Source organism: Bifidobacterium oedipodis, assembly GCF_012932425.1.
In the GTDB taxonomy this organism is placed as follows: Bacteria; Actinomycetota; Actinomycetes; order Actinomycetales; family Bifidobacteriaceae; genus Bifidobacterium; species Bifidobacterium oedipodis.
Genome location: NZ_JAAIII010000001.1, coordinates 576,714 through 634,384, shown reverse-complemented (window position 1 = coordinate 634,384; position 57,671 = coordinate 576,714). Strand labels below are relative to the sequence as shown.

The following is a 57,671-nucleotide window of genomic DNA, read 5'->3' as shown; positions in this document are numbered from 1 at the left end:
TGCCGGTGCTGCCTTCGGAACATGATGTGCTTGACCAGCCGCCCGCATACGAACCCGCACCGATCACCGACGAGATTCCGCTGACCGGAGACCCGACCACCGGGGAGGTGCGCGGATGACTTTTCTGTTGATCTGCATATGCGGCGGCGTGGGCGCAGTCGCACGCTTCGTGCTTAACACGTCGATTCAGCGTTGGTGGAAGAATGCTTTCCCCCTGTCCACGTTTATTATCAACGTCATCGCAACGTTCTGCGCTGGTCTCGCCGCGTCCGCTTTGGCTCATCAGGCTGTGGGTGAGCCGACGTACCTGCTGTTCGTCACTGGTTTTCTCGGCGGATTTTCGACCTTTTCCACTGCGATTAACGAAATGGTGTCGCTAGTGCGAGGGCATAAATATGCCGTTGCCAGCTTGTATCTGCTGGCAACGGTTGTGGTGCCGTTGATATGCGTGGCATTGGGCTGGGCCGTGGGCGCAATGGCTCACTAGTAGCCCACTGACAATGTCCCGCTAGAAATCCCAATCGTCGTCTTCGGTTTCCTGCGCTTTGCCCATCACATAGCTGGAGCCGGAACCGGAGAAGAAATCATGGTTCTCATCGGCGTTCGGGCTCAATGCTGCGAGAATGGCAGGGTTCACATTGCAGATTTCTGCAGGGAACAGCGCTGGATAACCGAGGTTCATTAGGGCCTTATTGCCGTTGTAGCGCAGGAAGTGCTCCACATCCTCGGTGAGCCCCACGCTCGAATACAGGCTATCGGTGTAATCCACTTCGTTGTCGTACAACTCGTTGAGCAGATCATAGGTGTAGTCCTGCATTTCGGCGCGCGTCGCCTCGCTGGCCTGCTCGAGCCCGCGCTGATACTTGTAGCCGATGTAGTAGCCGTGCACAGCTTCGTCGCGAATGATCAGGCGGATCACGTCGGCGGTGTTGGTGAGTTTGGCGTGCGCGGAGAAATACATGGGCAGGTAGAAGCCGGAATAGAACAGGAAGGATTCCAGCAGCGTCGAAGCCACCTTACGTTTGAGTGGATTGTCGCCCTCGTAATAGTCGAGCACGATCTGCGCCTTCTTCTGCAGGTATTCGTTCTCTTCGCTCCATGCGAAGGCCTGGTCGATTTCAGCGCTGGAGCACAGCGTGGAGAAGATTGAGGAATAGCTTTTCGCGTGCACGGATTCCATGAACGCGATATTCGTGTACACCGCTTCCTCATGCGGGGTGAGCGCGTCGGGAATCAGCGACACCGCACCCACCGTGCCCTGAATAGTGTCGAGCAGGGTCAGGCCTGTGAACACGCGCATGGTTAATGTGTGCTCGGCCTCGCTCATGGTCTGCCAGACAGGAATGTCGTTGGACACGGGAACTTTTTCGGGCAGCCAGAAGTTGCCGGTCAGGCGATCCCAGACTTCAAGATCCTTGTCGTCCTCCAAACGGTTCCAGTTGATGGCAGACACGCGGTCGATGAGCTTAAGCGGTTTGCGGGGGATGGAGATAGGTGCCATGACTATTCGTTGCCTTCCTGTTCGCTATGGTCGATGAGTGCGGTTGCGACGGCTGTTGTGGCTGCCGCGGTTGAGTACGCGGTCGAATATGCGGCGGTGCGTGCGGTGTCGGTGAAGTCTTCAGGTGCCGTCAGTCGCAGCAGTGCTCGGTAAATGCGTCGGTTCATAGGGTGTCCTGTGTTTGTTGGAGTGAGTTTGCGAACGATGAGAAGCGGTCGCTGTTACAGTGCGCAGCTCACGCACCCCTGCACCTCGGTGCCTTCCAGCGCCTGCTGGCGGATGCGAATGTAATACAGCGTTTTGATGCCTTTGCGCCAAGCATAGATCTGCGCTTTGTTGAGATCGCGTGTGGTGGCGGTGTCGGGGAAGAACAAGGTCAGCGACAACCCCTGATCGACGTGCTGCGTGGCTTCGGCATAGGTGTCGATGATTTTCTTCCAGCCGATGGTATAGGCGTCCTCGTAGTAGTCGAGGTTGTCGTTGGTCATGTAGGCGGCCGGATAGTAGACGCGTCCGATTTTGCCTTCCTTGCGGATTTCGATTTTCGAGGCGATCGGATGAATCGACGAGGTGGCGTGGTTGATGTATGAAATCGAACCGGTGGGCGGCACGGCCTGCAGGTTCTGGTTGTAGATGCCATCCTGCATGATGGCGTCGCGCAACGCCTGCCAATCGGCCACCGTGGGGATGTGAATGCCGCGTTCGGCGAACAGTTGCCGCACCTTGTCCGTGCGGGGTTCCAAGGAGCGCCTGCCATCGGTGTATTTGTCAAAGTAATTGCCCTGCCCGGCCGGTTTGGCGTAATCGGATGCGCGGAAGCCGGCGAATGCCCGCCCTCGCTCCACAGCCAGCGCATGCGAGGTGCGGTAGGCATGGAAGGCAACCGTCATGAAATACATATCGGTGAAGTCGAGCGCTTCTTCAGAGCCGTAGTGAATGGCTTCGCGGGCAAGGAATCCATGCAGATTCATCTGCCCCAATCCGATGGCGTGGCCTTCCTCGTTGCCGCGCCTGATCGACGGCACGCAGTCCATCGACGTATGGTCGGCCACTGAGGTCAGTGCACGCACCGCGGTTTCCACAGTGGCGCCGAGTCCCTTGATGGCGTCCATCGCCTTGGCGATATTCAGCGAGCCAAGATTGCAGGAGACGTCGCGACCGATGTGCGCGTACGACAGATCTTCGTTATAGGTGCTCGGCTCCTGCACCTGCAGGATTTCCGAGCACAAGTTCGACATGGTCACGCGGCCCGCAATCGGGTTCGCGCGGTTAACCGTGTCTTCGAACATGATGTACGGGTAGCCGGATTCAAACTGCAGTTCGGCAAGCGTCATAAAGAACTGCCGGGCGTCAATATACGTTTTGTGAATGCGATTATCGGCCACCATCTCGTCATATCGTTCGCTTACGGAGATGTCCGCAAACGGCTTGCCGTACACGCGCTCCACATCGTAGGGGCTGAACAGCGCCATCGGCTTCTTTGCTTTGGCCAGTTCGAAGGTGATATCCGGCACCACCACGCCCAGAGCCAGCGTTTTGATACGAATCTTTTCGTCCGCATTCTCGCGTTTGGTGTCCAGGAATCGCATGATATCAGGGTGATGGGCGTTGAGATACACCGCACCCGCACCCTGCCTGGCACCCAGCTGGTTCGCGTAGCTGAATGAATCCTCCAGCAGTTTCATAATCGGCACCACGCCGGAGCTTTGGTGTTCGATATGTTTGATCGGCGCGCCAAGCTCGCGCAGGTTGCTCAGCAGCAGCGCCACACCGCCGCCGCGCTTGCTCAGCTGCAGGGCCGCGTTGATGGCGCGGCTGATTGATTCCATATTGTCTTCGATGCGCACAAGGAAGCAGCTCACCGCTTCGCCGCGTTGCGCTTTGCCGAGGTTCAGGAAGGTCGGTGTGGCAGGCTGGAAGCGGCCGGCGATGATCTCATCCGCAATCGCAAGCGCCATATTCTCGTCGCCGGCGGCGAGTTCGAGCGCCACGGCGGCCGCACGCTGCGGGAAATCCTCCAGATAGCGTTTGCCGTCGAAGGTTTTCAGTGCGTATGAGGAGTAGAACTTGAACGCTCCGAGGAAGGTGGAGAATTCGAATCCGCTGGATTCGACGTGGGCGTACAGGGAGTCGAGGAATGCGGGGGAGTATTGCGCGAACACCTTGCCGTCGTAATAGTGGTTGCGAATCAGGTAGTCCAGTCGCTGGGCGGTGGTGGGGAAGACAATGCTGTGCTCGGCCACATGGCCCGTGACGTATGCGCGTTCGGCGGCTTTGTCTTTATCGAATTGGATGCGGCCCTGCTCGTCGTACAGGTTGAGCATGGCGTTGAGCGCATGCCAGTCGGTTGAAGGATTGTATGTCGCGGTTGCGGTGGATGTCGCGGTTGCGGTGCTGTCGGTGATGGCCATGATGAGGCCTTCCTCCTTGTGATGGTGGCGGTTTTTGCTATGCCTGTTGCCGATTGCGGCGGAAGAATTCGGCCACGCCTTGGCGAACTTTGGCGGTGTCGTCCGGGGTGCCCATAAGTTCGAAGCGATACAGGTACGGCACCTTGCATTTGGCGGCGATTACGTCGCCGGCCGCGCAGAACGCCTCGCCAAAGTTGGTGTTGCCGGCGGCAATGACACCGCGTATCCATGCGCGGTTATCGGGGTCGTTAAGGAAGCGTTTGACCTGTGGCGGCACGGCTTTGACGATGTCGCCGCCGCCATAGGTGGGCACCATCAGGATGTAGGGTTCGCGTACGGCCAGCGGCGGATCGTTGGGTTTAAGCGGAATGCGATAGGTGGCGATGCCTAGTTCGTCGAACCGACAGCTGCTCACAAAGCGGGCCGTATTCTCAGATGCCGAGGAAAAGAACACCACCGCACCTTGGTGGTTTTGGTGACCTTGGTGGTCTTGGCGGGCCGGCTGATTCGAGTACGACTGCGACGTATCGCAAGCGTGCGTCATGCCAGCACCGTGACATTGGCGTTGGCTGCTGCGGCGACGCGCGCGGCGAGATCGTGCTGAGAGTTCAGCGTAGCGGCCAGCTGTTTGATGAGATCCGGGCGGTAGCCGCACCACGATTGGTCGTCGGTAACCACCACCGGCGCCTGATGGAATCCTTCAGCCCGCAACTGTTCCAGAACCTGCGGCTGCTCTTCGAGGTTAATGTCGCGATAGTCAATGCCCAGCTTGCTGAACTGGCGTTTGGTGGCGGCGCACTGCGGGCAGTGTGATGTGCTGTAGATGGTAACGGACATATTCCCCTCCTGATGTTCCAGATGTCATGCGTGCGGGTTATGACCTTACTCGCAAGAAGCATGTTGCCAAAACACAAGATGTTGTGGCGTGTTATGCAACTAAGCACTATATGTAGTGATGCTAAATCGCAATCGGCGCAACGGTTCCCCACTGCCGCGTGCGCGATCCAAGGGCTTCGCCGGGCATTGCCAATGTCAGATACCTCACACTTGAAACCGCTGTGGGATGCATCACATTCCGTGCGAAGGTGGCAATGTCTGAACATTATGGCGCGCAATGTCATTGCCTCCGCAGGCAGGGGAAAACGATTGGGAGGCGATTGCCTAGGGCGGCAAAACTACAATGGAGGCCATGGGTTATATTCCGACAATTGAGCAGATTGATCAGCTGCATCGCGCCATCGCGCCGTCCGAAGCGGCCTATGAGCTGATTCACACACATTGCGTAATCGTGGCGACCATCGGCTGCCAGATTGCACGCCGGCAGAACGCGCTGTTTACGCGCCGATGCACGCTGCCAAAGGGAGAAACGGTACCGGCAACGGGAGGCGTCGAAGGCGGCGAAATACCGCCGCGTCTGATCGATGAGCATTTGGTGATGATTGGCGGCCTAGTACATGATATCGGCACCTATCGTGTGCTCAAGCATGATGGCAGCGACGGTGAGGAACTGAAGTTCAGTAAAAAACGCTACATTCTGCACGGACTGAAGGGCTATGAGTACCTGCTTGACGAAGGTGTGGACGAGTCAATCGCGCAATTCTGCCGCAACCACACCGGTGTGGGGCTGACGCGTGAGGACGTGGAGCGCCAGGGCCTGCCGCTGCCTCCGGGCGACTACGCGCCGATGAATCTGGAACAGGAAATCGTGATGTACGCCGATAAGTTCCACAGCAAGTCCGTGCCGCCCAAATTCCTGACGGTGGACGCCTACACGGCTCGCGCCGAACGCTTCGGCGAAGAGAACCGGCAACGTTGGTTGGATCTGGTCGCCAAATATGGTGTGCCCGATATCGCGGCGTTGGCTGCGAAATACCAGATGCGCATGATCTGATCGCTGATAATCGCTGGTAATCGCTGATATTGCGATATTGCAGATAAGCCAAGCTGATGAATGCAGTATGCAGCAGCCTGCATACGACAGTAAAGGGCCGAGCGCCAGTCCCACGGATTTACCATGACTAGCGCTCGGCCCTTGTGTAGTGTTGCCGTACGGCAACACTGTTACAGTTCGAAGACCTGATCGGCGGCTTCGGCAATATCGCGCGACGCGGTCAGCACGATTACGCAGTGCTTCGGATCCCCGCTGTGCGCCAGCCTGGCCAGCGCGGCGAATACGGTGACGGTGTCGTCATCATCGAGACCATGGGTCGGCTCGTCGAGAATCAGTACCTCGGCTTCGGTGGAGATTGCGCGCGCGATGGCCACCAGACGCTGTTGCACCTGAGGCAGCGTGCTCACCTTGCTGCCGGACGTGGCTTCATTGAAGCCCACCTTGGCCAGCAGTTCACGAGCGATCACCGGCTTGGGCTTCAGGAAGTTACGATTCGAAGCATTCATCGCATACATCACGTTCTGTTCGGCGTCGAGATCGGCGCGCACCGCATGCCGCTGAGGCATAATGCCCAAGCGATGTCCGCGCAGCTCCACCGGTTCCAGATCGGCGATATTCGCGCTTTTGTTCATCACAGTACCGCTGGTCGGGCGGGCCAGGCCGGTCATAATGCCCAACAGCGCGCGACGCTTATCGTCGGCGGTTACGTCGGTGTCCGGATCGTTGTCGAGCAGTATTGCGTAGGCATGGCCTGCATAGCAGGCGATATTCACGTCGCTCAGCACATCGACCTTACCCTTGGCACCGGCAACGGTGACCTTATTCAGCGCGAACGTCGGATAGGTTTTCAGCAGCACATCATCTGCGCTGCCGCCCACCAATACACGGTCGATACGCGAAGCCAGCGTGGTGGCCGGTTCCGGCTGAGGCTTGGACTCCTCGTGCTTGGCCAGTTCGTTGTCGGAATCGGAACTGGTGGCCAGCTTCAGGGTGTCGTTGACGTGCTGGGCGTTCGACGCGGTGATATCGGACGAAGCACTGGAAGCAATGCCGGTGGCGCCGGCCGCGTCGGGCGACGATTCGGTGTTGCTGCCGTCGCTATCGGCCTCATCACCAGCCGCATCGGTGGCTGCGGTTACTTCCGCGGCGGCCAACGCATCGTAGATGTTGCCGGATGCAATAGTTTCGCCAGCCAAGGCATCATCCTGCACATCATCGTCATCATCCTCATCGAATACGACGGAGAACTGGATGGAATCAGCCGGTGCCGGGGCAATATCCTCAGTATTTTCGGCCGTCTCGGCTTTGCTGCTGGATTCGGTTTGCGATTCCTCGACTGTCTGATCATCAACCGGCTGAGACTCAGCGGTCTGATCCACGGCGGAATCCTGGCCGTTCTCGTTCAGCTCGTCGTCGGTGCGCTCGGAATCCTTGATGTTCTCGCTCATGCCTTCGCCTCCGCATTGGTGTCGTCGGTGTTCTCGGTAATGGTTGCGCTGCCGTGCTCGGCGGCATCGATGGTGGTAGCTGATGTCGCGCCCCAATCGCCGTCAGCGGCGAACATCTTGGGCACCCCAAACCAGATGGTGCGCAGTGCGGCGAGAATCGCCAGCACAATAATGGCGCCCAGGCCCCACCACACCATCTTCCAAACCAAATCAGAGGTTACCGGGGTGGCATGGCCGCCGGAGAGCGCTTGTCCCAGCGGTTTGGCCGCGAACGCACCGCCGACCACGCCGATGGCGTAGCACGGCACAACCACGAAGAACGTCTCCAGCATGAACTGCCAGCCAAGACGGCCGCGCGTCACGCCACAGGCCAATGCCATGCCGATTTCGTCATCGCGCTTCGACGTCCACACGCCGACCATCACGAGGGCGATCAGCAATGCGCCACCGGCCACCAGCAGCACGATTACGCCTGTCTTGGCGCGGGAAGCGAGCGTATCAAGCGGCTCCAGCGATTCGTTATAGGCATCCAGCGAGGGGGAGGAAATAGTGTAGCCCTTTGCCGGCAGCTTGGATTTCTTCAGCGTGGAAACCACCTGATCGTAGACGGACGGGCTGGTCAGATTGAACACCACATCCAGATCGGGCAGATCCCAACCCTCCGCCTTGGCGGACGTGTCGGAGGACTGCGGGTCGAGCCCAGCATTCGAGAAGGCTGGGTAGTTGGTGTAAATCGTGTTTTCGCGGTTGCGGGCGGCGGCCACCGGGTTCAGCGCGTTTGCCTCGCTGGTGTACTCGTAGATGCCACGCACCTCAAGTTCCACGGTCTTGGAGGCGTCGGATGCCGTCGCCACCTTGAACTTGTCGCCAACCTTCAGTCCATTGGCATCGGCGAAGGCCTTGGAGACCAGCGCGCCTGTGGTGTCCACATCGGAGGACGTGTCGTAGTTCAGCGCTTTGCCGTCCACGATCTTATAGGTACCCAAATCGTTGGTTTTGGCCGAATCCTTGGTCCAGAACGCACGCCACAGCAGTTCGCCGCCGGTTTCGTCGTCAGACGCGGAACCGAGCGAACCGCCCTCGAGTGCCTTCAAATCGCCGGAAACGCGAGCCGGAACGGTTTCAGTCACCATGAAATCCAGCGAAATGCCAGCCGTCTGCATCACCGTGGCATACTCGGTGTACGTGGCCCACGTCATGTAATTCTTGGTGGTGGAAGAATCAGTGGGCGAAACCTTCTTCCACGTTGCCGCGCTTGGGCGAATGGCCATAGTGGCCTGCTGGCTTTCGTAGGTGTCACCATGCGCGGTGTTGTCTTCCTGAACAATGGACAGCCCGGCAACCGTGCCGAAAGCTATCGCCAGCGTAATCACTGCGGTAAGCGCCGTGCGCCCCTTGAATCGTGTCAGGGCCCTCCAGGCGTTGCTGAGGACGAACATAGTTATGTACCTCTCTCGTTCTCCTAAGCCGAACAAAACAATACGGCTCTACTATCGTCACATTTAGTGACCGTTTTCTTGCGCATTACTGTTATACCTCTCAACGAACCCTGAGAACATGCTGAAAATGATGTGCGGTTGCGGGGGAGATTTGCAAAGGAGGCAACGAACATGCCGATGATTGCACCCCCGAAGTTACACTGGCACAAGAGACATGCGCAAGGCAGATGCGTCGGCATGCCCCGGCGGCCTTGCGCTCGCCGGCCGCCGGCCGAAGCGTCAGCGGGCATATGCGTCCGGCAGGCCGTGCGCGGCGACAATGATAACGAACGATCAGGCAGGTAGTCATATGCGATCTTCAGGACGCCACGGGACCCACTCCGCTGGTGAAGGCCCGCGCAAGCGGCAGCCGGAGGAGTCCCATAATCCGAAGATACGTTTGATCAATCCTCAGCATGTCGGGCGTCGCGGCCGTTCGCTGGTCGGGCGTACCCCCGTATGGGCCAGGGTGCTGGTGGTGGCATTCCTGATGCTGCTGGCCTGCGTCACCTGCGTGACCACGCTGTATGCAGCTTCGGTGTCACGCATGTATACGAATGCGCAACGTGTGCTGTCTTCCGCCGAAGCGATGGCGAACACGGCGCTCGGCTGCGGCAGCGACCAGAGTCTGAGCGATGCCGCGCAGGAGCTGGTCGACTCCACCAACGCGCTGAACAAGGAGCTTAACGGCCCGCAGTGGGATGTGGTGCGTGACAACAGCAAGTATGGCAGCGACATCACCGCCGCCCGCGAAATGCTTGCCTCAGTGGACACGCTGGTCAACGGACCGTTCACCGACCTGATGAATCTGGCCAATCGACTGCAAGGCTTCTCCCTGAAAGATGATTCGGTGGATGTCAGCGCACTGATGGAAATGCCTGACATCATCAGCAAAACACATACCGATCTGCAGGAGCAGATCGCCAAACTCGAAGCTATCGAAGAGCCGAGCATCGCCAAAGTGGCCGCCGTGCTGAACGCTGAAAAAATGGCGCTGACCACCATCGATTCGATGCTTTCGGAATATGACGCAATGATCAATCTCTTGCCGCAGCTGTTGGGCAAGGAGGGTAAGCGCACCTATCTGGTACTGGTGCAGAACCCGGCTGAGCTGCGTTCGTCGGGTGGCATGATCGGTACTGTGGCGGCAATCACCGCAGATAATGGCACTGTGACCATCGGCGATTTCGAATCCACCGGTTTCTGGGATCGGCCCGAAGAACCCATGGACGATCTGGTGCTTGACGAGCGCGACGTGTTCGGCGCGACCTTTGACGTGTACCCGGCTACCACCACCATCGACCCGGAGTTCTCCCGTGTGGCCCAGCTCAATATCTACGACTGGAAGGTGGCGCATCCGGATCGGCAGGATGAGGACTTCGCCGGCGTGATTTCGCTGGATCCGGTGTTCTTGCAATCGCTGCTGAGCGCCACCGGTTCGGTGACATTGTCGGACGGCAAGGTGTTGGACGGCACCACCACGACGGCGTACCTGCTGCACGATTTGTATATCGATCATCCGGATCTTGAGGATCAGAACAAGTTCGTGTCTGAAGCGGCCAAGGAGATCATGAACCATGTGCTGGGCAATGCGAACGCCTCCACCATATCGGCGCTGCTCAAGTCGGTGCGCGACATGTCGGCCAGCGGGCATCTCAAGCTATGGATGGAACAGAGCGCGGAACAGGAAGCGCTGATCAACACTGGCTTGATCGATGATCAGGCCGCCGGCGAATTGTCTGCAGACGAAACCGCTCCAGAAGCCGGCATCTATCTATCCGAACTGCAGATGGGCAAGCAGGATTATTACCTGACCACCGAAACCACGGTAAAGAAAACCTGTGGTGAAACCACTGCACTGGATCAGGCAGTTGCCACAGGCATTCTGGATGATCGCATCGATTCCGCAGCTCTTGACACCAGACTGTCGCAGTTCGCCGAGGAACAGCTCGGTGACGAATACACCGTCACCTTCACCATGAAGAACACGATGACCGAACATGAGGCAAAGACTCTGCCTGATTTCATCACGAGTTCCGAAACCTCCGAGAATCCGGGCGGCATGCTGTATCGTGTGGTGCTTGCCGCGCCGTTCAACGGTGAGATTACGTCGGTTCAGGCGGATATTGACCAATGGGGTACGAATACTGCAAGCCTGTACGACCGGCAGTATGTGGTGTTTGACGCCGACTGGATTCTGCCTGGCGAAGAGGCCACCATCGCCTACACCGTGCGCGTGAGTGCCAAAGCCTCACAGGCGTTGAATGTGCTGACCACGCCGGTGGTGAACAAGGATGGCATCGAAACCGGGTCGAATGGCAAGGTGATCGATGAATGTTCGGCCGATACCACTGCCGATGATTCGTCTGATGCCGCCGCCGATGCTGGCCAGAGTGGTGATCAGGGCAATCAGAGTGATCAGAGCGATGCGGCTGCCGGCAGCGAGGACGTGAGCGCGATTGACAAGCTCAGGGGACAGCTCAGCTGCCCGGTGGATATCAAGTCGATTGCCGCGGCGGTCTGAGTTGGGCTGACCTGATTTGGCTGATTGGTTTGTTGGCTGATTTATTGGCTACTGGTGGGCTACTTTCAGTGACCTACTTGGCCAAGTGAATCAGCATGAACAGCGGTCTGCGAATCAAACGATCGCATAGGCAAGCCAATACCACCAAAGCCAGTGAAAAGAGGATGCCGGAGCCGTACCAAAGTGCTGCGGTGCCGACGGTTGCCGGCGGCGCGGCGACGGCGTGAGCGATCGGCTCCCACAGTTCGGTGGTTACCGATTGGATGATATAGAAACCGATGATGCCGGAGGCCATTGCTGTAACCATGTGATGGATTGCGCCGACTGTCGGAGTGTATACCGGAGCTGGGGGAGCGGGCTGAACTGGCCCGATTGCCAGCAGCAGTGCGGATAATGCCAAGAGGAACGACAACAGCGACGTTGACTTGAAGGAAATAGCCGTCAGCAGTGTGGGGTTTGGCAGTGCCAGCGCAACAGCGTAGGCGATACCGATCATCGCGGCGCATAGCAGGAGCATGGTAAGCCGGCAGCGGCGTGTGAGGAAGGCACTGGTGTTGATGTCATCGCGCAACGCAGCAGGTGTCGTTGTAGTCGAGGATATTGCGTTGCTCGCATGTTGCCGAGTCACGCCGATGCAGCCGGCGAGCAGGAAGGACTGCATATAGGTGATTGCGCTCATCCATTTGCGCCAGTCCGATAACGCGAAACTGATGCCGGGGGCGGAAGCGGTGGCGGCCACAACAATGTTGAGTGCGTAAGTCAGCGCCATAATGGCCAGTGCGGTGACAAGCGCGGCGCGGCGGACTGTCTGCCTACAGCCGTCGAGGCGATGCAATAGCCATCCCATCGGCGGGGCCAGCGTGGTGAACAGGCAATACAACCATACGAATTCCAGTCCGGTGATCCAGCGCGACGGCTGGTGTACGGCCGGCACTGGCACAATCCACTGATCCACGATTCTGCATAGCAGCGCGTAAAACGCTATGGTGAGCATCACCGTGCACACGCGGCGTGCAACCGAACGATACTGCGACCGCCAGAATCGCGGCTCGCCGGCTTTGCCGTATGCCGAAGCGACGAGAAAGAATCCGGAAATCATAAAGAACACATGATTGCCCCACGATCCCAGCGTCATCATCACGGACAGAGGCCACAATGACGCCGGTTGTGCGGCCAGCGCGGCCATGGTGCCGCAGGCGGCAGCGGCTTGGTGAACGCTGGGCAGGCATGCGGCGATGTGATGGAACGACGCGGAAAACGTGTGGAATACGGCAATGCCGATAATCGCGCATAAGCGCAGCACTTCCACGGATAGGCGACGCGGAGGGCGTGGCGCGTGGGGCTGCGCTTGAGCGGAGGAAATCGGGCCGTGCAGCATGGCTAGTACCCTAACACAACCTCGCGGCGTGCGGCGAAGCGCCGGGCAATGAGTTCGTCCTGCACGATTGGTGAGATGGAGATAGTCGAACCGCTGCATATGGAGGTGGATGATGCTGTTGAAGGCCGTGTTCTGGGATTTGGACGGCACGTTGATTGATTCGGAGCCGGTATGGCACGACGGCGAAATCGCCATCGCGCGTGCCAATGGCGGCGATTGGAACGAAGATCTGGGCTGGGCCTGTTCCGGCACCCCCGTGCCGAATGTGGCACGTCACATGATCGAACGTGGTTGCACGTTAAGCGTTGAGGAAATCGACCGGCAGCTGAAGGATTACGTGTTTGAATCCGAAGTGAAGAATCTGCCGTGGATTGACGGCGTGCAGGATGTGCTGCGCTCGCTCAAGCAGGCCGGTGTGCCTTCCATGCTGGTCACCACGTCGCCTAGGCGTATGGCGGAAAATATTATGAACCAGGCGCAGGGCCTGTTCGCCGGCTATGTGTGTGGCGATGATCCCTGTGCGCATAAACCCGATCCGGCGCCATACTTGGCCGCAGCACAGAAGCTTGGCATTGCGCGTGAGGATATGGCCTCATGCGTGGTGTTGGAGGATTCCGCCGTGGGGCTTCAGGCCGGTGTGGCCTCCGGTGCCACGGTGATTGCACAAACCGGATGGATTCGCACGGATACCTCGGGGCTCGGGCAGTTCGTCTCCATTGCGTCATACGAGGGCGTGAATGCCGAGACTCTGGACGGTTTCGTGCGTGAGCGGCTGGAGTCGCTGAAAGCGTAGCCGATGACGGTGGTGCGCCGCTGGTTATAGAAGGGGTGCTGCTACGGTGGTTGACGTTTTTAGTATGCGTGTCTGATTGACCGAATGTGATTCGATTGGGATTGTCATGGGATTTGTGAATTTCATCGTCGAGCTGTTAAAGGACCCCCGCGCGGCCATCGCCGGGTGGATTGCCATGGGCGTGGCCCCCACGCTCGGCTTTATCTTCCTGATTATTTTCATCGAAACAGGTGTGGTGTTCTTCCCGTTCCTGCCAGGCGACTCCCTGCTGTTCGCGGCTGGCGTGTTCGCCGCTCCCGATGCGGCCACCGGCAAGGCGGCGCTGCCGCTGATGTATCTGCTGCCGGTGGTGTGGATTGCACCTATTATCGGCGATCAGTCCAACTACTTTATTGGCCATTTCTTCGGACGCCGCATCATCCAGTCGGGCAAGGTCAAGGCAATGACCCCCGAACGCATTGCCAAAACCGAAAGCATGATCGAAAAATGGGGGCCTCTGGCCGTCTTCCTCGGTCGCTTCTTCCCATTCATCCGCACGTTCATGCCGTTCATCTCCGGTATTTCGGGTATGCGCTGGAGCCGTTTCACGCCGTTCTCGGTGCTGGGCGGCTTGGTGTGGTCCACGATGTTCACGCTGCTGGGCTATTTCTTTGGCAATATTCCGGCGGTGCAGGATCATTTCGAACTGGTGATCGTGCTGATTCTGCTGGTTTCCTTGGCCCCGACCATCGTGGGATTGCTCAAGGCCAAGTTCGGCAAGAAGAAGTCGGCTGAAGCTTAATTACGTCAATAATTACCATTACGCCAAGTTATCCACATTTGTTGTGGATGACACACCGGGGTGTGGATAACTTGGCAAGCTCGATGCACATGGTCTGATCCGGCTTGAGCCGACCGCATGGAACGCGGTTCAATCGGCTCATGATTACTGCGACTTCTCCTCGTGCGGTGCGAGGCGCAACCTCGCCCGCAGCCAGTTCAGGCATTCCATTGCCTGCGGACGCGCTCCCCGTGAGGGAGCGTCGCTATTACACACCGCCACCTCGTCCGTTGGCCTCATGCGAACGCAAACGATCCGGCGAGGCACCGTATGGATTATCCACGCAAACCGCATGCCGGAATCTGATTGTGCTTACGGCCGGCCATAGCGGCCTGGGATTAAGCGTTATGACTGCCATGCTCGCTTGGGAGCTGAGCGTGCGAGGGCGTCGCTGCGCTTTGGTGGATGCGGATTTTGTAGGTGGCTGCCTTGACGTGCTGCTCGGCATGGAAAACGAGCCCGGACTGCGATTCAGCCAGGTGGATGCACCTCTGGGGCATCTTGATGGGGCTGCGCTGAACCATGAACTCATTGCGTGGGAAGGCGTGCGCGTGCTGCCCTACGACCCTTGGAACGCCAAACAGCCTGAATGGTGGGAAGTGCAGGCGGCGCTGCGGGCCTTAGCGCAGGTCAACGATGTGGTGCTTGTCGATGCCGGCCAGGGTGGTCTGATCGAAACGGTGACGGATTTGCGCGAGGGCCTGCACATTGTCGCCACGGAATTGTCCGTACTGGGTTTGGCGCGCACCAAAGCGCATCGGGCCAGGCTGGTGTCATGGGAATGTTCCACACCACATATTGTTGGCATTGAGCCGAGAGGTGCGCCGCGTGGCCGTGGCACGGTTACCATCGCCGAAGCACAGGATTATCTGACCACCTCGCTGTTTGGGCCCATCAAACCTAGTGTTGGTTTATGCGGCGATGTGTTGGAAGGGCTTGGCATTCGCTCTATAGCCAAAGGCAGTCGCAAAACCATCGCCATGCTCGCCGATCTGGTTGATACAACACTGTCAGGCAGTGAGAAAGACACGTCTGTGAGCGGGTGACGCACTATGCATGGCGAGGCAGAGCACACTATGACCTTCGGATTGTTGGACGAAGTTGTCCATGATCCGAAGGTCACGGATGTGGCAGTGACCTGTGATGGCCGAGTATGGGCAGACACAGGCGAAGGCATGCATGAGCATACGCTTAGTGTGCCGTTTCGCTCCGCCCGCGTAGTGCGCGAATACGCGGTGCAACTATGCGCCAGAATGGGACGGCGTTTGGATGATGCTTGCCCGATTGCAGACGCCTCCAGCGTGGATGGCGTGCGCGTGCACGCCGTTATCGCGCCATTGGTGCCCGAAGGAGCGGCTATCTCCATACGCTTGCCCGATCGCAGCAAGGCAACCCTGCCAGCGTTGCAGTCCGCGGGGATGTTCCCCGCATCGTGGCTGTCACTGCTGATTGGCTTGGTGCGGCGCAGGGCTTCGATATTGGTTACCGGCGGTACCGGTACAGGCAAAACCACCTTGGTCAAGGCGCTGCTTGCCCAGTGCGCACGTGATGAACGCATCGTTACCGTTGAGGAGATACGCGAATTGGGGGATATCGGGCATGCCAATCATGTATCGCTGGTGGCCAGAGAGGCGAATGTGGAAGGTGTTGGTGCCATCGGTCTGCCGGAATTAACGAAAGCCACCCTGCGCATGCGGCCTGATCGTGTGGTGCTTGGCGAATGCCGGGGCGAGGAAATCGCGGATCTGCTGCGGGCGTTCAATTCCGGCCACCATGGCGGCATGACCACATTGCACGCGGACAGTGTGGCTCGCGTGCCGGCCCGACTGGCGGCATTGGGGTTGCTGGCCGGTGTTGCCCCTCCTGCATTGGCTATGTTGGCGGCCGGGGCCTTTGATGTGGTGGTGCATCTCGAACGGGAGGCCGGGCATCGACGCATCGCGCAGATCGGCTGTTTGCGCGTCAACGATGATGCATTACACGGCGTGGCATTGGCGGATTGGGATGGCGGCGAAACCATCCGATACGCCGATGCATGGCAACAGTTCGCCACACAGTGGAGGTGAGAGACGAATGGCTGTGATCAGTGCGTTGATGATGGCGCTCGCCGTTACGCTTTGGCCGCAACGGCTGCGGAGCCTTGGGTGGTGCCGACGAACAAGGGATTTTTGGCAGCCGACATCCGGCGTAAGTGCACGACGCGGCGGGAATGGCGCGGTATTGAAGCGTGAGCAGGCCATCCCGAGGGGCATCGAGCAGGTACTTGCCTCGGCAATTGCCCGCATACGGGCCGGAAGCATGGTGGTGGAGGCGTTTGAAGAGCAGACGGGGCAGCCATTTGCTGGCAGAACACTCACTGTCGCTCGTTTGGCGGCATTGCTGGAACAACATCGCCTGCCAACCGAACGGCAGGCGCATGCGGTGCAGGTGGCCGCTGGACTGGCTTGTGCAGCGACAGTAAGCGAAGAACTTGGCTGCCGCGCCGTTCCATGCATGGAAGCCGTGTTGGAATCGTATCGGCAGCTGCGTCTGATGCGCGATTTGCAAGCGCAGGCGCTTGCCGTGCCTAAGGCTACGGTGGGGTTGCTCAGTGCATTGCCCGCCATCACCGTGGCATTGGGTGAATTGATGGGCGGCCGGCCTGTGTCGTTTCTGTTTGGCTCATCACGTGGCCTGGTCTGCTTGCTGCTGGGAATATGCTGCTATGTGGCGGGCTTGGCATGGATGCGCGCACTGATGGCACGACAACGGTGATTGTGACGGTGATGGTGATGTGGTGCTGCATGACTGCGATACTGACGGCCACATCGGCATGGCTGTCGATGCCTCGCCCTTGCAGGCGGTTGCCGGTTGCCGGGGATCGGATGATGCGTTCCCTGCCGAAGGAAGTCTGGCCCATGCTGGTGTTGCGCATGGTGGAGGTGGCGCTGCAGCAAGGCGTGCCGATTCCCAGGGTCTTGATAGTGGTGGGTGATGCCATGGGCGGGGCAACGGGCTGCCGTATCGCCTCGGTGGGTGTTGCGCTGCATCGTGGCGTTCCTTGGCGTGAGGCATGGCGGTCGGCTAGGGGAGAGGCATTGGCGCACGGCGACGGACAGGCGGATGACGTAGACGAAGCACTCCTGGACATATTGGACGACGCATTGGCATCGTCATGGTTGCATGGCGATGCTCCGACAATTCGATTGCAGACCGCGATCGAGCAGTGGCATAAGGATCAACGTGCGGCAATTGAACAGCGTGCGGCGCGTTTAAGCGTCACGCTGTTGCTGCCCACGGGGCTGTGCTTTTTGCCGGCATTCGTACTTATCGGCGTGATACCGATCATTGCATCGTTCATGGCGTAGGCGATGGCTTGCTGCCATGTTCGGCTTATCTGCGCGACGATGTCACAACGATTTGCGGTTATCCACATGTGTTGTGGACGACACTCCGGGGTGTGGATAACCTACCAAGCTCGATGCACATACCGTGAACTGCCGTGACTGCGCGGCAATGAAGTCTCACAGTGGAACGTATCTCCCAGCCCACACGGCAGGGGGAAGGCGACATGACGTAGCCACTGCCTGCTTGCAAGGGACGCAGCGGCGCTGTCTGCCGCACTCCACAAACCAACAGAAAGGAACACCGATGAACACCCCAATACCCGTCAATGTCGATGGGACGGCCGGCATTGTTGCGCACAGCAGAGCACGGATGCTTGAACTGACTGATGCAGCCAGAAGACGATTATGCATGATGGATGCCCGCGTGCGCACTCTGATGGCCGAGCCCGAAGAGGGCGCGGCCACCGCCGAATATGCGGTGGTGCTGGTTGCGGCCACAGGATTCGCCGCCGTGCTGGCCACTATCGTCAAATCGGATGCGATTAAAACACTGCTGACCAACCTCATCAAAAAAGCATTGAACGTCGGGTGATTGCTATGCGTCTGCGTCTTTGCCTTGCGCGATGTGCCGGAATCGCACAGCTGGAAACCGGCGCGGCTACGGCGGAGTTCGCGTTGGTACTGCCCAGTGTTGTGGCTGTTGCCGGCATAGTACTGGTGCTTGGGCGTGCGGTGGTGACTTCCATGGACTGCCAGAGTGCGGCGACTGCCGCTGCTCGTGCTCTGGTGGTGGAAGACGAAGAGGCTGCTCGGTTGGCGGCGGCGCAGATTGTTGGCAGCAACGTCGATATGAACATCGGCCAGGGCGAACAGACCGTGCATGTCACGGTCACTTGCCCTGTAGGAGTGTCTGGACTGATGAACCTGACACCACTGCATGTTACCGGCGAAGCTGTGGCCATACGGCAATAGGCAGCCGGCAGACGAAAGGAGTACGGCGATGAGCGCGCAGCAATGGGAGGAAGGCTCCGGCACCATGGCCGGCGCCATATTGGTTATGGTCGTTGGAATAATGCTGGCAATCGTCGCCTGCGCTGGCAATCTGCTGATATGCCAGAATCGGGCGCGCTCCCTTGCTGATCTCATCGCCCTCCAATCCGCCACCGCTTTCTGGCAAGGCGATACCGCTGATCCCTGCGCGTTTGCAGCCGGTCTGGCACGCGCCAACGATATTCGATTGTCTGGCTGCGAGGTCAATGGTGATGATGTGCGCCTGGCCGTGGAAGTTCCGACTGCGGTACCCATCGCTCCCTATGTGGAACGAACCGCGCTCGCCGGGCCGGTGGAATGTGTGAAGGAGACGATTATGAGCAGTAATGTGCTGGCCGCTGGCGGGCCTTCGCCATAATTGGCTATGGTGAAACCATGAGTGGCATAAGAGAGAACCGTCATGTCGTGGCCATGGTGGGTAACCCCACCTCGGATAAAGGCCGCGGTGCCAAAGTCGATGCGCAGGTGCTTGATCTACTTGAGCACAGCGGTGAACAGTATGGATTCGATGTCGTGGATCTCACCGGTTCCAGTTTCGATGATTCGCTGGCCCGCGCTCGCGAACATGCAGGGGAATACGATTATCTGGTGGTGGTCGGCGGTGACGGCATGGTGGGGCTTGGCGCGAATGCCGTCGGATTCAGCGGCAAACCCTTAGGGATTGTGGCGATTGGTTCAGGCAACGACTTCGCACGTGGTCTCAAGCTGCCGATTAATCGTGTGGAAACCTCGGTTGAAGGCATCGTCGGAGCTATGGTGTGTGGCTCCCATATCGATGTGGACATGGGTCGAGTCACCTCACTGGAAGGCGGGTACGCGGTTGATCCAAGCACCGGCCGCGAGTACGAACAGGTGGCGGACGCAGGCGAAACGCATCCCATTGATCGGTACTATGCCGGCATGTTGTCGTGCGGATTGGATGCCAGCATCAACGATTACGCCAATCATTCGCATCTGCCCAATGGAACGGTGCGCTATATGGTTGGTGTGCTGGTGAAGCTGACGCATATGGCCAGTTACGGATATCACGTCAAAGCCACACTGGCTGATGGATCGACGGATGAACGGGATATCATCTCGCCGATGCTGACGGTTGCGAATTCGCGGTATGTCGGCGGTGGCATCGCGGTCTGCCCATATTCATGCCTCGACGATGGTCTGCTGGACTTGGTGTGGTTGGAACATATGCCCAATGTCAAGGAATGCGCCGTGGCTCTGTCGAACGCTTATAACGGACGTTTGCTCGCCTCGCAGGTGTTCGGCTGGGAGCGTGTGAGCGAAATCGAGATCACCCGTGCCGAAAGCGGCACCGAACCGCCGATCCTGATGGCGGATGGCGAATATGTCGGATGCCTGCCGGTCAGGGTTTCGATGCAGAGACGCGCCCTGCGCGTGCTGGTGCCTCCTGCGGTGGCCGCACAAAGCGACGAAAGCGAACAACTGACCCTAGAGGCGATACGCCGTGACGGGCGTGATCCGTTGACAGGGCGTTTTGTGTAACGTTGACCAACGCTGCCGAACGATTGTCGCACAGTTGTTGATCGCTTGCCGATCGGTATTGCCAAGTCAGCCGATGTAGTCGTCGATGTGCAATGTCTGGGCGATAACCTGCTTCAACGTGTCGTCGCTGATGTTCTGATGCGAACGGATCAGGGAGATCAGTCCGACGATCAACGTGAAGAATGTTTCATGCACATTGGTGATCGGTAGTCCATGCAGCTGCTCGAAATCCCGCACGGTGGTGTTGCCGATGTAGTCGGCGATGCGGTCCGCGGCCCGGTCGATGAACTTGATATACAGTTCGGCGTTGCCATCCTGCACCATGCGGTTGGAGAATGGGCTTTCGTCCGCGATCAGTGCACGCAGCAGACGCACCATATCGTCAAGGGCCTTGTTGATATTGCCGGTTTCGCGGTTTTGATTCCAATGCTCCAGCTTGGTGAGAATCTCGTCGATCACATCATCCAGCACGGCATCGGCCACGGCATCTTTGTCGGCGAAATAGTGGTAGAACAGCGAGCGTGTCATCCCCACCTTATCTGCTATGTCCGAAACGGTGATTTTGGAGAAGCCCTTGTCCAGGCAAATGCTGCGTGCAGCACGCACGATGGCTTCCCGTCGGGCATCGGCGCGATTGGTGCGGCGCGCTTCGTTGTCGTTCATGGCATCTCCTCGGCATTGATACGGCATGAGTGCAGTTGACAATATGTTAATACGTGTTTGTTAGCGAGGGCAAGGTAGGTTAGTAGCTATGGCTTTGGCACTATATCGACGTTACCGTCCCGACACCTTTGAAGGGGTGATTGGGCAGGATCAGGCGGAGCCGTTAAGCAGACAGCCCGGTGGGCTGTCTGTAGGCGACGCCGAATCGCGACAGCGATGAGGCAATGTAACAGTATGGTGACGGTCACAGGACGGAAAGTGAGATAGCGATGGCATTGGCGTTGTACCGCAGGTACAGACCTGACACCTTTGAGGGAGTGATTGGGCAGGATCAAGTCACCATTCCTTTAATGCGTGCCTTGGATGAGGGCAAGCTGACGCATGCCTATCTGTTTTCGGGGCCGCGCGGCTGTGGCAAAACCAGTTCTGCGCGCATTCTGGCGCGCTGCGTGAACTGCGCGAAAGGCCCCACGTCGCATCCTTGCGGCGAATGCGCAAGCTGCAAGGATCTGGCTACGGGAGGCCCGGGATCCATCGACGTGGTGGAGATCGACGCCGCCAGCCATAACGGTGTGGATGACGCCCGCGAACTGCGCGAACGCGCCGGATTCGCCCCAGCCCGTGACCGCTACAAAATTTTCATTCTCGACGAGGCGCATATGGTCACCCAGCAGGGGTTCAACGCGCTGCTCAAAATCGTCGAGGAACCGCCCGAACATGTGATGTTTATCTTCGCCACCACCGAACCGGATAAGGTGATCGGCACGATTCGCTCTCGCACGCACCACTATCCGTTCCGCTTGGTGCCGCAGGAGGTTATGGGGCCGTATCTGGAGACCATTTGTGCCAAGGAGGGCATCAGCCCGGAACCTGGCGTGCTCAAACTGGCCATGCGTGCCGGCGGCGGTTCCATGCGCGATACGCTTTCCGTGCTTGACCAGCTGATGGTTGGCTCGGTCAAGGGCGTCATCACCCATGATGCCGCTGTGGCATTGCTGGGATTCACACCAGAGGCGTTGATTGGCGAGGCTTTGGATGCGGTAATCGACCGTAATGGCGAAGCTCTGTATGGCGTAATCCAGAAGGTCGTGGTCGGCGGATTCGACCCGCGTCGTTTTGTGGAAGACTTGCTGGCCCGCGTCCGTGATTTGCTGGTGCTCACCTTGGCCGGCGATAAGGCCGAGTCAGTGCTGTCGGACACCGCAGAAGCCGAGGATTTGGACGATTTGCATCGCCAGGCGGCAGCTTTTGGGCTGGGCGCTCTTACCGCCATGGCGGATATTATCAACACCACATTGGGTGCGATGACCGGGGCGATATCCCCACGTATGCGTCTTGAACTGTTGGCCGCACGTCTGCTGGCCGGTGCTGAGTCGGGCTTTGCGTCCGCTGGTGTCGCCCCGGCCGGTGTGTCTGGTTCTTCAACTGGCGCAGGTGCAGGCCAGGCTAGTGGTGATGCTCAAGCTGGCTCTTCGGCATCTGGGGCCGCTGCCGGTGGCTTCGCTGGTGCGTCCCGCGGCGGTTTCGTCGGCGCCTCTCATGGCGGGTTCTCGGGCGCGCAGCGCAACCAGCGGCCTCAGCCGTCACCGTCACCAACAGCGGCTGCGCCGGCTGTGCCAGTAGCCGCTTCGCAGGTTTCGGGCTCCGCTGTGCACACTGGTGCCGTTGCGCCTACTGGTACTGCTCCCGCTGCTTCCCCCACTTCTGCCGGTGCTGCTGCGCCCGCTATGCCTGCTGCGCCCAGTATGGCTACTGTTCCCAATGCGGGGCAGCAGGGTGGCAAACCTGCCGTTGCAGATTCTCGCACGGTGGACGAGCAATGGGATGCCGCCGTGGCGGCCATGCCATCGGCGATTCGTGAATACGTATCGCGTGACAAAGTGCCCGTCATCTCGTTCGGCCCCAACCGCAAGGGTGTGCCATGCGTGTCGCTGACATTCGATCAGCCGTTGAGTCAGCACGCCTTCGCGCTCGCTGTGGATACCGACAGCGGCAGAAAAGCCTCGGCTGTGGTTATCGATGCGGTCAGACAGCAGTTTGGTGCCAATGTCAGCATCGCTCCCACCCCGACGGCAGCGAATGGCGAACGTGTGGAACCGGTTAGCCGCATGAGCCCCGAGCAGAAAGCCAAGGTCAAGCAGCAGATCGCCATGGCCAAGGCTGGTTTGGCGGTCTCCAATTTGGGGGCCAGCTTGGGCGTGCGCACGGGCGGAGAGCCGGCATCACCAAAATCACCGGCCGCAGGAGCGAGCGAGGATGCTGACGACAATCACCGAGCCGGTGTAGCCGCCGCGCCCACAAGTGCTGGCACATCTGGCGGCTCATGGCCTGATGTTGACGACCCATGGGCCAAACCGTTGCCCACAGCGGCCAAGCAAGCTGCTGAACCACACCCGCACAAGCATGTGGCGGTTCCCGATGTCAGCGATGGCATTGACCCGTGGGCGACACCATCTACGGAATCGCCAGCAGTCCCGGCCACTGGTGTTTCGACTGGTAATTCCACTGGGATGGCGTCCGGCGGAGCGAAGACAGCCGATAGTTCCCCTGATCCATGGAGCCAACCGCAACCCGGCAATTCCCCTGCAACGGATCCTTGGAGTCAGCCGCAACCATCAGCACCGGTAGCATCCCAGCCGTCGTCCCAGGCTCAGCCATCCATCGCTCAGCCGTTGGACGACCCGTGGAACCAACCCATGAGCAGCGCGCCCGCGTCGGCAGACCCGTGGAATCAGCCTGCCGGTGGAATGTCTGCATCCGCGGATCCATGGAGCCAACCGCAGCAGCCAATCGCGCCGCCGGAACCTAATGATCCATGGAACCAGCCTCAGCCACCGGCAGCAGCGCCGCAGCAATCCAATGATCCGTGGAGTCAGCCGCAGCCATCCCAGCCGCAGCCATCTCGTCCGCAGCAATCGGCCCCTGCGTCTGCTGAACCTGACCCATGGAGCGCAGGCCAGTCGCCGCAGCAGCCGAATAATCGGCCGCAGGTTGCCGCTGAGGATGACGAGTACTCGATGAACGACCAGTCGCTGGGCGAAGCCACGGCTATGGATCTGGACAGTCTCAAGAAAATGTTTGAGGTCAAGAAGGTCGAGGAATTTGCAGCGGACGACCCCAAGAACCCGAAGAACATTCAGCCGGCTAAGAAACACACGGATGAATAGGCAAACACGAGACGAATAGACAAGTAAAGGAGATTCCACATGGCACTGGCCTATGACGGCGCCATTCAACGACTGATCGACGCGTTCGGACGACTACCTGGTGTCGGCCCGAAAGGAGCGCAGCGCATCGCATTCTACCTGTTGTCCGCATCCGAAGACGAGACGCGGGACTTGGCCGAAGCCATTGAAGAAGTCAAGGCGAAGGTGCGCTTCTGTGACATCTGCGGCAACGTCTGCGAAACCAGCCCGTGCCCGATTTGCGCCGACCCGAGGCGCGATCACAGCGTAATCTGTGTGATCGAAGAGCCCAAGGATGTGATGAGCATCGAACGCACGCGCGAATACCGCGGGCTCTACCATGTGCTGGGCGGTGCCATCAACCCCATGGCCAACGTAGGGCCGAGCGATCTGAACATTCCCGGACTGCTCAAAAGGCTTGAAAACGGCGAAGTCAGCGAAGTCATCCTGGCTCTCGACCCGAACATCGAAGGGGAGGCCACCACCAGCTACCTCACCCAACTGCTCAGGCCCGTGGGCGTCAAGATAACACGATTGGCCAGCGGCTTGCCTGTCGGCTCCGATCTGGAATACGCCGACGAAATCACCCTGTCTCGTGCCTTGGCTGGCCGACGAGAGGCCTGAACATCCAAAACGCCCGCGCACGGCCGGCCATAGGCCTTATTCCGTATGCTGGGCGAAGCGGAACCTATGGCAACGGCTCATCCCTATAATTGGGCCGTTCGCGTACAATATAACGCAATTCCCCCAAAGAGAAACAGAAGGACAGCAGTGGCTCTTATCGTGCAGAAGTACGGCGGCTCTTCGGTGGCCGATCCGGAATCCATCAAACGTGTGGCCAGGCGTGTCGTTGAGACCAAGAAAAAGGGCAATTCGGTGGCCGTGGTGGTCTCCGCCATGGGCGACACCACCGACGATCTGATCGATCAGGCCCTCAGCATCGACTCCAACCCGCCCGAGCGCGAAATGGACATGCTGATGACGGCAGGCGAACGCATTTCCATGAGCCTGCTGGCCATGGCCATCCATGCCGCAGGCGATCGCGCTCATTCCTTCACCGGACAGCAGGCGGGCTTCTTCACCGATGCACGCTACGGCGCAGCACATATCAAGTCCGTCAAGCCCGACCGCGTGAAGAACGCACTGTCTCTGGGAGACGTGGCCATTGTCGCCGGCTTCCAAGGCATCAACGCCAAGGGGGACGCCACCACGCTGGGCCGTGGCGGCTCCGACACCTCCGCTGTGGCGCTTGCTGTGGCGCTCGGCGCCGACATCTGCGAGATTTACACGGACGTGGATGGCGTGTTCACCGCCGATCCGCGCATTGTACCCACCGCGCGCCGCATCCCTTACATCGGCTACGACTCCATCTTGGAGATGGCCAGCTGCGGCTCCAAGGTACTGGCCCTCCGCTGTGTGGAATACGCGCAGCGTTTCAATATGCCACTGCATGTGCGCTCTTCGTTCTCCCATCGTCCGGGCACGCTGATTGTGCCCGACGGCGTCGATCCGCGCACGCTGCCGAACCTCGACTGAGACAAACCAGACAACCAATCCGTAACGCAAGATAAGGCTTAGAAATGACTGAAGAAGAAGCAAAGTCCATGGGTGATCTGTTCCCCGACCTCGGCCCCGAGGCACCCGTCATCTCCGGTGTGGCCCATGATCGCTCCGAAGCGCTTGCCACTGTGCGTGGCGTGCCGAACGAGCCGGGCATGGCCGCCAAGGTGTTCGGCGAACTGGCCACCGCCGGCGTCAACGTGGATATGATCGTGCAGGCCGGTGCCTCCGTGGGCACCGCGGACATCTCCTTCACCGTGCCGGAAGCTTCCGTCAAGCAGGTGCAGGATGTGCTGCTCGACAAGCAGGATGTGCTTGGTTATCACTCCTTCGACGTGGACACCAACGTCGGCAAGGTGGCCGTGGTAGGCGTCGGCATGAAGACGCACTCCGGTCTTGCCGCCAAGTTCTTCACCGCGCTGAGCGACAAGGGCATCAACGTGCTGATGATTTCCACCTCTGAGATTCGTATTGCCGCTCTGGTGCCGCTGGATCAGCTCAACGACGCCGTCAAGGCGCTGCACACCGCATACGGCCTTGACGCCGACCAGGTGGAAGCCGTGGTCTACGGCGGCACCGGTCGCTGACGCTACTCTGTCCTTCCGAGCGGAGTACCATCTCCGTCATTCCGAGCGAAGCGTAGCGGAGTCGAGGAATCTTGAACTGTTGCTATCCGAAGGCATCGGAGGAGAGATTCTCAGAATGACGGATGATATGAGTGAGGGGCGGGAACATGGTTCCCGCCCCTCACTCATATACGCTGCTGTGCTTTTACTTCTTGGTGATGTAGCCCAGAGCCTTGAGCATTTCGGCGCTTTCCAGTGCGCCACCGGCGGCACCACGCAGCGTGTTGTGCGCGAGTCCGACGAACTTGTAATCAAAGATTGAATCCTTGCGCAGACGTCCGATGGAGACACCCATGCCACCCTCGTAGTCCACATCGAGCTTGACCTGCGGACGATCGTCTTCGGTCAAATACTGGATGAACTGCTTAGGAGCGTGCGGCAGGCCAAGGCGAGCAGCCTCGGAGGTGTAGTTCACCAAGCGGTCGATCAGCTCTTCCTTGGTGACTTCCTTGCCGAAGTTGATGAACACGGTGGCGGTGTGGCCGTTGAGCACGGGCACACGAATGCACTGCGAAGTGATCTTCAGCGGGCCGTCGAACGGCACGATCTCGCCCTTGGCCTCGTCCACATGGCCGAACACCTTCAGCGGTTCCTTCTCGCTCTTCTCCTCTTCACCGGAGATGAACGGAATGATGTTGCCCTCCATCTCGGGCCAGTCGGCGAAGGTCTTGCCCGCACCGGAAATCGCCTGATAGGTGCTCACCACCACTTCGCGCGGTTCAAACTCCTTCCACGCGGCCAGCGCCGGCGTGTAGGCCTGAATCGAGCAGTTCGGCTTGACGGCGATGAAGCCGCGCGTGGTGCCCAGGCGTTCGCGCTGGTGCTTGATGACCTCATAGTGCTCTGGGTTGATCTCCGGCACCACCATCGGCACATCCGGAGTCCAACGATGTGCGGAGTTGTTGGAGACAACCGGGGTTTCCGTCTTGGCGTATTCCTCTTCGATGGCGCGAATCTCGGCCTTCGGCATGTTCACGGCGGAGAACACGAAGTCGACGTCCTTGACGACATCCTCCACGTCGGCCACGTTCTTGACCACCATGTTCTTGACGAACTGCGGCATCGGCGTTTCCATCTTCCAACGGCCGCCGATGGCCTCCTCATAGGTTTTGCCCGCGGAATGCGCGGAAGCGGCCAAAGTGACCACTTCGAACCACGGATGATTCTCCAGCAGCGTGACGAAACGCTGGCCGACCATACCGGTGGCACCAAGAATGCCGACCTTGAGTTTTTCGGACATGATTACCTCTGAAATCCTTTGGCTGATGTGTTATGGGTGAATGGTCTTACGTGGTCGTACCTCAAGACACGCACGTTGTTCCATGGTACGTAATCAGCCCAACATCGCGCGAGCCAACTTTCATATGCTGGCCGATGCGGCCGGGCCGACGACTACACTGGTAGCCATGTCGATCGCATCGCAGGAAGCGCAGCAGCAGCTTGACCGTATCGTGGCCTTGGGGTATCCGGACGTGGCGGATATGTCCGCCGCGGCTTTCCGCGCACTTGCCAGGCCACTGATTGAGGCGCTTGAGCACTGCGATCTGGGGGCGAATATTCTGTTGGTGCCCACGCGTGAGCTGGTCAGCCCCGAATCGCTGATTGCCAGAACCTCCATCAATCGCATGGCCGGTTTCACTACCATGCCCCCGCGCGATATCGCCAGCTTCCTGCCGCAGGATGGCTTCGAACCTCCCGAAGGGCCGTTCTATTTGGTGGTCGATCCGCATACCGGCACCTGCTATGTCAATCGCGAGCCCGATGTGGCCCGCAAGCTCATCGATTCCGACGAACGCCTGCCGCTTACCCTGGAGGAGGGCCTGGCCATCGCCACCCAGCATCCTGATTGGCTGATGATCAAGAACGGATTCAATCTGCTTGGCTCGCGTTCGGCGGATGGCCGTGTGCCCAGCATTTGGATGAGCCAAAACGCTCCACGCCTGGGCGCTGTGTGGCCCAATTCGCGCCATACATGGCTCGGTGCCGCCTACTGCCAGTCGCGCCGAGGCATCAGCCTGTTCCGCTAACGCGCAGGCACCATCCGATTTCACCGACAATTCACCACTCGCTTTCGCCCACTTGCGGCCAAGGCTTTAGAGTGGAGCCATGACAAGCTTGCGCTTCCGCGACGATGGCACCTTCCGCGTGCTGCAGATGGCCGATATTCAAGACAAGCCTGAGGTCGATGCCGACACCATCCGATTGATTCGGGAGGCGATCGCACAGGCCGACCCCGATTTAGTGGTGTTCACCGGTGATCAGATTCGCGGCTACGACCCCGCCTATATCGACACATTCCTGCGCCGCCGAGGCGAGGAGCCCGGGGCGCGTGTGCGGTTGATCACCGAAATCGAAGCCAGACTGCATGGCATCAAGCGCCGCGAACGGGCACGGGAACTGATGGATGAGACCCGCGTGAAAGTCCGCCGCACCTTCGCCGGATTTTTGGGGCCGATTATCGAAGCGGGCGTACCGTTTGCCGCCACCTACGGCAACCATGACTTCCAGTGCGGCATCCTCACCGACGAACAGGATGATATCTATCGCGAATTTCCCGGCTGCCTGAACCCGCCGTCATTCACCGGCCCCCTAGCGTTGGAAAGCGGCACGTTCGCGCTACCCATCGCCTCGTCAACCAATCCGAACCGCATCGCCATGAGCGTGATGATGGTCAATTCCGGCGACTACGCCGACACCAATACTCCCGACGAGCGCGACGGCCAATACCCTGCCTACGTAGTCAATTCGCGCGGGCTCGACTTGGCGGATTCCGACGGATACGGCACGCCAAGCGCCGAGGCCATCCAATGGCTCAAGGACGTGCAGAAGGAACTTGGCTGGCGCAATGGCGACGGCAAACCCGTGCCGGCCATCGCTTTCCAGCACATTCCACCGCAGGAATTCTACGACCTCTTACAAGAGGTGCCAGCCTGGACACCGAATGCCGTCGAAGGCGCACGCACACACGCCGGCCACACGTATGTGCTCAACCAAGAACTCTGCCGCCCCGGTTCCCGCTTGGGCGAAGCCATCGGTTGCGCGGACGAGAATATTGGCGAGGTTGAGGCGCTTAGCGAAGCCGGTGGCTATTTCGCGCTATTCTGCGGGCATGACCACAAGAACGCCTTTGTGGGCCACGCGCACGGCATCGATTTGGGCTACGCGCCCACCTGCGGATTTGAATGCTACGGGCCCAAATCGCGCTACCGCGGCATCCGCCTGTTCGAATTCCATGAAAGCAATCCCGCAGGCTATGTCACGCGCATGCTGACCTGGGGCGACCTGGTGGGCCGGTACTCCAGCAACGAGGTGCGCGTTTGGTTTGAGGACCATTGCATCACCGATGCCATCGGCATGCGCAACGAGCTGCGCCGCCCGCAGGTATTCGCCGTGCTTGCCGGGGCCATGTCGATCGGTTTTCTGACGGCGATCCACGCCGTGGTGAAGGCGAACCGGCCGCAAAGAGCCGGCAGCACAACCCAAAACCGCCATTAGGCGAACGTTTGCGCCAATGTTGCCGTGCCGGGCCTGTAGGATGTTACGTGCAAGTTAATAATGCGCGGAAATACCGGTGAGACCGGCGCGCACAACCCCACAGTAAAGGAGGAACAATGGGTCAGGATCAATCATCCGTGTTTGATCTCGCGGCTGTTGCCGCAGCGTCCAATGGAGGGAACAACGACCCGCTGCTGCCTCCGGCACGCTTCATCGGCGAGCCCCAGAAGCCCAGCCGCATGCCGTACAACAAGTACGCCGCCTACGACAAGCAGGTGCCGTTCGACTATCCGGAGCGCACCTGGCCGGGCAAGCGCCTTCAGCGTGCCCCGCGCTGGTGCTCCGTCGATCTGCGCGACGGCAACCAGGCACTGGTCAACCCGATGGATTCCGAACGCAAGCTGCGGTTCTGGAACCTTTTGGTGTCGATGGGCTTCAAGGAGATCGAGGTGGGCTTCCCCTCGGCTTCCGAAACCGACTTTGACTTCATTCGTATGCTGATCGAGCGTGAGCTGATCCCCGATGATGTGACCATCGTGGTGCTCACCCAGTGTCGCGAACACTTGATTCACCGCACCTACGAAGCGCTGCGCGGTGCCAAGCGCGCCATCGTGCACTTCTACAACTCCGTGTCCGTGCTGCAGCGCGAAGTGGTGTTCAAGAAGAACAAGGAAGAGATCAAGAAGCTCGCCACCGACGCCGCCGCGCTGTGCAAGAAGCTTGAGGGCGACGCCAAGGGCATCGACCTGTACTACGAGTATTCACCCGAATCCTTCACCGGCACCGAGCCGGAGTACGCGGTCGAGGTGTGCAACGCCGTGATCAACGTGATCAAGCCCACGCCCGAACGCCCGATGATCATCAACCTGCCTGCCACCGTCGAGATGACCACGCCGAACGTGTTCGCCGACGAGGTGGAGTACGTCTCCACGCATCTTGAGGATCGCGATTCCGTGGTGCTCTCCCTGCACCCGCACAACGACGAGGGCATGGGCGTGGCCGCCACCGAGCTCGGCATCCTCGCCGGTGCTGATCGCATCGAAGGCTGCCTGCTGGGCAACGGCGAACGCACCGGCAACGTCGATCTGGTCACGCTGGGCCTGAACATGCTCACCCAGGGCATCGACCCGCAGATCGACTACTCGAACGTGCCCGAAATCCGCAAGACCGTCGAATACTGCAACCAGATCAAGATCTCCGAGCGCCACCCCTACGCGGGCAACTTCGTGTTCACCGCGTTCTCCGGTTCGCATCAGGACGCCATCAAGAAGGGCCTTGAGGCCCGTCAGGTGGCCGCCGACCGCGCCGGCGCCGATCTGGACAACTTCGTGTGGCTGGTGCCCTACCTGCCGATCGACCCGAAGGATATCGGCCGCACCTATGAGGCCATCATCCGCGTCAACTCGCAGTCCGGCAAGGGCGGCATGGCCTACCTGCTCAAGACCAACCACAATCTCGACCTGCCCAAGCGCCTGCAGGTGGAATTCGACAAGATCGTGCAGAAGTTCGCCGACGACACCAAGAAGGAAGTCAAGGACGAAGACATCTGGCGTCTGTTCAAGGACGAGTACCTGCCGGTCGAACAGTCCGGCATGACCGCCGCCGGCGTGGTGGTGGGCGATACCCACGACGAGACGCTTGCTCCGTGGGGCCGTCTCAAGCTGCTCAAAGTGTCCGTCAGCTCCGGCGAGGACGGTTCCGACACCGTACTCAAGGCCAAGCTGCTTGACCGCGGCATGAACGTCGGCGAGGACGAGCCGGTAGAGCGCGAAGTCTCCGGCATCGGCAACGGCCCGATCGCCGCCTTCCTCAACGCCATCTCCAACTTTGGCGTGGAAGCTTCGGTTATGGATTACGTGGAGCACACCATGTCCGTCGGCACCGACGCCATGGCTGCCTCCTACGTCGAATGCCAGGTTGGCGAGGCCGATAATACTCAGATTGTCTGGGGCGTGGGCATCGACTCCTCCATCACCACTTCCGCACTGAAGTCGATTATCTCCGCCATCAACCGTAGCCAGCGCGCCCGCTGATAGCTGTTACGGCTGCATACAATATCGCCCGCCTCCCCTTGCTGGGGAAGCGGGCGTATTGTTTTTACCGATTCAATCAGCTTGCCGCATGAACCACCTATTGCGCACTTTGCTGCTCTAGCGAAGGTGCGTTATCCAAACCGGTTGATGAATCGTTGGGCAGGCCCGGTTCATCTGACGAAGTGCCGTTGCCACCGGAATTTGGCGTATCGGTAGTGCCATTGTCGCTGCTGGGCGGCGTATAGTTCGGGCATGCAGTGGAGAAGCTCGGATTCGCCTCGCATTGCTGAGTGATATCCTGCTGCGACTGCGACCCATTCGTATTGGTAGCGCCGTCGCTGGTGCCCTCTGAACCATTGGCGGTGCTTTCGCCGTTACCATTGGTCTGTTCTTCTTCAGTGCTCTGCTCGCCTTCAGACTGCGTGGTATTGGAGTAGACGCTTCCGCCTCCCAGTCCCCACGTGCCGTCAGAACCACCGATTTTGCCGTCGTCAGTGGCGGTGGGGAACTGTTCGACTTCGGTGCCCTCCAAGGCCTTTGACATGTACTCGGTGAACAGGTGCGCCGGATAGCCGGTGGAGGAGACGCCGTAGCCCGAGAATGCGGGAACAACCTGCGGATTGCCGTTCTCATCCGGGTTCCAAATCGCCCACACATTCATCAGGCTGGGCGTGTATCCCACGAAGGACGCGGCGTTCTCATCATTGGCGGTACCGGACTTGCCGGCCACCGGGCGGCCCAGCGTGGTGGAAACGCCAGCGGCGGTGCCGTAGGTGGTGGTGCCCTGCATGGCCTTCTGCACCAGCGCGCAATCGTTGGCGTCGAACACCTGCTTGCCTTCGGTGGAGGCGGTGTAGACGTCCTGGCCGTTGGAATCCTGCACCTTATTGACCATATGCAGCATATGCTTCACGCCATTGGCTGCGATGGTCGAGTGCCCCTGCGCCAAATCCCACACGGTCAGGGCGTTAATGCCCAGCACGTTGTAGGGGGAGGTCTCGTCGATATCGCCTTCGATGCCCGCCTCATGTGCAATGGCCGCCGTGCGCTGCGGTGTCAGGTGCTCGTTGACATTCATAAACACCGTATTCACCGAATTCGCAGTGGCCTGGTAGAGGTCGATATTGCCGAAGTTGTTTTCCAACGCGTTGTTCACTTCGTTGGAAATGCCAGAGAAATGTTGATGTGAATTGCCGTTGAACAGCGTATTGAAATTCACGCCCTCCTGCGCGGCGCCCAGCAGGGCGAAGGGTTTCATGGTGGAGCCCGGCTCGAACACCGCCTGATCGGCGTTATTGAGCTGTTTGGTCAGGTAGTCGCTGCCGGCATACACCGACACCACGGCACCGGTTTTGGGCTCGACGGCGATGCCGCCCACCTGCAGGGTGGAAGGCATGTCTTCCAAGCGCACATCGCCGACTGCCTGCATCACATCCTGCTTGGCCTTGTCGATGGTGGTGACGATCTTATAGCCGCCGGTTGCCAGATCCTCCTTGGTGAACGCCTTCGACTGCACCAGCTCGCGCTGCACCATATCCAGCAGATAGCCGTTGGCGCCGGCGTAGTCGTTCTGTTGCGCCACGGGCTGGGTTTCAGGGAAGGAGGCTTCGGAGTGCTCCTGCGCGGTGATATAGCCGTCCTCCTCCATGATGTTCAGCACACGTTCGAATCGCTGCTGGGCCATCTTGGGATCATCCGCCGGATCCCAGGTGGAAGGCGCGGGGATGATGCCGGCGATCATAGCCGCCTCGGAGAGCGTCAGATCCTTGGCATCCTTGTTGAAGTAGGCTTTGGCGGCGGCTTGGATGCCGTAGGAATTGCGGCCCAGATAAATGGTGTTCATGTAATTGCACAGCACCTCGTCCTTGGACTCGGTCTGTGCAATCTTCAGCGCCAGAATCGCTTCGCGTGCCTTGCCTACATACGAGGTGGTTTCGCCCAAGTAGTAACGCTCGGCGTACTGCTGGGTGATGGTGGAGCCGCCTTGGCGCGAGCCGGTGGTGATATTGGTCCACAGCGCACGTAGGATGCCCTTCAAATCCACACCGCTATCGGTGTAGAAGGTGCGGTTCTCCGAGGCTACGATGGCTTGGCCCAGATAGTCGGGCAGGGCGTCGCAGCTGATGATCTCACGATTCTGCTCGGCATAATCGCCAATCGGCGTGGTGCCGTCGGCGTAATACACGGTGGTTTTTTCCGACAGCGCGAACTTTTCGGGCGGCGGCACCTCGGTGGTGGCATACAGATAAGCGAACGCTGCGACACCGGCGATCAGGGCAAGCGCGATTAGGCCGCCGAACACGCCCAGCACCCATGCGAGGATGCGATGCTTTTTCTTACCGCCGTTCTTCTTATGGTTGCGGGGCCTGTTTGGGCTCGCGTGTGAGGCGCGGTGTGCACCGCCACTTCTTCTGGTTGTGCCTGCGACTCGTGCGCTGGCATAGGATGAGCTGCCTGTGGCGCGCGTGGTACTGCTGTGTGCGCTGCGAACCCGCCTGGTAGCGGGGTTGGCTGCATGCGCATGTACGCGACGTGTATAGGACATGCCTCCCACCGTAACCGCTGGCCCTGAAAAACGATTGCCTTCTATAGCGCTAGAAGTGAAAAAATCGTTGATTTACGCCGAATTCACACAATTGGGCATGTTGCTGAATATTGTCTGCGTACCCGCTGCACGCGTCGCACCCCCAGATATATAGAACCGGACCGACGCGCGAGACGGCGTCGGTCCGGGGGTGCTGTACACTAGGTAGAGCCTCCACGCGGCGCTATGTCACCCAACTCCCCCAGGGCAGGAATGCAGCAAGGGTAAGTGGCCTCTGACGGGTGCGTGGGGGTTTTCTATTTTTGTGCGGCTTGCCAGCTCAGCCTTCGTGCTCGGCGGCGAGCTTGGTTTCCAGCTGGGCGACGATGCGCTCGTGCATCTTCTCGTCGATTTTGACCTTGAGCAGGAACACAACCAGGCTCAGCACGATGCCGGCGAGCGGCAGATAGTAAGCGCAGGTTTTGAACGTGGCGATATTCGCCGGGGTCATGTCGCTGGCGGTGGCGGAGCCCACCATGCCGGCGGCGACGGCCACGAATCCGACGATGCCGTTGGACAGTGCGCCGGCGATCTTGTCAAGCATCGGTCGCACGGACAGTGTCACCGCCTCGTTGCGATGGCCGGTTTTGAGCTGTCCGTACTCGATGGAATCGGTCATCGACAGAATCGCGGTCATCTGAATGGTTTGCGCCGGGCAATAGAACAGCACCAGCGCCGCGATGACCAGCGGCAGTCGGGTGGAGCCGACGATGAACAGCGCGTAGCCGGCGATCATCAGGCACATGCCGGCCACATACAGCCAGCGGCGTGGAATGCGGCGGTTGAGCACGGGGTAGAGGGGAGTGGTGATCAGGCCGGTGATCACGGGGATGATGCCGGCGATGGAGAAGCTGTCGGGCATGCCCAGCACATATTTGAACTGATAGAACAGCACGCCCGTGGTGGCCACGTTGGCGATCGAATACAGCACGTAGCTCAGCGCCACCCACAGCAGCTGGTCGTTGCGGGCGATGGCACGGAAGGCGTCGATGGGGTTGCCGCCCGCCGCTTCGGTGCGCAGCTTGCTCTGGTTTTCGCGAGTACCGAAGGCCACGGTCCATGCGGTGATCAGGCCGAGCAGTGCCACGATGATGGCGAAGCAGGCCCAACCGGTGCGCCCCTGCTCCCACTGCCCGGTGAATTTCCAGGTGAACCAGCTGACCGTGGGCACAACGATAACGGTGATGCCGTTATAGCCGATCGAACCGGTGAACGTGCCCAGCGAAGTGTAGATGCCGCGTTCGCGCGAATCGGAGGAGATGGCCGGAATCATGCCCCAGTAGGAGATGTCGCGCAGTGAGTAGATCACGTCGAGCGCGATGAACACGATGACGAACAGCACCATGAAAGCCGTGGTGTTCACGTCCACCAGTCCGAAGAGGCCGGTGAACACCATAACCAGCAGTATGGCAGGCACCAGGCCGCCGATGAACTGCCATGGGCGGAAGCGGCCCCAGCGGCTGTTCGTGTTGTCCACAAGGTTGCCGAGCAGCGGGTCGAGGAAGATTTCTGCGATGCGGATGATCACCACCAGCGAAGTGATGATGGCGATCATACGGGCGGCGAGTGCGCGATCCACGTTGATGAACAATGCGGTGGTCACGTAGGTGATGAAGAACGTGCTCATCGTGTTGTAGAACGCGGCTTGGCCGAGGTTGCCGAAGGCGTAGGCGATGCGTTGCGCAAGATTGGTGCGCTGGGTGCCCGTCGCCGCCTTGTCTGGTGATTCGCCGGATAGTTGCGGCGTCTGATTGTCGTTCATGTCAAGGGCCTCCTTGCTGCCTTCCGTGACGTAAGACCGTCGTGGTCTTACGAAAAAGTATAAGTATTTATCAAAATAAGTAAAGTTATTTACCTTACGGCGCGTCGCGTTGTGTTGTAAGGGGTATAGCAGTTATTTGCTTGTGTGACAAGGAATCTATATATGAGCGAACAATAGTTACGTAGATGGTGCTTTTGTTGTTTATTGGACTGTTGGACGCGCGATAGTTGCGTAATTTAGTAAAGTAATTTATTATCTCAAGTAAAGAACAACCGTAGGCGTTCTTTACTGCGACGACAATGACGCGACGCGCCATCCCTCTGCGCAACGTACCGAATATGGCCCCACACGAAAGGCAAGCCCATGGCACAGGCGACATCCTCATCATCCGCGACTTCTTCAATCGCATTAACTTCCTCCGCTCCAAAACCCGCATGGCTAATCGATCCGCGCGTGTTCGCAGTGAACCGGCTCGCCGCTCACAGTGATCATGAGCTGTTCGCCGGCGCGCCGAGGGACGGTGAGCATGGCAATCTCAAGCAAAGCCTCGACGGCGAATGGCGTGTGCGTGTTGTGCCGGCTGCCGTCGATCATTTCCCTGACTGTCTGACTGCTTGTCTGCGTGGCGATCAGTGCGCTGGCGATATGCAAGACGCCCAAGACGCTGGCAATTCCAGCGATGCCGGGGATGTTGGTGATTCCGGCGAGGTCGGTGGCCGCGGCAACTCGTCATGGGCGCGTATCGCAGTGCCGTCCCATCTGGAAACCGCAGGACTGCTGACCCCGCAATACGTGAATGTGCAGTATCCGTGGGATGGGCATGAGAATCCGCAAGCGCCGAATATCCCCGACAACAACCATGTGGCCATCTATCGTCGCGACTTCGAACCGGTCGGGCAGATTGCCGAGGCCGTGCGCGAAGGCAGGGGCGTCACATTGACATTCCATGGCGCGGCCACCGCAATCTACGTATGGTTGAACGGCCGGTTTATCGGCTATGCGGAGGATTCATTCACACCCAGCGAATTCGACGTTGCCGATGCGCTGCAAGCCGGCAACAATACGCTGGTCGTGGCCTGCTATGAGCATTCGTCCGCCAGCTGGCTGGAAGACCAGGACTTTTGGCGACTGCACGGCCTGTTCCGCTCCGTGGAACTCACCGCCATACCCGCCGCACACGTTGAAGATCTTGCCGTCGACGCCGACTGGGATCCAGGCGCCGGTTGTGGCCTGCTGAACCTGACCGCCCGCATCCAGCACCCTGAATATGCCAGTCGTGCCACCATCACCCTGATTGCGCCCGACGGCGTTATCGCTTGGGAAACCACCTGCGCCAGTACTGCGACGTTGCACGCCGAAACTAGGATCGACGAAGCGTTGCCATGGAGCGCTGAGGATCCCAACCTGTACACGCTAACCGTCAGCCTGCATACCGACGATGGACAGACGGTCGAAACATCGCGCGCCCGCGTCGGCTTCCGTCGTTTCGCCATCGTAGGCGGCATTATGATGCTCAACGGCAAACGCATCGTATTCAAAGGCGTCAACCGGCACGAATTCGACGCCCACCGAGGCCGGGCCGTCACCGAAGACGATATGCTCTGGGACATTCGCTTCCTCAAGCGGCACAATATCAACGCTGTGCGCACCAGCCACTACCCCAACCAAAGCCGGTGGATCGAACTGTGCGACGAATATGGCGTCTACGTTATCGACGAGGCGAATCTCGAAACCCACGGCAGCTGGAACAGCCCGGGCGACATTCCGGTCGGCACCTCTATCCCCGGCGACGACCCCGCATGGCAAGGTGCATGCCTCGACCGAATGGACAGCATGATTCTGCGCGATCGCAACCATCCCAGCGTGCTGATCTGGTCGCTCGGCAACGAATCCTACGCCGGCGAAGTCATCCGCCAGATGGGCGATCGCGCCCGCGAACTCGATCCCGGCCGCCCGGTGCACTACGAAGGTGTGCAGTGGAAGCCCGAATACAAGCCGGTCAGCGACATCGAAAGCCGCATGTACGCCAAGCCCGCCGACATCATCGACTATCTGGAACATAATCCTGCCAAACCGTTCATTTCCTGCGAATATTCGCATGCCATGGGCAACTCCTGCGGCGGACTGAACGAATACGTCGCGCTGGAATCCTACCCGCACTATCAGGGCGGTTTCATCTGGGACTATATCGATCAGGGACTTGCGCGCCCCAGCGGTGATCCGGCAAACGCCGGTGGCGAGGAATTCACCATCGGCGGCGACTGGGGTGACCGGCCCACCGACTACGAATTCGCCGGCAACGGCATCGTATTCGCCGACCGCACGCCCAGCCCCAAAGCGCAGGAAGTCAAGCAACTGTACGCGAACGTGCGCATCACCCCTGATAGCCGAGGCGTGACCATCGAAAACCGCAACCTATTCACTTCGACCGGTGGCTACCTGTTCACCGCGCGACTTTTGGAGGATGGCCGCGAAACCTGGCATGCGGACTATCGTTTCGACGTGCCCGCCGGTGCCACGCAACGTCACGACATCGCCTTCCCCGCACCCTCTGCAACCACTCGCGAAGTCACCTATGAGGTCGATCAGCGTCTTGCACAGGCCACTGATTGGGCACCGGCCGGATACGAACTGGCGTTCGGCCAGCTCAGTGGCATCCTCAGCGGCATCGTCAATACTGCAGCCACTTTGGGCGTCGAATCCATTGCCGAAGCTGGCGATACCGCCCGTATCACACTTGGGCGTTGGAATGCCGGCATGCGCCTCGGCGACGAGGAGATTCTGATGTCGCGCACCCAAGGCGGCATCGTGTCGTGGAAGAAGGACGGGCGGCAGATGGTTGTGCGCCGGCCTGACCTCGTCACCTTCCGGCCGCTAACTGATAACGATCGAGGCAATCGCTCCGGCTATGAGCGCTCGGCATGGTTCGCCGCCGGCCGATACGCCACGGTTGAACGAACTGACATCGATCGCGACGGCGACGGAATGAAAGCCGAATACCTGTATCGGCTCGCCGATCCCGACCACACGCCCGTGATCGTCACTTGGCATATCGGCGCGGATATGCGCGTGCGACTGACCGCCACCTACCCTGGCATCTCGGAGCAGAGCGAGCGCGTGTCCGCTTTGCCGGCGTTCGGCATCGAATGGGAACTGCCTGCGGCCTACGACCGCTTGTGCTGGTACGGCCTAGGGCCGGAGGAAACCTACCGCGATCGCAAGTGCGGCGGCAAACTGGGCATTTGGCAGTCCACGGCCAGCGGCTCATTCGCACCATATCTGATGGCGCAGGAATCCGGCAGCCATGAAGGCGTGCGCTGGATCGAAGCACTCGACGAACACGGGCACGGCATCCGTGCCAGCCGGTGCGATGAACAGCCGCTGGCCGCCAGCCTGCTGCCATGGGATACCTACACCATCGAAGCGGCGCGTCGCCCGATGGATTTGCCCAAATCTCGCCACAACTATCTGCGACTTTTGACCGGCCAGATGGGTGTCGGAGGCGACGACTCCTGGGGCGCTCCTGTCCATGCTGCCTACCAGTTGCCGGCCGACCAGTCGCTGGCGCTTGATGTGACCCTCGAACTGGTGTAATCGGTAAGGAAACCGACGATAATACAGCCGGTGCTGTGACCTGACTTGATGCCAATCAGGTCACAGCACCGGCTTTTGCGACGTTTATGGTGTTTATGGCTTATGCTGTTTTCGTCGTTAGCGGCGGGGAACAAAACTGCCGCGCACCACCAATTCGGTTGACAGCAGCACATGCCGACGCACCTTGCGCTCATGGCGCAAGCCATCAACCAGCGTGGACAGTGCCGTGCGCGCCAACTCCCGCTGATCAATCGCATACGAACTCAACGCCGGCGACGTATACCGCGCAATCGACTGATTGTTGATGCTGATCACCGCCATATCATCCGGCACGCGTACGCCGGCAGCATTCATCGCCTGCAATGCGCCCACCGCCAACACATCGGCGGCGACAATCAAACCATCCGGCATCGCATTGCGGTGCTCGGCGATGATGCGCTCGCCCAGCGCCCGGCCATTATCCACAGTGAACAGGCCTTCGGCATACACCAGCCCTTCGGTGTCGAGCTGCAAACGCTCCGACCAATTGCGGAACGCCAGCGTACGGATGTCTTCGGGATACGAATGCAGGCCCATAATGCTGCCCACGCCCCCCAGAAAGGCGATATGTGTGCGTCCGGCAGCCATCAGCGCATCCAAAGCATCCAGCATCGTCTGCGACAGGTCAGGCTGCACCGAATCGAACAGGGCCGGTGCCGGATTCGTATCCACACACACGCCGTGCGGCAGTGCGTCGTGCAACGCCTCCAGCTCCTTGCGTGGGAATGTGGTTGCACCCAGCGTGACGAATCCATCGAATGCCGTCGCCCGATCGGTCAGCTCCTGCGGTGATGCGACGAAAGTCAACGGCTCGAAGCCCATATCATCGGCGCATTGCTTGAACACATCACGCAGTTCGGCGAAATACGCGTCCTGCAGCTCCTCGCCCGAAGGCGGCGCATCCAATACGGCGATTGAGGGGCGGAAAGCGCCACCGTAGCCTAATTCGACGCATGCCTGCATAATGCGCCGACGCGTCTCATCCTTGATCGACAGCGTATCGTCACCATTCAGCAGCCTCGACACCGTGCTCGGCGACACTCCGGCGAGCTGCGCCACCTGTTTGCGAGTTGCCACCGTGCACCCCTTTCCTTAGCAAAGCCTGAATCACTATCGTTACCATGGTCACCATACCGCCCATCGTTGTCCGGTGTCGCCCAACGCCATGTTCGTCAGGGAAGAAGCGTATAATCGCCGCGTTTTATCGCACAAGAGAGAAAAGAACAACAAGTGGAATACTCCCTGTTTACCAAACTGGCCGCCGAATTCGTCGGCACCGCCGTGCTGATGGTATTCGGCAACGGCGCTGTGGCCAACGTCGAGCTGAAAAACACCAAAGGCCATCACGCTGGCTGGCTGAACATCGCCATGGGCTATGGTTTCGGCGTCATGTTCCCCGTGCTGATGTTCGGTGGCGTCTCCGGCGCACACATCAACCCGGCCATGACCTTGGCTCAGGCCATCAACGGCATGTTCCCGTGGGGCGACGTGCTGCCTTATATCATCGCGCAGCTGCTCGGTGCCGCCGTTGGTCAGCTTATCGTCTACGTCACCTACTACCCGCACTATAAGGAGACCGACGATCCCGAGGCCATCCTCGCGACCTTCTGCACCACTGACGCCGAAGGCTCCCGTTCGAACTACTTCCTCAACGAGTTCTTCGGCACCCTCATGCTGGTGCTGGGCGCGCTGTGCTGCCTGACGCTGCCGTGGGGCGAGAACGACCACGCCGCCGCGTCCATCGTGGTCGGCTTCATCGTGTGGGGCTTGGTGACCTCCATGGGCGGCCCGACCGGCCCTGGCCTCAACCCCGCCCGCGATCTGATGCCGCGTCTGCTGCACGCCATCCTGCCGATTCCCAACAAGGGCGAATCCCGCTGGGCCGAGGCATGGATTCCGGTTGTGGCCCCGATTCTGGGTGCCATCGCCGGCGCATGGCTGTACAACGTGCTGTTCGTCTGACGCCGTACTTTACGCGTCGCTCTGATGGCGGCGTAACGCAGGGGGCCTTCCGTGTGTGCGGAAGGCCCCCTGCTGTATTTGGGCGGTGATGCTGTTAGCTAGTTGGCTGGTGTGCACAGTGCACAGTAAGCCAACTGCCACTATTGGTTATCGCTCAGTTAGCGCCATCAGTTGTTGAGGAAGATCTGCGGTGCCTTCATGAAGTTGTTGGCGCAGTGCTCGCCGCAGAAGTAATAGGTGGTGCCGTCGTACTCGCGCGTGATCGCGTCGGCGTTCACCGCCACGGTCATGCCGCACACCGGATCGGTGGCGGTTTCGCCATCAGTCGGTGAAGCTGCGTTCATATGCATAGTCATATTCATAGTGTTCTCCTTTGTGGTGTTGGTGCTGTTATGAGTATTGTCCTTGATGATATGCGGCGGGTTGACGGCAGGGCGGCCGCCATCAGCGGCAACGTTGGTGCCAGCGTTCAGTCTCGTATCGATGCGCGCCCCGTGCAAACGATTCGCGTTCAATACCAGGCATACGGAGCTCAACGCCATCGCCAATCCGGCAACCATCGGGCTTAACAGCCAGCCGGTGATTGGGAACAGCACGCCGGCGGCCACGGGGATGCCGATGATGTTGTAACCGAACGCCCATGCCAGATTCTCGCGGATATTGCGCATCGTGGCGTTCGACAGGTTGATGGTGGCGATAACGCCCCGCAAATCGCCGCTCATCAGCGTCACATCCGCCGACTGCATGGCCACATCCGTGCCGGTGCCGATAGCAATGCCCAAATCCGCCTGTGCCAGTGCGGGTGCGTCGTTGATGCCATCGCCCACCATTGCAATCAGATCATGCGGCTCATGCTTGCGCCAACCGTGCCTCTGATCCTCCTGCATCGGGCGCAGGTCGCGCTCGGACTGCAACTGCTTGATCCAATACGCCTTGCCATCGGGCTTGACCTCGCAGATCACCGTGTCGATGCCGACCTCGCGTGCGATGCGTTCGGCCACTTCGGCCTTGTCTCCCGAAAGCATCACTGTGCGGATGCCATGCGCGCGCAGGGCCGCAACCGCTTCGAGCGAGCCGTCCTTAACCGTATCCTGCGTATAGCTAGGCTTGTCCCAACCGGCATCCGCATCGACCATGCCGCGCGTAATCGTACCGGTTTTGTCGAAAACCACCGTGCCGATGCGCCGTGCCTGTTCCAACGCCTTGGCATTGGTGACCAGCACGCCGTTCGTGGCCCCCAGCCCCAACGCCACCGTTACCGACAGCGGTGTGGCTAGGCCCAGTGCACACGGGCAAGCGATAATCAGCACGCTGACCGCCGTCACCAGCGCGTGCGCCAACTGCGGGGCAGGGCCGACCGCCACCCAAATCGCAAAAGTCCACACGGCGATCACCATCACTGCGGGCACAAAGTATCGTGCAATGCGATCAGCCAGCTGTTGCACCGGCGCTTTGGTGGCCTGGGCGCGTGCCACCAACGCAATAATCTGTGCGAGTACCGTGTCGCTGCCAGTTTGGGTGACGCGCATCACGCCATTGCCCTTCAATACCACGGTGGCGCCGGTGAGCGTGGCGTCCGTGGTTCCGTTGCTGCTCGGTTGAGCATCGTCCGTCGCTGTTGCTGTTGCCGCTGCGGCTTTCGCCACCGGCTTGGATTCGCCGGTGATCATCGATTCATCCACCGTCACCTCACCGGCCACCAGCATGCCGTCGGTGGGGATGCGCTCGCCGGTCTTGATAGCCAGCAAATCGCCTTCGCGCACGGTGTCGATATCCACGTCCGTAGCATTGGCGGGATTCATCCATAGTGCCGCAGAGGGACTGGGCCGTTCAGCGGCGTTGGCCTGCTCGGCGAGCATGGTCGCCGCCGGTTCGTGCAGTTTGTGCGCAGTGCGGGGGCGAAGTTTAATCAGCGATTGCACGGCCTTGCCAGTGCCTTCGCGCGCCTTGGTTTCCAACAGTCGGCCGACCAGAACCAGTGTGATTACCACGCCCACCGATTCGAAATATGGTTCGCGAGACCCCTCCGGGAATACCCAAGGGGCGATGCAGGTGACCAGACTATAGAGGTATGCGGCGGATGTGCCCAACGACACCAGCGAGTTCATATCAGGTGCGCGATGCGCCAGCGCAGGGAAACCGACCGAATGGATCGGGTGTCCGCAATAGAACATCACCGGTGTGATCAGCACGGCCTGCAGCCACGGGTTCATCATCCAAGCCGGCACCCACATATGGTTGACCATATGCAGCATGGTGACCGCGAACACCGGAATGGTGAGCACTGCGCCCACAATCACTAGTTTGCGCAGCGAAGCGATTTCCCGTGCCCGTTCCTGCGCCTCGTTGCGCTCCGCCTGAAGCGCATCGGGGGCGACGGTGGTGCCGGGCATGGTTGTAGTACTGAATGTTGTTGCGGAGCTAGGAGCGGACGGCATTGTACGTTGCATTTGTGCGGCGTCGGCTGTGCTGCCGTTAGCCGTTGCGTCAGCTGCAATGGCAGCAGTCGAAGCTGCGGCATCGCCGCCATCGCTTTCGACCCTCAGCAAACCATGCACCATATTCATACCGCAGGCAAAGGGATAATCGCCCGCAGCCAAGGCCGGCAGCTCAACATCGGTGACGGCATTGCCAGGCAGCATGGCATCGAGCCCCAGATCAGCGAACACCACATGCGACGTGCATTCGCCGGTTTCCTGACGATCGAAAGTCAAACGAATCGGCACGCCCGCCTGCATACTCACCATGGCGGGGGAGTAGCCACCCTTGACGGTGATGGTGGCGCGCTGCTCGCCATCGGCCATCTGCCCAGCCGTGGCTTTTTGTGTGCCAAAGAAGAATCGTAGGATGCCCCACGTTATCAGGGCCGCGGCAATCAGTGCCACAACAATCTGGAACATATGCCTCTCCGTTTTCTCTGCTCTCGCTGTGCTCATGATCTTGAGACTCCCACATCATCTCACGTTTACAGCTAGTTGCACGGAATGCTCGCACTGAGCGTAGCGTTGTTGTGCCCTGCGTAAGCCTCTATTGCTGCAGTTTCTGGCGGACGATGCAGCGTGGTTTACTGGGAGCATGACTGGGAATGCAAGTATGTGGATGCTGATTGTGATGCTGCTGGTTGGCGTGGCGTTGGGGCTGCTGGCCGGCTTTCTGTTGGGACGGGCCAAAGGCTTGGAAACGGCCCGTTCAGCCAGGGTCAATGAATTGAACGAGGCGCACGGCGATCTGGAAGTCGCGCGTGGGCGAATCAGCGAGTTGACCGCGGCGGTTGCTGAAGCGCGTGCCACTAAGGAAGGTGCGGAACAGCAGCTTGTCTTCGTCAAATCCCAGCTTGCGCAGGCGCAGCAGGCAGAACAAATCCGCATCGAACATGAACGTGAGCGTGCGGCGGCCGAAGCGGAGGCCCAGCGTCAGCGCGAGGCCGAACAAGCAGAAGCCAAGCGTGCCGAGCAGGAGGCGCGTTTGAAGGAGCATGCCAAGGTGATGGAGGCGCTTGCCCCCGTCAGCAAGAACCTTGATACGTTGCAAGCCAAGGTTGCGCAGATTGAAGAGGGCCGTAAGCGGGAGATGGGTGCGCTCGGCGAACAGCTTAAGGGGCTGGGCGAGCAGCAGGCACGTCTGGATAAAGAGACCAGCTCGCTATCTGCGGCGTTGCGCAATAACAAGGTGCGTGGCGCATGGGGAGAGGCACAGTTGAAGAATATCGTGGAATCGGCCGGTCTGTTGGAACACGTCGATTTCGATACGCAGGTGGTGGTCACCGATGCTGACGGCCGTATTCTGCGCCCGGATATGATCGTGCACCTGCCCGGCAATAAAACCATTCCGATCGATGCCAAGGTGCCGTATGCCGATTATCAACGTGCCTGTGAGATTCCGGAAACCGCAACCCCCGAGGAGCTGAGCCGTCGAAGCGATCTGCTGCGCGCCCACGCCAAGGCTCTGCGCGAGCATGTGCGCGCGCTTGGTGACAAGGCCTACTGGAACGCTTTCGAAACGGCCCCTGATTTTGTGATCGCCTTCATTCCCAACGAGGCGCTGTTGCAGGCCGCGCTTGAAGCCGACCCCACCCTGTTGGATGATGCCTTTGCCAAGAAGGTGGCGCTGACCTCGCCGGTCACCTTGTGGGCCGTGCTCAAATCCGTGGCCTACGCATGGCAGCAGCAGAGCCTGACCGACGACGCCAAGCAGTTGTTTGACCTGTCGCGTGAGCTGTATGATCGCTTCGCCGTGCTTGGCGACTATGCCACCAAACTGGGCTCGCAAATCGCCAAAACCGTGGGAGCCTACAATAAGTTCGCCGCCAGCTTGGAGAAGCGTGTGTTGCCCACCGCTCGCAAGCTGCAGAAAATCGAGCCGACCAAGATCATCGGCGAAGTGCCGCTGATCGAATCCGAATCAGCCAACGTCAACGAACTTTCCGCGCCCGAAGTGGTTGATGCCGGCGGCGACGGCGGCGACGGTGATAATGCTGGTGAAGACCGCCGCACGCGATAGGCTGAGATTATGAGCGAAACCAATGCATTCCGTCCTACCGGTCCTGCTGACCTGCGCGATGCCGGAGACGCCCTCGCCTTCGCCGCGCTTGAGCCGCGCGAACAACTGCGTACGCTGTTGTGCGAACGCATGGCCGGCAAGCCATTTTCTGAGTTGTATGCGGTCACCTTTGATCATCGTGGCGCTTCCGTGCTGGGCCATGTGCTGCTGGATACGCTTGAGGATGCCGGATATTCCGTGGACGATTTCGATGCGGTGGGTGCACTGACCGCAGCCAGCGTGCCGCTGGTGTGCGCAATGGTTCAGGCAGCCGCCTCACGTGGTGAGGATTTGGACGGCTTCCTGATGGATTTCGTGTTCCCCTCCATTAAGGGGCCGTCCATCAAGGGCCGCCGCGTACTGCTGCTCGACGCATGGTTGTCCGAAAAATCGTATGTGCAGACCAGCTCGCTGGTCACCCTGCGCAACGGCAATGAGCTGAGCCTCGACTTTTCCATCGTGGAGCACGAGGGGGCGTCCGTGGTGGCCGTGGCCTCACTGGTTGGCGGCGTGGGCGAAGGCGCAGACGATCAGCATATCGACATCGTCAACCCTGTGAACGACGAACACCATACCGTGCCTTTCGTGCAGGTGTTCCACGAGGACGAACTGCGCTAGTTATGCACGCTCCCAACCAGATTTCCTTGGCTGCCAAGGCTTCAGGCGAACCCGAATTCCGCGAGATTGGCGTCGGCCCGTGGGCTGAAACCCACCCGGGGCAGCCGCTTGAAGCGCGCCCGGATAATCCTGCGTCGCCGGATTATGTGCCCGGCCGCTACGATTCGGCCCTGCTCGATGAAGGCGATCGGCGTAACGTGCTCGACCGGTATCGCTACTGGTCCGTGGCAGCCATCAAGGCCGATCTCGATGCGCACGGTCGCCATGATTTCGAAGTGGCGGTAGAGAACTGGACCCACGATTTCAACATCGGCTCCATGGTTCGCACAGCCAACGCCTTCCAGGCGCGCCGCGTGCATATCGTCGGCCCGCACAAGTGGAACCGCAAGGGCGCACTGATGACCGAGCTTTACCAGCATGTCGAGCACCATCCCTCCATCGCGGAACTGGTGGAATGCTGGCGCAACCGCATCGCCGGTGAAATCGCGGCAACCCGTGCCGAAGGCGGGGCCGATGCCGATGCGCGCATCCGCGAGCTGGAAGACGCCCGTATCATCGCGCTTGATATCATCCCCGGTGCCGTGCCGATGGAAACCTATGCGTTCCCCAAGCGCTGCCTGCTACTGTTCGGTGCCGAAGGGCCGGGCTTGAGCGACAAAGCGCTGCAGCTGGCCGATGACGTGGTGTATATCTCCCAGTTCGGCTCCGTGCGCTCCATCAACGCCGGTGCCGCCGCAGCCGTCGCCATGCACGCCTGGATCGCCCAGCACGCCACCATCGCACCCATCGCCTGCTGATTTGTTTGCCCAATCCGTTATGTCGGTGCGCTGATTAGCTGATTAATCGCCGTCCGCGATGGCGGAAGATGACCGTTCCATATCGCACTGCACATCGCGAATGCCACGTTCCACCAGCTCGCGCAGAATAATGGACCTGCTGACTCCTCTGTCTTTGGCCCAACCATCTGCCAGTTGCAGGTCTTCCTCGCGCAGACGGAACGTAACGGATGCCAGCGGCTCGGCATAAAGTCGTGGACGTCCGAACTGCGGCCGCGTGACGGTGGTGCCCGGGGTGCCTGGGTAGAGACCCTTTTCAGCGTTCTCTGCCCACTGTTCAATCATTTCATCGGTAACAACCGTGCCGTTTTTAGTGCGAAACACCATGTCGGTTCCCTCCTAACAGGTAGTTGATTTCATCATTGTCAAGCCGCATCTCGCGCAGGAATTTTGGTGTGCAGGGTGCTGCGTGATACACCACAAGCTGGTCTCCGTTGTCGTTGGACGCAACAAAGGCGATCATTTCCAGCAATCTTGCGTGACCATCGAATCCGACCGCCATAAGTTGCAACGGATCAGTATCGAGACGAGGCATAAGGTGCCGGTATCGAGCCCACGCGAACCGTATATCGTCTACAGCGATTTGTGGATGACGCTGGGCAACTCTGTCCAGCACAACAAATTCGGTGATGGATTGTTGCTCGCTATTTTGTTTTGTATGCGAAAGTCTATCATTTTCGTATGCGAAAGTCGATTCTCCGGACATCGCGCCTCCTTTCGGTTGATTTGATGCTATCGGGATTTGGCTTGCGAGGGCATGAAAAACGACCTATGTGGAGAGAGCTTCGAAAACATGGCTTAGGCCTTCTGCCATATGGGAAATGCGCATTGTGGATAACTTTTAGGAAATTTTGTGTGGCGTGTTATCAATCTGTTGTGAAACATGGTGTGAAACGTTGCTGTAGCTGGAATATGCAACAGGAAGCGCAGTGTGAAACAGTCTGTGAAACATTTGCAGTCGTCTCATGTGGTTTAGGCTGCTCTACAACATGAGTTTGCTGAGTGCTGGGATGAGGGATTCGATCATAGCTGGCCGTGCTGCTTCTCGTGAACTATCCGCAATTGGCGGGCATATTTCTTTATGGAATATGGTCAACTGCGTGTCACATAGCCGCGTTACTCTTGGCACCATGCCTACTTTTTCACGCGAAGAGATTGTGCATTTGGGCGATCTTGCCCGAATCGCGCTTACCGATGAGGAAATCACCCGTCTGCAAGGCGAACTGAACGTCATCGCAGACTCCATCAACAAAGTGCAGGAAGTCGCTTCCGACGACGTGGCACCCACCGCCAACCCGGTGCCGCTCGAAGCCTATCTGCGCCCGGACGTGCCTGCCACGCCGCTGACGCAGTCCGAAGCGCTCGCCGGCGGCCCGAAGACCGAGGCCGGTATGTTCGTGGCACCGCGAATCCTGGGAAGCGAGGAGTGAGACGATGACTGCTGCAAACGAATTGGTGAAGCTGTCCGCCGTTGAGATGGCCGAGGCCATCAAGAAGGGCGACACCTCCTCGCGCGAACTGGTCGACGCTCATCTTGCGGTGATCGAAGCCGCCGAGCCGTCCATCAAGGCCTTCCTGAAGGTTTCCGGCGATGTGGCCCGCTTGCAGGCCGACACCTTCGACGCGCTGCCTGCCGAAGACAAGGCCCAGCTGCCCGAACTGGCCGGTGTGCCAATCGCCATCAAGGACATGATCGTCACCAAGGGCATCGAAACCACCGCCGCCTCGAAGATTCTCGAAGGTTGGATTCCGCCCTACGATGCCACCGTGATCGAAAAGCTCAAGGCCGCCCATATGCCGATTCTCGGCAAGACGAACTTGGACGAATTCGCGCAGGGCTCCTCCACCGAGCACTCCGCCTACCAGACCACCCACAACCCGTGGGATACCGAGCGCGTGCCTGGTGGTTCCGGCGGTGGTTCCGCCTCCGCAGTGGCCGCATTCGAGGCCCCGCTCGCCCTCGGCACCGACACCGGTGGCTCCATCCGTCAGCCCGGCTCCCTGACCGGCACCGTGGGCGTCAAGCCCACCTATGGCGGTGTTTCCCGCTTCGGTGCCATCGCTATGGCCTCCTCGCTCGACCAGATTGGCCCGGTTTCTCGTACTGTGCTCGACTCCGCGTTGCTGCAGGAGATCATCGGCGGCAATGATCGTCGCGACTCCACATCCATCCCTGAAGGCCCTCGCCCGATGGCCGCCGCCGCCCGCGAGGGCATGAAGCGTGACCTGAAGGGTCTCAAGGTCGGCCTGGTCAAGGAACTGTCCGGCGAAGGCTTCCAGCCTGGCGTGCAGCAGCGTTTCGACGAGGCTGTTGCCAAGCTCAAGGAAATGGGTGCCGAAGTGGTCGAGGTCTCCTGCCCGCACTTCGAATACGCCCTCGGTGCGTACTACATCATCATGCCGTCCGAAGTGAGCTCCAACCTCGCCCGCTACGATGGCATGCGTTACGGCCTGCGCGTGATGCCGCCGGCCGGTGTACCGCAGACCGCCGCCAACATGATGGCCTACACCCGTGAGGCCGGCTTCGGTGACGAAGTCAAGCGCCGTATCATCCTCGGCACCTACGCCCTGTCCGCCGGCTACTACGATGCTTGGTACGGCTCCGCGCAGAAGGTTCGCACGCTGATCATCAACGACTTCAAGAAGGCCTTCGAACAGGCTGACGTGCTGGTTTCCCCGACCTCGCCTTCCACCGCCTTCAAGTTCGGCGAGAAGATGGACGATCCGCTGGCCATGTACATGAACGATATCGCTACCATTCCGGCCAACCTCGCCGGCGTGCCCGCCATGTCGATCCCCGCTGGCCTGTCTGCCGACGATCTGGCCCTGCCGGTTGGCATCCAGTTCATCGCGCCGCAGCAGCGCGACGAAGTGATGTACAAGCCCGCCGCCGCTCTCGAAGCCGCGCTTGAGGAGCAGTGGGGTGGCCCGATCTGGCAGTCCCTCAAGACCCCTTGGCTGGGCGAGTGACACGCAGGAATCGGCAACGATTAAGGATTTTAAGGAAATATCATGGCTGAAAAACTCATGAAGTACTCCGAGGCCTGCAAGCAGTTCGATCCCGTGCTCGGCCTCGAAACCCATGTGGAGCTCTCCACCACCACCAAGCTGTTCTGCCCGGCAGAAGTGCATTTCGGCGGCGAACCGAACTCCCAGCTCACCCCGGTCTCGCTCGGTCTTCCCGGCTCCCTGCCGGTGCTGAACAAGACCGCCGTTGATTACGCAATCAAGCTGGGCCTGGCCCTGCACTGCGAAATCAACGAGTGGAGCCAGTTCTCCCGCAAGAACTACTTCTACCCGGATATGCCGCGCGACTACCAGATCTCGCAGTATGACAAGCCCACCAATGGTAACGGCTATCTGGATGTGGAACTGGAAGACGGCACCGTGTTCCGTGTGCCGATCGAGCGTGCCCACATCGAGGACGACGCTGGTAAGAACACCCACGTTGGCGGTGCCGACGGCCGTATCGAAGGTGCTGACCACTCCCTCGTGGACTACAACCGTGCCGGTGTGCCGCTGATTGAAATCGTGACCAAGCCGATCGAAGGTGCGGGCGACCGCGCCCCCGAAATCGCCGGTGCCTATATGCGCGCCATCCGCGATATCGTGCGCGCGCTGAACATCTCCCACGCTCGCATGGAGCAGGGCAATATGCGCGCCGACGTGAATGTGTCGCTGCGCCGTTCGCCGTCCGACCCGTTCGGCACCCGTTCCGAAACCAAGAACGTGAATTCGTTCCGCGGCATCGAAAAGACCGTGCAGTACGAGATTCGTCGTCAGGCTCAGATCTTGTCCGAAGGCGGCGAAATCCTGCAGGAGACCCGTCACTGGGACGAATCGCAGCAGGCCACCGCTGGCGGCCGTCTGAAGTCCGACGCCGACGATTACCGCTACTTCCCCGATCCCGATCTGGTGATGCTGCACATCACCCCCGAGCACATCGAGGAAATGCGCGCCCAGATGCCGGAGATGCCGCGCGAACGTCGCAACCGTCTCAAGGCCGAATGGGGTCTGAACGACACCCAGATGCGCGACATCCTGAATGTCGACGCGCTCGATCTGATTGAAGACACCGTCAAGGCCGGCGCAAGCGCTGCCGGTGCCCGCAAGTGGTGGCTCGGTGAGCTGTCTCGCGAGGCGAATGCCAAGGGCATCTCCCTTGAAGAGCTCAACATCACCCCGGCTGACGTGGCTGAGGTTGAGAAGCTCATCGCCGACGGCAAGCTCAACGACAAGCTCGCCAAGCAGACCGTGGTCGGCGTGCTGGCCGGCGAGGGTACGCCCTCCGAGGTCGTCGCCAAGCACGGCTACAAGGTCGTTTCCGACGATGGCTTGATTGACAAGGCTGTGGATGAGGCGTTCGCCGCCAACCCCGACGTGGTCGAGAAGCTCAAGAGCGGCAACATGAAGCCGATGGGCGTGATCATCGGTGCTGTGATGAAGGCCACGCGCGGCCAGGCCGACGCCAAGGCCGTCACCAAGGTTGTGATGGGCAAGCTCAAGGGCTGATTATCCCTGTAATCCCGTTCGATGCCGGTTCTGGAGCAATCCAAAACCGGCATCGGTCGTATTGCGGCGTTGTGCTTGTTTCAAGACACGCCGCACACATGGAGGTGTGGGGTATATCACTGCCAAGTCTCTCCCAGCATTCACCCAGACGAGTAAGATATGTTCGGCACTGCAACCGAGAGCCGTAAGCAGCCGTAAGCCGAACAGGGGTAACAACACCGATGAGCGACATCACCGAGAACGAAACGCTGGGCATCAACGTGCAACAGCCGCGCGAACTGCCTCTCGCTATCACCGTTCCGCCGATTCGCGGTGAAATGATTCACTTGCGTCCCGCTACCGTAGCCGATTTGCCGCGTCTTGACGAACTGGAAGCGTTCGCCGGCGCCTCCAAAATCACCGGCAAGGATGCCGCTGCGGAACGTGCCGTGGTGCACACGTGGGTTCGTCGATCCCAAGCATGGGAGTTGGGGCAGGCCCCCGAAGAGTCAGGTGTGGGCGATCCGGAATCCCGCCGCACCATTGCGTGGGCCATTCTCACCGACGCCGACCATGACGACAACGGCGAAACCGACGCGCAGGCCACCGACAATGTGATCGGCATGATTTTCCTCATCGATATCGATGGCTGGTCCCGTTCCGCGCGTATCCAAATCATCCTTGGCAAAGATTACCGAGGCCGCGGCTACTCGCGCGACGCCATGCCTCGCGTTATGACCTATGGTTTCGCCCCCGAACCGGCCGGCTTGGGCATGCACCGCATCTGGGTGGGCGTGCCGGAGAAGAACAGCCGCTCCCGCTCCGTCTACCAGTCGCTTGGCTTCGTGCCGTCCGGCGTCTCGCGTGACGCACTGTGGGACGTAGAGAATAACAAATACCAAGACCTGATTGTTATGGACACGCTTGTGGACGAATACGATCCGATTCGTTCGCTGGAAGCGTTCGGCATGCACCTGATCGAAGGCAACCCCGGAGTTAAAGAGGCGCTGTCCGCACGCGAGCATTCCATCGCCATCCAGCAGAAGCGACGTGCCCAGGATGCACCGGTCGAAACTCCGGCGCGCAAGTCCGCCGCAGACTATGCTTCTGCGCGCACTGGTGCTGACGCATCGCCGACGCCCACACAGCCTGCGGTGCAGGAGCAGCCGCGCACGAAGACGCATACTGGCACTGAGGAACAAAGCAACTGGCCATACGGACAGAACGAACGTAAAACATCGAAGGACGCTTGGTGGCGCACGCTGGGGCGTGGTCGCAAGCGTGATACGGAAGGTAAGTAAAGAAGCATATGAGCGCCGAGGATCTCGATAATTACGAAACCGACGCCGAACTCGCACTATATAAGGAATATCGCGACGTCATCAAACTGTTCACCTACGTGGTGGAGACCGAGCGCAGGTTCTATCTGGCCAATAAGGTCGATTTCAACGTGCGTTCCGCCGGGCAGGACGTGTATTTCGACGTGCAGCTCACCGACGCTTGGGTGTGGGACGTGTATCGTTCCAGCCGATTCGTCAAATCCGTGCGCATCGTGACGTTCAAGGACGTCAACGTCGAGGAAGTGCAGAAAACCGACATTGACATCCCCGACGATATTCACTAGCCGGTATTCGTCGCCGTAAGTTGCCGCTGCGCACGTGGCTGTGCAGCGGCTGTACTATATGTGCCGTCTTTGTCGGCAGTCGTTGGGTATTACAACCCCTCAATTATCGGCATAAAATATGGGTTGTGATTTTCTGGTCTGTCACTACTACGGAAATACCACGGTATTTGTGAGTAGTGCGTGGGGCTGGATAATCACTACTCCACGAATGCACCGGTATTTGTAGGGTAGTGATTATGTTGAGTAATCAGAACCCCACAAATATGCCGATATTCGCAGGGTTGTGATGAAGTTAGGGAATCACTACTCCAGTAATATGCCAGTATCTGCGGGGGTGTGATAAAGCCGAAAATTAATACCCCAAGGAAACGTCGATATTTCGTGGGTTGTGATAGTCGACGACTAGCTATGGTCGGGAAATGTAGGGAACCGCACAACTGCGGCGTGCGCTTCCGCACAGTCTAGTAGGATATCCGTGATTTGGTTATAAGGAGCAATACGTGAGCAATAAAAAATCCGTGGTGATTATCGGCGGCGGCCCTGCCGGCCTGACCGCCGCTTGGGAACTCATCAAAGATGGCGGCAGCGATACCTACGATGTGACCGTGCTGGAAGAAACCCGCGAATTCGGCGGTATTTCGCGCACCGTAAAGCACAACGGCAACCGTATGGATATCGGCGGTCACCGCTTCTTCTCGAAAGACGAGCGCGTGATGGACTGGTGGAAGAGCGTGCTGCCGCTGCAGGGCGCGCCCTCCTACGATGACAAGAAGCTCGGCCGCGAGCACGATATGGAGCCGGGCGGCCCGGATCCCGAAGTGGAAGACAAGGTGATGCTTAAGCGCCACCGCGTCTCACGCATCTATTGGAATCGTCGTTTCTTCGACTATCCGATTTCGCTGAGCCCCAACACCTTCAAAGCCATGGGTTTCAAGCTCACCATGGTGGCCGGCTTCTCTTACCTGAAGTCGATGTTCCACAAGCTGCCCGAAACCAACTTGGAGAACTTCTACATCAACCGTTTCGGCCGCAAGCTGTATTCAATGTTCTTCGAAGGCTACACCGAGAAGCTGTGGGGTCGTCACCCCTCTCAGATTTCCGCCGACTGGGGTGCCCAGCGCGTCAAGGGCTTGAGCATTATGGGCGTGCTGAAGAACGCCGTCGCCAAGCTGATGCCGAAGAAGCGTAGCAACGCTGAGGTTGAAACTTCGCTGATTGAAGAGTTTTGGTACCCGAAGTATGGCCCTGGCCAGCTGTGGGAAACCGTGGAAGCCAACTGCGAGGCCGCCGGCGTCAAGGTGCTTACCGACGCCAAGGTGATTGAGCTGCGTCAGTCCAATGGTGCGATCAGCTCTGTGGTCTATGAGGATTCCGAAGGCAACCGCACCGAACTGACCGGCGACCAGTTCATTTCGTCCATGCCGGTTAAGGATCTGGTTAACGCCATCGACGCGGCCGGTGCCGATGCCGAAGCCGTGGCCACTGGCTCCAAGCCCGCGCCCGCTGACATGACCGAAGTGGCCAACGGTCTGCCCTACCGCGACTTCGTGACCGTGGGCTTGCTGGTCAAGCATCTGCGTTTGAAGAACACCACCGACATCCCCACGCTCGGCAACCCGCCGATTGTGCCTGACTGCTGGATCTACGTGCAGGATCCGGGCTACAAGGTCGGCCGTCTGCAGATCTTCAACAACTGGAGCCCGTACCTGGTCAAGGATGTGGACGACACCGTGTGGGTCGGCCTCGAATACTTCTGCGAGGAAGGCGATTCGTTCTGGAATATGAGCGAAGAGGACGCCACCAAGTTCGCCATCTCCGAACTGACCCGCATGCGCGTAATCAACGGCCCGGACGATGTGATCGACTCCCATCGCGAACGTGTCAAGAAGGCCTACCCCGCCTACTTCGACACCTACGATCGCATGGGCGAGCTCGTCGAATATCTGGACGGATTCGGCAACCTCTACTGCGTGGGCCGCAACGGACAGCACCGCTACAACAACATGGATCATTCCATGGCCACCGCCATGGAGGCCGTCGGCAATATCAAGACCGGCAAAACCTCCAAGAAGAACGTGTGGTCCGTGAACACGGAGAAGTCCTACCACGAGTCGAAGTAGTCGGCTGTCAGCATTTTGAGTGCGGGGCGCGAAATCTCACTATCACACTGTGATCGGTGGTTTCGCGCTCCGCGCATATTCGAGCGTTTGCTAGAGCGGCGAAGACAATTGCTGAAACCTATCTGACTTCTGTTTCAAGTGTTGACTGATGTGTATGCTTAAAGAGACAAGGAGGTGAATGATATGCCCGATGTGCTGGACGTGGCGAATTTCTTTATCAGCGCCGCAGAGAGCGAAGGAGAGGATGGGGAGGGGGTCTCCAACCTGAAACTGCAAAAATTGCTGTACTTCGCGCAGATCGCCTCACTGCAGGAAACCAGAGCTCCTTTGTTCGATGATGATTTTGAGGCGTGGGATTATGGTCCTGTGGTGCCGAGTGTGTATAGGACATTCAAGGCAAATCATGGGGAACCTATTCGCGTGACGTATGGCCCGTTTGACCATACGAAGTTCACTGCTGAACAATATGATCTTCTGAACCGTGTGTATCGCCAGTATCGCCAGTATTCGGCCTATGGCTTGGCGAATATGACTCATCAGCCGGGCCTTCCTTGGAGTGAGTGTCGTGAGCATGGCGTATCGGTAATGGACGTTGAGATGTTGCGTCAGTGGGCACAAACCCATGATCCTGTGGTACAGCGTGCGGGCCGTCGTCATCCGAAACGTGTGAAGTACATTCCTTCCTCAGACGGGCATACTCGGCTGCCCGCAGAATTCATGGAGGATTAGTTCCATGATTCTGGCCATGCTTCGCTGTTGGGATATTCGTCGAGCTGATGTTAATTGGCTCGACGAGCCAAATCATTGGAAGCCTAGGCCTGTTATCCTTCTCGACCAAACCGATGATGGCAACGGTTGGTATGCCGTATACGTGACATCGAAAGTATCTCGGTACGCTCATCGCAGCGATGCAGTCAAGTTGGATTGGCGCAGGGAAGGTTTGGATCGGCCATCACTGGCATTGTGTGATGAAATCCTCATCATCAATAACGAGGATATTCATGAACGTCTTGGAATACTGACTCCTCGTGATGTCAACATGGTTGAAGACCGTGTGGAATGGGATGAATAGAAGGCATCATAATTTCGGTCTCGGGTCTCAGAACAAGTAGTGCGGAGGCCCAACTAGACCAGCTCCAACAGTAACGGTTCAACCGTCAGACTTTCTGATGCGGCGCTAGTGCAAGACGCGCGACCGCACGCGAACATGGCCCATCGTTGCCAACGACGGGCCTTGTTTTGCGTTGTCCGGGGATGCGCGCTAATGTGATGCTTGTTCGTTACAGCGCAAGGGTTTGCGCACGGACGTTCGTGCGCGGCGTGATGTCGCAATCATTCATAGAGCAAGGTCGTCGCCGTATGCCGTCGGCAGGTGCTATGGAAAGGGTTGAATCAGTGGCAAACAGCCAGAATCTTGAGGATATGAAGCTGCCTGAGCTTCGTGAGCTCGCTAAGCAGATGGGCCTTCGTGGCACCTCGACCATGCGAAAGCCCGCGCTTCTCGCCACGTTGCAGGCCGCGCGTTCAGGCGGCGAGGCTCCAGCCGGTGTGACGGTTCGTGCGCCAAAGACGGCGTCGAAAACCGCTGCCACCAATGCTCCGGAAACAACTGCCGAACCAGCGGCTCAGGATCAGCTTGACCTTCCCGTCTCTGCCACCGAAGCTGCCGCACCCGTAGAAATTCCGGTGCCCGCCGAGCAGGCGGCTGCCGGTAGCCTTTCCGATTCTGCGGAATCCACCGATGAAAACAGGAGCGCTGCCAAGGCCGATCGTTCCTCCGAATCCGTTGCCTCCGCTGAGCCCGCAGCGCCGGCTGCAGG

At 59.4% G+C, this 57,671-nt stretch carries 50 protein-coding genes, 1 other RNA gene and 2 pseudogenes (2 of these 53 cut by a window edge); 36 read left to right on the top strand and 17 right to left on the bottom strand.

The annotated features are described in order from the left end of the window. Together G1C95_RS02695 and G1C95_RS02690 are read left to right on the top strand one after the other, a co-directional pair. Positions 1–119, top strand: the 3' end of a protein-coding gene (locus G1C95_RS02695; RefSeq protein ID WP_169171374.1) for a fluoride efflux transporter FluC. Its footprint begins 829 nt before the window's first position; 119 of the gene's 948 nt are visible here — the last part of the coding sequence; its start codon lies beyond the left edge, outside the window; its stop codon occupies positions 117–119. Beyond that, positions 116–487, top strand: coding sequence for a fluoride efflux transporter FluC (locus G1C95_RS02690; protein ID WP_169171373.1), 372 nt, complete (start codon positions 116–118; stop codon positions 485–487). Before G1C95_RS02695 ends, G1C95_RS02690 begins: the two co-directional genes overlap by 4 nt. A gap of 21 nt (positions 488–508) precedes the next feature. Here G1C95_RS02690 and nrdF read toward each other — a convergent pair whose 3' ends face one another. The 5 genes from nrdF to nrdH are packed head-to-tail and all read right to left on the bottom strand — an operon-like array spanning position 509 to position 4,749. Continuing rightward, the gene (nrdF, locus tag G1C95_RS02685) at positions 509–1,501 is read right to left on the bottom strand and encodes a class 1b ribonucleoside-diphosphate reductase subunit beta (protein WP_169171372.1); all 993 of its coding nucleotides are present in this window, start codon (positions 1,499–1,501) and stop codon (positions 509–511) included. 2 nt (positions 1,502–1,503) lie between these two features. Continuing rightward, the gene (locus tag G1C95_RS02680) at positions 1,504–1,668 is read right to left on the bottom strand and encodes a hypothetical protein (protein WP_169171371.1); all 165 of its coding nucleotides are present in this window, start codon (positions 1,666–1,668) and stop codon (positions 1,504–1,506) included. Between the two features lie 54 nt (positions 1,669–1,722). After that, the gene (gene nrdE / locus G1C95_RS02675) at positions 1,723–3,906 is read right to left on the bottom strand and encodes a class 1b ribonucleoside-diphosphate reductase subunit alpha (RefSeq protein WP_417852250.1); all 2,184 of its coding nucleotides are present in this window, start codon (positions 3,904–3,906) and stop codon (positions 1,723–1,725) included. A 43-nt stretch (positions 3,907–3,949) separates the two neighbouring features. Next, positions 3,950–4,456: a class Ib ribonucleoside-diphosphate reductase assembly flavoprotein NrdI gene (gene nrdI / locus G1C95_RS02670; protein ID WP_169171369.1), complete on the bottom strand. Its 507-nt coding sequence runs from the start codon at positions 4,454–4,456 to the stop codon at positions 3,950–3,952. Continuing rightward, entirely contained in the window at positions 4,453–4,749 is a 297-nt protein-coding gene (nrdH, locus tag G1C95_RS02665) for a glutaredoxin-like protein NrdH (protein WP_169171368.1), read from the bottom strand. The genes nrdI and nrdH overlap by 4 nt, the downstream gene beginning before the upstream one ends. Positions 4,750–5,101: 352 nt before the next feature. Between nrdH and G1C95_RS02660 the strand changes: the two genes are divergently transcribed. Further along, positions 5,102–5,803 (top strand): HD domain-containing protein, encoded by a 702-nt coding sequence (locus tag G1C95_RS02660; protein WP_240947377.1) that lies wholly within the window; start codon positions 5,102–5,104, stop codon positions 5,801–5,803. 170 nt (positions 5,804–5,973) lie between these two features. Here G1C95_RS02660 and G1C95_RS02655 read toward each other — a convergent pair whose 3' ends face one another. Both G1C95_RS02655 and G1C95_RS02650 read right to left on the bottom strand, forming a co-directional pair. Beyond that, positions 5,974–7,251, bottom strand: coding sequence for an ATP-binding cassette domain-containing protein (locus G1C95_RS02655; RefSeq protein ID WP_169171366.1), 1,278 nt, complete (start codon positions 7,249–7,251; stop codon positions 5,974–5,976). After that, positions 7,248–8,690: an ABC transporter permease gene (locus G1C95_RS02650; protein WP_169171365.1), complete on the bottom strand. Its 1,443-nt coding sequence runs from the start codon at positions 8,688–8,690 to the stop codon at positions 7,248–7,250. Before G1C95_RS02650 ends, G1C95_RS02655 begins: the two co-directional genes overlap by 4 nt. Positions 8,691–9,039: 349 nt before the next feature. Between G1C95_RS02650 and G1C95_RS02645 the strand changes: the two genes are divergently transcribed. Then, positions 9,040–11,253, top strand: coding sequence for a DUF4012 domain-containing protein (locus G1C95_RS02645; protein ID WP_169171364.1), 2,214 nt, complete (start codon positions 9,040–9,042; stop codon positions 11,251–11,253). Between the two features lie 73 nt (positions 11,254–11,326). Here G1C95_RS02645 and G1C95_RS02640 read toward each other — a convergent pair whose 3' ends face one another. Then, positions 11,327–12,631, bottom strand: coding sequence for an acyltransferase family protein (locus G1C95_RS02640; RefSeq protein WP_169171363.1), 1,305 nt, complete (start codon positions 12,629–12,631; stop codon positions 11,327–11,329). A 112-nt stretch (positions 12,632–12,743) separates the two neighbouring features. On the opposite strand from G1C95_RS02640, the gene G1C95_RS02635 reads away from it, so the two are divergent. The 10 genes from G1C95_RS02635 to G1C95_RS02590 all read left to right on the top strand — a co-directional run bounded on the left by G1C95_RS02635 (position 12,744) and on the right by G1C95_RS02590 (position 20,120). After that, the gene (locus G1C95_RS02635; protein WP_169171519.1) at positions 12,744–13,424 is read left to right on the top strand and encodes an HAD family hydrolase; all 681 of its coding nucleotides are present in this window, start codon (positions 12,744–12,746) and stop codon (positions 13,422–13,424) included. Positions 13,425–13,530: 106 nt separating this feature from the next. After that, a complete protein-coding gene (locus G1C95_RS02630) occupies positions 13,531–14,205 on the top strand; it encodes a DedA family protein (RefSeq protein ID WP_169171362.1) in 675 nt (224 codons plus the stop codon). A 140-nt stretch (positions 14,206–14,345) separates the two neighbouring features. Continuing rightward, the gene (locus G1C95_RS02625) at positions 14,346–15,290 is read left to right on the top strand and encodes a P-loop NTPase (RefSeq protein ID WP_169171361.1); all 945 of its coding nucleotides are present in this window, start codon (positions 14,346–14,348) and stop codon (positions 15,288–15,290) included. Positions 15,291–15,320: 30 nt separating this feature from the next. Continuing rightward, on the top strand, positions 15,321–16,310 hold the full coding sequence (locus tag G1C95_RS02620) for a TadA family conjugal transfer-associated ATPase (RefSeq protein ID WP_169171360.1): 990 nt from the start codon (positions 15,321–15,323) through the stop codon (positions 16,308–16,310). Between the two features lie 7 nt (positions 16,311–16,317). Further along, complete coding sequence (locus G1C95_RS02615; RefSeq protein ID WP_277348156.1) at positions 16,318–16,998, top strand: type II secretion system F family protein; 681 nt, start codon at positions 16,318–16,320, stop codon at positions 16,996–16,998. Then, the gene (locus tag G1C95_RS02610; protein ID WP_240947376.1) at positions 16,965–17,591 is read left to right on the top strand and encodes a hypothetical protein; all 627 of its coding nucleotides are present in this window, start codon (positions 16,965–16,967) and stop codon (positions 17,589–17,591) included. The genes G1C95_RS02615 and G1C95_RS02610 overlap by 34 nt, the downstream gene beginning before the upstream one ends. 283 nt (positions 17,592–17,874) lie before the next feature. Continuing rightward, a complete protein-coding gene (locus G1C95_RS02605; protein ID WP_169171359.1) occupies positions 17,875–18,162 on the top strand; it encodes a DUF4244 domain-containing protein in 288 nt (95 codons plus the stop codon). Between the two features lie 5 nt (positions 18,163–18,167). Further along, entirely contained in the window at positions 18,168–18,542 is a 375-nt protein-coding gene (locus G1C95_RS02600) for a TadE family type IV pilus minor pilin (protein ID WP_169171358.1), read from the top strand. A 28-nt stretch (positions 18,543–18,570) separates the two neighbouring features. Further along, positions 18,571–18,978 (top strand): Rv3654c family TadE-like protein, encoded by a 408-nt coding sequence (locus G1C95_RS02595; RefSeq protein WP_169171357.1) that lies wholly within the window; start codon positions 18,571–18,573, stop codon positions 18,976–18,978. Between the two features lie 17 nt (positions 18,979–18,995). Continuing rightward, positions 18,996–20,120, top strand: a complete 1,125-nt coding sequence (locus G1C95_RS02590; protein WP_169171356.1) for a diacylglycerol/lipid kinase family protein — start codon at positions 18,996–18,998, stop codon at positions 20,118–20,120. 66 nt (positions 20,121–20,186) lie between these two features. Here the strand turns inward: G1C95_RS02590 and G1C95_RS02585 are convergent, their stop codons facing one another. Continuing rightward, positions 20,187–20,783 carry a TetR/AcrR family transcriptional regulator gene (locus G1C95_RS02585; protein ID WP_169171355.1) on the bottom strand — a complete coding sequence of 199 codons (597 nt, stop codon included), beginning with the start codon at positions 20,781–20,783 and terminating at the stop codon, positions 20,187–20,189. Positions 20,784–21,052: 269 nt separating this feature from the next. Between G1C95_RS02585 and G1C95_RS02580 the strand changes: the two genes are divergently transcribed. The 4 genes from G1C95_RS02580 (at position 21,053) to G1C95_RS02565 (ending at position 26,115) form a co-directional block, all read left to right on the top strand. After that, positions 21,053–23,950: a DNA polymerase III subunit gamma and tau gene (locus tag G1C95_RS02580; protein ID WP_169171354.1), complete on the top strand. Its 2,898-nt coding sequence runs from the start codon at positions 21,053–21,055 to the stop codon at positions 23,948–23,950. A gap of 39 nt (positions 23,951–23,989) precedes the next feature. Continuing rightward, positions 23,990–24,592, top strand: coding sequence for a recombination mediator RecR (gene recR, locus G1C95_RS02575; RefSeq protein WP_169171353.1), 603 nt, complete (start codon positions 23,990–23,992; stop codon positions 24,590–24,592). Positions 24,593–24,739: 147 nt separating this feature from the next. Beyond that, positions 24,740–25,504: an aspartate kinase gene (locus G1C95_RS02570; RefSeq protein WP_169171352.1), complete on the top strand. Its 765-nt coding sequence runs from the start codon at positions 24,740–24,742 to the stop codon at positions 25,502–25,504. 44 nt (positions 25,505–25,548) lie between these two features. Continuing rightward, positions 25,549–26,115 carry an ACT domain-containing protein gene (locus tag G1C95_RS02565; RefSeq protein WP_169171351.1) on the top strand — a complete coding sequence of 189 codons (567 nt, stop codon included), beginning with the start codon at positions 25,549–25,551 and terminating at the stop codon, positions 26,113–26,115. 184 nt (positions 26,116–26,299) lie between these two features. Here G1C95_RS02565 and asd read toward each other — a convergent pair whose 3' ends face one another. Continuing rightward, positions 26,300–27,394, bottom strand: coding sequence for an aspartate-semialdehyde dehydrogenase (gene asd / locus G1C95_RS02560; protein WP_169171350.1), 1,095 nt, complete (start codon positions 27,392–27,394; stop codon positions 26,300–26,302). Positions 27,395–27,560: 166 nt separating this feature from the next. Here asd and G1C95_RS02555 point away from each other — a divergent pair, with 166 nt between their 5' ends. The 3 genes from G1C95_RS02555 (at position 27,561) to leuA (ending at position 31,682) form a co-directional block, all read left to right on the top strand. Then, positions 27,561–28,181 carry a DUF5701 family protein gene (locus G1C95_RS02555; protein WP_169171516.1) on the top strand — a complete coding sequence of 207 codons (621 nt, stop codon included), beginning with the start codon at positions 27,561–27,563 and terminating at the stop codon, positions 28,179–28,181. Positions 28,182–28,260: 79 nt separating this feature from the next. Beyond that, positions 28,261–29,649, top strand: a complete 1,389-nt coding sequence (locus G1C95_RS02550; protein ID WP_169171349.1) for a metallophosphoesterase family protein — start codon at positions 28,261–28,263, stop codon at positions 29,647–29,649. Between the two features lie 116 nt (positions 29,650–29,765). Then, positions 29,766–31,682, top strand: a complete 1,917-nt coding sequence (gene leuA, locus G1C95_RS02545; RefSeq protein WP_169171348.1) for a 2-isopropylmalate synthase — start codon at positions 29,766–29,768, stop codon at positions 31,680–31,682. A 97-nt stretch (positions 31,683–31,779) separates the two neighbouring features. Here leuA and G1C95_RS02540 read toward each other — a convergent pair whose 3' ends face one another. Continuing rightward, the gene (locus tag G1C95_RS02540; protein WP_335341397.1) at positions 31,780–33,993 is read right to left on the bottom strand and encodes a transglycosylase domain-containing protein; all 2,214 of its coding nucleotides are present in this window, start codon (positions 33,991–33,993) and stop codon (positions 31,780–31,782) included. Positions 33,994–34,431: 438 nt separating this feature from the next. Here G1C95_RS02540 and ffs point away from each other — a divergent pair. Then, positions 34,432–34,528: signal recognition particle sRNA small type (gene ffs, locus G1C95_RS02535), an RNA gene on the top strand. An 18-nt stretch (positions 34,529–34,546) separates the two neighbouring features. Here ffs and G1C95_RS02530 read toward each other — a convergent pair. Then, complete coding sequence (locus G1C95_RS02530) at positions 34,547–36,028, bottom strand: glycoside-pentoside-hexuronide (GPH):cation symporter (RefSeq protein ID WP_169171346.1); 1,482 nt, start codon at positions 36,026–36,028, stop codon at positions 34,547–34,549. 363 nt (positions 36,029–36,391) lie between these two features. On the opposite strand from G1C95_RS02530, the gene lacZ reads away from it, so the two are divergent. After that, complete coding sequence (gene lacZ, locus G1C95_RS02525) at positions 36,392–39,622, top strand: beta-galactosidase, LacZ type (RefSeq protein WP_169171345.1); 3,231 nt, start codon at positions 36,392–36,394, stop codon at positions 39,620–39,622. Between the two features lie 117 nt (positions 39,623–39,739). Here lacZ and G1C95_RS02520 read toward each other — a convergent pair whose 3' ends face one another. Beyond that, complete coding sequence (locus G1C95_RS02520) at positions 39,740–40,738, bottom strand: LacI family DNA-binding transcriptional regulator (RefSeq protein ID WP_169171344.1); 999 nt, start codon at positions 40,736–40,738, stop codon at positions 39,740–39,742. Between the two features lie 153 nt (positions 40,739–40,891). On the opposite strand from G1C95_RS02520, the gene G1C95_RS02515 reads away from it, so the two are divergent. Then, the gene (locus G1C95_RS02515) at positions 40,892–41,623 is read left to right on the top strand and encodes an MIP/aquaporin family protein (protein ID WP_169171343.1); all 732 of its coding nucleotides are present in this window, start codon (positions 40,892–40,894) and stop codon (positions 41,621–41,623) included. A gap of 167 nt (positions 41,624–41,790) precedes the next feature. On the opposite strand, the pseudogene G1C95_RS12765 reads toward G1C95_RS02515, so the two are convergent. Next, positions 41,791–43,428, bottom strand: a pseudogene (locus tag G1C95_RS12765) (HAD-IC family P-type ATPase); the annotation flags it as partial. Positions 43,429–43,500: 72 nt separating this feature from the next. After that, positions 43,501–44,523: pseudogene (locus tag G1C95_RS12760) on the bottom strand (cupredoxin domain-containing protein); the annotation flags it as partial. 193 nt (positions 44,524–44,716) lie between these two features. Between G1C95_RS12760 and G1C95_RS02505 the strand changes: the two are divergent. Genes G1C95_RS02505 through G1C95_RS02495 form a run of 3 tightly spaced genes read left to right on the top strand, consistent with a single transcriptional unit; the run spans position 44,717 to position 47,577 of the window. After that, positions 44,717–46,123, top strand: a complete 1,407-nt coding sequence (locus G1C95_RS02505) for a DNA recombination protein RmuC (protein ID WP_205832687.1) — start codon at positions 44,717–44,719, stop codon at positions 46,121–46,123. A 9-nt stretch (positions 46,124–46,132) separates the two neighbouring features. Next, positions 46,133–46,780 (top strand): type I phosphoribosyltransferase, encoded by a 648-nt coding sequence (locus G1C95_RS02500; protein WP_169171340.1) that lies wholly within the window; start codon positions 46,133–46,135, stop codon positions 46,778–46,780. Positions 46,781–46,782: 2 nt separating this feature from the next. Then, a complete protein-coding gene (locus G1C95_RS02495; protein ID WP_169171339.1) occupies positions 46,783–47,577 on the top strand; it encodes a TrmH family RNA methyltransferase in 795 nt (264 codons plus the stop codon). A gap of 42 nt (positions 47,578–47,619) precedes the next feature. Here the strand turns inward: G1C95_RS02495 and G1C95_RS02490 are convergent, their stop codons facing one another. Together G1C95_RS02490 and G1C95_RS02485 are read right to left on the bottom strand one after the other, a co-directional pair. Next, the gene (locus G1C95_RS02490) at positions 47,620–47,943 is read right to left on the bottom strand and encodes a hypothetical protein (protein ID WP_169171338.1); all 324 of its coding nucleotides are present in this window, start codon (positions 47,941–47,943) and stop codon (positions 47,620–47,622) included. After that, complete coding sequence (locus G1C95_RS02485) at positions 47,927–48,322, bottom strand: hypothetical protein (RefSeq protein WP_169171337.1); 396 nt, start codon at positions 48,320–48,322, stop codon at positions 47,927–47,929. The genes G1C95_RS02490 and G1C95_RS02485 overlap by 17 nt, the downstream gene beginning before the upstream one ends. A 424-nt stretch (positions 48,323–48,746) precedes the next feature. Here G1C95_RS02485 and gatC point away from each other — a divergent pair, with 424 nt between their 5' ends. From gatC to rho, 9 genes are all read left to right on the top strand, one after another. Further along, positions 48,747–49,046, top strand: a complete 300-nt coding sequence (gene gatC, locus G1C95_RS02480) for an Asp-tRNA(Asn)/Glu-tRNA(Gln) amidotransferase subunit GatC (protein ID WP_169171336.1) — start codon at positions 48,747–48,749, stop codon at positions 49,044–49,046. Between the two features lie 4 nt (positions 49,047–49,050). Beyond that, the gene (gatA, locus tag G1C95_RS02475; RefSeq protein WP_169171335.1) at positions 49,051–50,586 is read left to right on the top strand and encodes an Asp-tRNA(Asn)/Glu-tRNA(Gln) amidotransferase subunit GatA; all 1,536 of its coding nucleotides are present in this window, start codon (positions 49,051–49,053) and stop codon (positions 50,584–50,586) included. 42 nt (positions 50,587–50,628) lie between these two features. After that, entirely contained in the window at positions 50,629–52,128 is a 1,500-nt protein-coding gene (gene gatB, locus G1C95_RS02470) for an Asp-tRNA(Asn)/Glu-tRNA(Gln) amidotransferase subunit GatB (RefSeq protein ID WP_169171334.1), read from the top strand. Positions 52,129–52,349: 221 nt separating this feature from the next. Then, positions 52,350–53,408, top strand: a complete 1,059-nt coding sequence (locus G1C95_RS02465) for a GNAT family N-acetyltransferase (protein WP_169171333.1) — start codon at positions 52,350–52,352, stop codon at positions 53,406–53,408. Between the two features lie 8 nt (positions 53,409–53,416). Continuing rightward, positions 53,417–53,731 (top strand): DUF2469 domain-containing protein, encoded by a 315-nt coding sequence (locus tag G1C95_RS02460; RefSeq protein WP_033890645.1) that lies wholly within the window; start codon positions 53,417–53,419, stop codon positions 53,729–53,731. A gap of 500 nt (positions 53,732–54,231) precedes the next feature. Further along, a complete protein-coding gene (locus tag G1C95_RS02455) occupies positions 54,232–55,851 on the top strand; it encodes an NAD(P)/FAD-dependent oxidoreductase (protein WP_169171332.1) in 1,620 nt (539 codons plus the stop codon). Between the two features lie 183 nt (positions 55,852–56,034). Beyond that, positions 56,035–56,580 (top strand): Panacea domain-containing protein, encoded by a 546-nt coding sequence (locus G1C95_RS02450; protein WP_169171331.1) that lies wholly within the window; start codon positions 56,035–56,037, stop codon positions 56,578–56,580. A 4-nt stretch (positions 56,581–56,584) separates the two neighbouring features. Then, positions 56,585–56,923, top strand: coding sequence for a type II toxin-antitoxin system PemK/MazF family toxin (locus G1C95_RS02445; protein ID WP_169171330.1), 339 nt, complete (start codon positions 56,585–56,587; stop codon positions 56,921–56,923). Between the two features lie 323 nt (positions 56,924–57,246). Beyond that, positions 57,247–57,671: the beginning of a transcription termination factor Rho gene (rho, locus tag G1C95_RS02440; RefSeq protein WP_335341390.1), read on the top strand. The gene runs 1,747 nt beyond the window's last position; only the first 425 of its 2,172 coding nucleotides appear in the window; its start codon is at positions 57,247–57,249; the stop codon falls past the right edge of the window.

What these genes read in the sequence shown, in the direction of transcription:
- G1C95_RS02445 (WP_169171330.1), top strand. Translation starts at nt 56,585, where the DNA reads ATGATTCTGGCCATGCTTCGCTGTTGGGATATTCGTCGAGCTGATGTT.
- leuA (WP_169171348.1), top strand. Translation starts at nt 29,766, where the DNA reads ATGGGTCAGGATCAATCATCCGTGTTTGATCTCGCGGCTGTTGCCGCA.
- G1C95_RS02530 (WP_169171346.1), bottom strand. Translation starts at nt 36,028, where the DNA reads ATGAACGACAATCAGACGCCGCAACTATCCGGCGAATCACCAGACAAG.
- G1C95_RS02485 (WP_169171337.1), bottom strand. Translation starts at nt 48,322, where the DNA reads ATGTCCGGAGAATCGACTTTCGCATACGAAAATGATAGACTTTCGCAT.
- G1C95_RS02450 (WP_169171331.1), top strand. Translation starts at nt 56,035, where the DNA reads ATGCCCGATGTGCTGGACGTGGCGAATTTCTTTATCAGCGCCGCAGAG.
- G1C95_RS02680 (WP_169171371.1), bottom strand. Translation starts at nt 1,668, where the DNA reads ATGAACCGACGCATTTACCGAGCACTGCTGCGACTGACGGCACCTGAA.
- nrdI (WP_169171369.1), bottom strand. Translation starts at nt 4,456, where the DNA reads ATGACGCACGCTTGCGATACGTCGCAGTCGTACTCGAATCAGCCGGCC.
- G1C95_RS02565 (WP_169171351.1), top strand. Translation starts at nt 25,549, where the DNA reads ATGACTGAAGAAGAAGCAAAGTCCATGGGTGATCTGTTCCCCGACCTC.
- G1C95_RS02585 (WP_169171355.1), bottom strand. Translation starts at nt 20,783, where the DNA reads ATGAACGACAACGAAGCGCGCCGCACCAATCGCGCCGATGCCCGACGG.
- nrdH (WP_169171368.1), bottom strand. Translation starts at nt 4,749, where the DNA reads ATGTCCGTTACCATCTACAGCACATCACACTGCCCGCAGTGCGCCGCC.
- G1C95_RS02465 (WP_169171333.1), top strand. Translation starts at nt 52,350, where the DNA reads ATGAGCGACATCACCGAGAACGAAACGCTGGGCATCAACGTGCAACAG.
- lacZ (WP_169171345.1), top strand. Translation starts at nt 36,392, where the DNA reads ATGGCACAGGCGACATCCTCATCATCCGCGACTTCTTCAATCGCATTA.
- G1C95_RS02630 (WP_169171362.1), top strand. Translation starts at nt 13,531, where the DNA reads ATGGGATTTGTGAATTTCATCGTCGAGCTGTTAAAGGACCCCCGCGCG.
- G1C95_RS02660 (WP_240947377.1), top strand. Translation starts at nt 5,102, where the DNA reads ATGGGTTATATTCCGACAATTGAGCAGATTGATCAGCTGCATCGCGCC.
- G1C95_RS02495 (WP_169171339.1), top strand. Translation starts at nt 46,783, where the DNA reads ATGCACGCTCCCAACCAGATTTCCTTGGCTGCCAAGGCTTCAGGCGAA.
- G1C95_RS02635 (WP_169171519.1), top strand. Translation starts at nt 12,744, where the DNA reads ATGCTGTTGAAGGCCGTGTTCTGGGATTTGGACGGCACGTTGATTGAT.
- G1C95_RS02625 (WP_169171361.1), top strand. Translation starts at nt 14,346, where the DNA reads ATGATTACTGCGACTTCTCCTCGTGCGGTGCGAGGCGCAACCTCGCCC.
- G1C95_RS02500 (WP_169171340.1), top strand. Translation starts at nt 46,133, where the DNA reads ATGAGCGAAACCAATGCATTCCGTCCTACCGGTCCTGCTGACCTGCGC.
- G1C95_RS02610 (WP_240947376.1), top strand. Translation starts at nt 16,965, where the DNA reads ATGGATGCGCGCACTGATGGCACGACAACGGTGATTGTGACGGTGATG.
- nrdF (WP_169171372.1), bottom strand. Translation starts at nt 1,501, where the DNA reads ATGGCACCTATCTCCATCCCCCGCAAACCGCTTAAGCTCATCGACCGC.
- G1C95_RS02580 (WP_169171354.1), top strand. Translation starts at nt 21,053, where the DNA reads ATGGCATTGGCGTTGTACCGCAGGTACAGACCTGACACCTTTGAGGGA.
- G1C95_RS02640 (WP_169171363.1), bottom strand. Translation starts at nt 12,631, where the DNA reads ATGCTGCACGGCCCGATTTCCTCCGCTCAAGCGCAGCCCCACGCGCCA.
- asd (WP_169171350.1), bottom strand. Translation starts at nt 27,394, where the DNA reads ATGTCCGAAAAACTCAAGGTCGGCATTCTTGGTGCCACCGGTATGGTC.
- G1C95_RS02590 (WP_169171356.1), top strand. Translation starts at nt 18,996, where the DNA reads ATGAGTGGCATAAGAGAGAACCGTCATGTCGTGGCCATGGTGGGTAAC.
- gatA (WP_169171335.1), top strand. Translation starts at nt 49,051, where the DNA reads ATGACTGCTGCAAACGAATTGGTGAAGCTGTCCGCCGTTGAGATGGCC.
- gatB (WP_169171334.1), top strand. Translation starts at nt 50,629, where the DNA reads ATGGCTGAAAAACTCATGAAGTACTCCGAGGCCTGCAAGCAGTTCGAT.
- G1C95_RS02505 (WP_205832687.1), top strand. Translation starts at nt 44,717, where the DNA reads ATGTGGATGCTGATTGTGATGCTGCTGGTTGGCGTGGCGTTGGGGCTG.
- G1C95_RS02655 (WP_169171366.1), bottom strand. Translation starts at nt 7,251, where the DNA reads ATGAGCGAGAACATCAAGGATTCCGAGCGCACCGACGACGAGCTGAAC.
- G1C95_RS02550 (WP_169171349.1), top strand. Translation starts at nt 28,261, where the DNA reads ATGACAAGCTTGCGCTTCCGCGACGATGGCACCTTCCGCGTGCTGCAG.
- G1C95_RS02620 (WP_169171360.1), top strand. Translation starts at nt 15,321, where the DNA reads ATGACCTTCGGATTGTTGGACGAAGTTGTCCATGATCCGAAGGTCACG.
- G1C95_RS02460 (WP_033890645.1), top strand. Translation starts at nt 53,417, where the DNA reads ATGAGCGCCGAGGATCTCGATAATTACGAAACCGACGCCGAACTCGCA.
- G1C95_RS02650 (WP_169171365.1), bottom strand. Translation starts at nt 8,690, where the DNA reads ATGTTCGTCCTCAGCAACGCCTGGAGGGCCCTGACACGATTCAAGGGG.
- G1C95_RS02600 (WP_169171358.1), top strand. Translation starts at nt 18,168, where the DNA reads ATGCGTCTGCGTCTTTGCCTTGCGCGATGTGCCGGAATCGCACAGCTG.
- G1C95_RS02595 (WP_169171357.1), top strand. Translation starts at nt 18,571, where the DNA reads ATGAGCGCGCAGCAATGGGAGGAAGGCTCCGGCACCATGGCCGGCGCC.
- G1C95_RS02555 (WP_169171516.1), top strand. Translation starts at nt 27,561, where the DNA reads ATGTCGATCGCATCGCAGGAAGCGCAGCAGCAGCTTGACCGTATCGTG.
- recR (WP_169171353.1), top strand. Translation starts at nt 23,990, where the DNA reads ATGGCACTGGCCTATGACGGCGCCATTCAACGACTGATCGACGCGTTC.
- G1C95_RS02690 (WP_169171373.1), top strand. Translation starts at nt 116, where the DNA reads ATGACTTTTCTGTTGATCTGCATATGCGGCGGCGTGGGCGCAGTCGCA.
- gatC (WP_169171336.1), top strand. Translation starts at nt 48,747, where the DNA reads ATGCCTACTTTTTCACGCGAAGAGATTGTGCATTTGGGCGATCTTGCC.
- G1C95_RS02615 (WP_277348156.1), top strand. Translation starts at nt 16,318, where the DNA reads ATGGCTGTGATCAGTGCGTTGATGATGGCGCTCGCCGTTACGCTTTGG.
- G1C95_RS02645 (WP_169171364.1), top strand. Translation starts at nt 9,040, where the DNA reads ATGCGATCTTCAGGACGCCACGGGACCCACTCCGCTGGTGAAGGCCCG.
- G1C95_RS02490 (WP_169171338.1), bottom strand. Translation starts at nt 47,943, where the DNA reads ATGGTGTTTCGCACTAAAAACGGCACGGTTGTTACCGATGAAATGATT.
- G1C95_RS02605 (WP_169171359.1), top strand. Translation starts at nt 17,875, where the DNA reads ATGAACACCCCAATACCCGTCAATGTCGATGGGACGGCCGGCATTGTT.